At 73.1% G+C, this 56284-nt stretch carries 52 protein-coding genes and 1 pseudogene (2 of these 53 only partly in view); 22 read left to right on the top strand and 31 right to left on the bottom strand.

What is annotated here, in order from left to right; genetic code table 11:
- From ACH4ZX_RS14310 to ACH4ZX_RS14290, 5 genes are all read left to right on the top strand, one after another.
- Nucleotides 1-602 carry the 3' portion of an ABC transporter permease gene (locus ACH4ZX_RS14310; protein ID WP_324786923.1) on the top strand. 385 nt of this gene lie to the left of the window's left edge, so 602 of the gene's 987 nt are visible here — the last part of the coding sequence; its start codon lies beyond the left edge, outside the window; its stop codon occupies nucleotides 600-602.
- 2 nt (nucleotides 603-604) lie between these two features.
- On the top strand, nucleotides 605-1666 hold the full coding sequence (locus ACH4ZX_RS14305) for an ABC transporter ATP-binding protein (protein ID WP_398272001.1): 1062 nt from the start codon (nucleotides 605-607) through the stop codon (nucleotides 1664-1666).
- Nucleotides 1663-2676, top strand: coding sequence for an ABC transporter ATP-binding protein (locus tag ACH4ZX_RS14300; RefSeq protein WP_398272000.1), 1014 nt, complete (start codon nucleotides 1663-1665; stop codon nucleotides 2674-2676). The genes ACH4ZX_RS14305 and ACH4ZX_RS14300 overlap by 4 nt, the downstream gene beginning before the upstream one ends.
- A 254-nt stretch (nucleotides 2677-2930) precedes the next feature.
- Nucleotides 2931-5540 carry a collagenase gene (locus tag ACH4ZX_RS14295; RefSeq protein ID WP_398271998.1) on the top strand — a complete coding sequence of 870 codons (2610 nt, stop codon included), beginning with the start codon at nucleotides 2931-2933 and terminating at the stop codon, nucleotides 5538-5540.
- A 152-nt stretch (nucleotides 5541-5692) separates the two neighbouring features.
- Nucleotides 5693-6922 (top strand): S1 family peptidase, encoded by a 1230-nt coding sequence (locus ACH4ZX_RS14290; RefSeq protein WP_398271997.1) that lies wholly within the window; start codon nucleotides 5693-5695, stop codon nucleotides 6920-6922.
- A gap of 64 nt (nucleotides 6923-6986) precedes the next feature.
- On the opposite strand, the gene ACH4ZX_RS14285 is transcribed toward ACH4ZX_RS14290, so the two are convergent.
- From ACH4ZX_RS14285 to ACH4ZX_RS14230, 12 genes are all read right to left on the bottom strand, one after another.
- Entirely contained in the window at nucleotides 6987-7961 is a 975-nt protein-coding gene (locus tag ACH4ZX_RS14285) for an ornithine cyclodeaminase family protein (protein ID WP_398271995.1), read from the bottom strand.
- The gene (locus tag ACH4ZX_RS14280; protein WP_398271994.1) at nucleotides 7958-9001 is read right to left on the bottom strand and encodes a proline racemase family protein; all 1044 of its coding nucleotides are present in this window, start codon (nucleotides 8999-9001) and stop codon (nucleotides 7958-7960) included. The genes ACH4ZX_RS14285 and ACH4ZX_RS14280 overlap by 4 nt, the downstream gene beginning before the upstream one ends.
- A gap of 3 nt (nucleotides 9002-9004) precedes the next feature.
- Nucleotides 9005-9718: an ABC transporter ATP-binding protein gene (locus ACH4ZX_RS14275; protein ID WP_398271992.1), complete on the bottom strand. Its 714-nt coding sequence runs from the start codon at nucleotides 9716-9718 to the stop codon at nucleotides 9005-9007.
- Nucleotides 9715-10554, bottom strand: a complete 840-nt coding sequence (locus ACH4ZX_RS14270) for an ABC transporter ATP-binding protein (RefSeq protein WP_398271990.1) — start codon at nucleotides 10552-10554, stop codon at nucleotides 9715-9717. Before ACH4ZX_RS14270 ends, ACH4ZX_RS14275 begins: the two co-directional genes overlap by 4 nt.
- Nucleotides 10551-11651, bottom strand: a complete 1101-nt coding sequence (locus ACH4ZX_RS14265) for a branched-chain amino acid ABC transporter permease (protein ID WP_398271989.1) — start codon at nucleotides 11649-11651, stop codon at nucleotides 10551-10553. Before ACH4ZX_RS14265 ends, ACH4ZX_RS14270 begins: the two co-directional genes overlap by 4 nt.
- Entirely contained in the window at nucleotides 11651-12550 is a 900-nt protein-coding gene (locus tag ACH4ZX_RS14260; RefSeq protein WP_398271987.1) for a branched-chain amino acid ABC transporter permease, read from the bottom strand. Before ACH4ZX_RS14260 ends, ACH4ZX_RS14265 begins: the two co-directional genes overlap by 1 nt.
- A 76-nt stretch (nucleotides 12551-12626) precedes the next feature.
- Nucleotides 12627-13775 carry a branched-chain amino acid ABC transporter substrate-binding protein gene (locus tag ACH4ZX_RS14255; RefSeq protein WP_398271985.1) on the bottom strand — a complete coding sequence of 383 codons (1149 nt, stop codon included), beginning with the start codon at nucleotides 13773-13775 and terminating at the stop codon, nucleotides 12627-12629.
- Nucleotides 13776-14221: 446 nt separating this feature from the next.
- Entirely contained in the window at nucleotides 14222-15223 is a 1002-nt protein-coding gene (locus ACH4ZX_RS14250) for a proline racemase family protein (protein WP_398271983.1), read from the bottom strand.
- A gap of 2 nt (nucleotides 15224-15225) precedes the next feature.
- The gene (locus tag ACH4ZX_RS14245; RefSeq protein WP_398271982.1) at nucleotides 15226-16122 is read right to left on the bottom strand and encodes a dihydrodipicolinate synthase family protein; all 897 of its coding nucleotides are present in this window, start codon (nucleotides 16120-16122) and stop codon (nucleotides 15226-15228) included.
- Complete coding sequence (locus tag ACH4ZX_RS14240) at nucleotides 16119-17570, bottom strand: NAD(P)/FAD-dependent oxidoreductase (RefSeq protein ID WP_398271980.1); 1452 nt, start codon at nucleotides 17568-17570, stop codon at nucleotides 16119-16121. Before ACH4ZX_RS14240 ends, ACH4ZX_RS14245 begins: the two co-directional genes overlap by 4 nt.
- Nucleotides 17563-17817, bottom strand: a complete 255-nt coding sequence (locus ACH4ZX_RS14235; protein WP_360742835.1) for a (2Fe-2S)-binding protein — start codon at nucleotides 17815-17817, stop codon at nucleotides 17563-17565. The genes ACH4ZX_RS14240 and ACH4ZX_RS14235 overlap by 8 nt, the downstream gene beginning before the upstream one ends.
- Entirely contained in the window at nucleotides 17814-18974 is a 1161-nt protein-coding gene (locus tag ACH4ZX_RS14230; protein WP_398272138.1) for an NAD(P)/FAD-dependent oxidoreductase, read from the bottom strand. The genes ACH4ZX_RS14235 and ACH4ZX_RS14230 overlap by 4 nt, the downstream gene beginning before the upstream one ends.
- Before the next feature lie 150 nt (nucleotides 18975-19124).
- Between ACH4ZX_RS14230 and ACH4ZX_RS14225 the strand changes: the two genes are divergently transcribed.
- Entirely contained in the window at nucleotides 19125-20711 is a 1587-nt protein-coding gene (locus tag ACH4ZX_RS14225; protein ID WP_398271978.1) for an aldehyde dehydrogenase (NADP(+)), read from the top strand.
- A gap of 81 nt (nucleotides 20712-20792) precedes the next feature.
- Here the strand turns inward: ACH4ZX_RS14225 and ACH4ZX_RS14220 are convergent, their stop codons facing one another.
- The 5 genes from ACH4ZX_RS14220 to ACH4ZX_RS14200 form a co-directional block, all read right to left on the bottom strand.
- Entirely contained in the window at nucleotides 20793-21125 is a 333-nt protein-coding gene (locus ACH4ZX_RS14220; protein ID WP_398271976.1) for a cupin domain-containing protein, read from the bottom strand.
- A 37-nt stretch (nucleotides 21126-21162) separates the two neighbouring features.
- On the bottom strand, nucleotides 21163-21753 hold the full coding sequence (locus ACH4ZX_RS14215) for a NifU family protein (RefSeq protein ID WP_398271975.1): 591 nt from the start codon (nucleotides 21751-21753) through the stop codon (nucleotides 21163-21165).
- Between the two features lie 18 nt (nucleotides 21754-21771).
- Nucleotides 21772-23724, bottom strand: coding sequence for a ferrous iron transporter B (locus ACH4ZX_RS14210; protein WP_398271973.1), 1953 nt, complete (start codon nucleotides 23722-23724; stop codon nucleotides 21772-21774).
- A complete protein-coding gene (locus tag ACH4ZX_RS14205) occupies nucleotides 23721-24029 on the bottom strand; it encodes a ferrous iron transport protein A (RefSeq protein WP_398271971.1) in 309 nt (102 codons plus the stop codon). Before ACH4ZX_RS14205 ends, ACH4ZX_RS14210 begins: the two co-directional genes overlap by 4 nt.
- Nucleotides 24030-24184: 155 nt before the next feature.
- Nucleotides 24185-25705, bottom strand: coding sequence for an IucA/IucC family protein (locus ACH4ZX_RS14200; protein ID WP_398271969.1), 1521 nt, complete (start codon nucleotides 25703-25705; stop codon nucleotides 24185-24187).
- Nucleotides 25706-25882: 177 nt separating this feature from the next.
- Between ACH4ZX_RS14200 and ACH4ZX_RS14195 the strand changes: the two genes are divergently transcribed.
- From ACH4ZX_RS14195 to ACH4ZX_RS14185, 3 genes are read left to right on the top strand one after another with little or no spacing between them, the layout of a single operon-like run.
- Nucleotides 25883-27418: an IucA/IucC family protein gene (locus tag ACH4ZX_RS14195; protein WP_398271967.1), complete on the top strand. Its 1536-nt coding sequence runs from the start codon at nucleotides 25883-25885 to the stop codon at nucleotides 27416-27418.
- 9 nt (nucleotides 27419-27427) lie between these two features.
- Nucleotides 27428-28693: a VWA domain-containing protein gene (locus tag ACH4ZX_RS14190; protein ID WP_398271965.1), complete on the top strand. Its 1266-nt coding sequence runs from the start codon at nucleotides 27428-27430 to the stop codon at nucleotides 28691-28693.
- A 5-nt stretch (nucleotides 28694-28698) separates the two neighbouring features.
- Nucleotides 28699-29502 carry a hypothetical protein gene (locus ACH4ZX_RS14185; protein ID WP_398272136.1) on the top strand — a complete coding sequence of 268 codons (804 nt, stop codon included), beginning with the start codon at nucleotides 28699-28701 and terminating at the stop codon, nucleotides 29500-29502.
- Between the two features lie 550 nt (nucleotides 29503-30052).
- Here the strand turns inward: ACH4ZX_RS14185 and ACH4ZX_RS14180 are convergent.
- Nucleotides 30053-30679 carry a winged helix-turn-helix transcriptional regulator gene (locus ACH4ZX_RS14180; protein ID WP_398271963.1) on the bottom strand — a complete coding sequence of 209 codons (627 nt, stop codon included), beginning with the start codon at nucleotides 30677-30679 and terminating at the stop codon, nucleotides 30053-30055.
- Nucleotides 30680-30766: 87 nt separating this feature from the next.
- Here ACH4ZX_RS14180 and ACH4ZX_RS14175 point away from each other — a divergent pair, with 87 nt between their 5' ends.
- The 5 genes from ACH4ZX_RS14175 to ACH4ZX_RS14155 all read left to right on the top strand — a co-directional run bounded on the left by ACH4ZX_RS14175 (nucleotide 30767) and on the right by ACH4ZX_RS14155 (nucleotide 34355).
- On the top strand, nucleotides 30767-31975 hold the full coding sequence (locus tag ACH4ZX_RS14175) for a pyridoxal phosphate-dependent aminotransferase (protein WP_398271961.1): 1209 nt from the start codon (nucleotides 30767-30769) through the stop codon (nucleotides 31973-31975).
- Between the two features lie 105 nt (nucleotides 31976-32080).
- The gene (locus ACH4ZX_RS14170; protein WP_398271959.1) at nucleotides 32081-32947 is read left to right on the top strand and encodes a Scr1 family TA system antitoxin-like transcriptional regulator; all 867 of its coding nucleotides are present in this window, start codon (nucleotides 32081-32083) and stop codon (nucleotides 32945-32947) included.
- Nucleotides 32944-33144 carry a DUF397 domain-containing protein gene (locus ACH4ZX_RS14165; RefSeq protein ID WP_398271958.1) on the top strand — a complete coding sequence of 67 codons (201 nt, stop codon included), beginning with the start codon at nucleotides 32944-32946 and terminating at the stop codon, nucleotides 33142-33144. Before ACH4ZX_RS14170 ends, ACH4ZX_RS14165 begins: the two co-directional genes overlap by 4 nt.
- A 92-nt stretch (nucleotides 33145-33236) precedes the next feature.
- Complete coding sequence (locus ACH4ZX_RS14160; RefSeq protein ID WP_398271956.1) at nucleotides 33237-33869, top strand: hypothetical protein; 633 nt, start codon at nucleotides 33237-33239, stop codon at nucleotides 33867-33869.
- Between the two features lie 63 nt (nucleotides 33870-33932).
- A complete protein-coding gene (locus tag ACH4ZX_RS14155; RefSeq protein ID WP_324786895.1) occupies nucleotides 33933-34355 on the top strand; it encodes an acyl-CoA thioesterase in 423 nt (140 codons plus the stop codon).
- 243 nt (nucleotides 34356-34598) lie between these two features.
- Here ACH4ZX_RS14155 and ACH4ZX_RS14150 read toward each other — a convergent pair whose 3' ends face one another.
- Nucleotides 34599-35447: an NAD(P)H-binding protein gene (locus tag ACH4ZX_RS14150; RefSeq protein WP_398271954.1), complete on the bottom strand. Its 849-nt coding sequence runs from the start codon at nucleotides 35445-35447 to the stop codon at nucleotides 34599-34601.
- 96 nt (nucleotides 35448-35543) lie between these two features.
- Here ACH4ZX_RS14150 and ACH4ZX_RS14145 point away from each other — a divergent pair, with 96 nt between their 5' ends.
- Both ACH4ZX_RS14145 and ACH4ZX_RS14140 read left to right on the top strand, forming a co-directional pair.
- Nucleotides 35544-36341, top strand: a complete 798-nt coding sequence (locus tag ACH4ZX_RS14145) for a helix-turn-helix domain-containing protein (RefSeq protein WP_398271952.1) — start codon at nucleotides 35544-35546, stop codon at nucleotides 36339-36341.
- A 43-nt stretch (nucleotides 36342-36384) separates the two neighbouring features.
- A complete protein-coding gene (locus ACH4ZX_RS14140; RefSeq protein ID WP_398271950.1) occupies nucleotides 36385-36993 on the top strand; it encodes a 3'-5' exoribonuclease domain-containing protein in 609 nt (202 codons plus the stop codon).
- An 11-nt stretch (nucleotides 36994-37004) separates the two neighbouring features.
- Here ACH4ZX_RS14140 and ACH4ZX_RS14135 read toward each other — a convergent pair whose 3' ends face one another.
- From ACH4ZX_RS14135 to ACH4ZX_RS14110, 6 genes are all read right to left on the bottom strand, one after another.
- Nucleotides 37005-38375, bottom strand: a complete 1371-nt coding sequence (locus tag ACH4ZX_RS14135; protein WP_398271948.1) for an 8-oxoguanine deaminase — start codon at nucleotides 38373-38375, stop codon at nucleotides 37005-37007.
- A 31-nt stretch (nucleotides 38376-38406) separates the two neighbouring features.
- A complete protein-coding gene (gene pucL, locus ACH4ZX_RS14130) occupies nucleotides 38407-39300 on the bottom strand; it encodes a factor-independent urate hydroxylase (RefSeq protein WP_398271947.1) in 894 nt (297 codons plus the stop codon).
- Between the two features lie 4 nt (nucleotides 39301-39304).
- A complete protein-coding gene (uraH, locus tag ACH4ZX_RS14125; RefSeq protein WP_398271945.1) occupies nucleotides 39305-39721 on the bottom strand; it encodes a hydroxyisourate hydrolase in 417 nt (138 codons plus the stop codon).
- Nucleotides 39718-40236 (bottom strand): 2-oxo-4-hydroxy-4-carboxy-5-ureidoimidazoline decarboxylase, encoded by a 519-nt coding sequence (gene uraD, locus ACH4ZX_RS14120; RefSeq protein ID WP_398271943.1) that lies wholly within the window; start codon nucleotides 40234-40236, stop codon nucleotides 39718-39720. The genes uraH and uraD overlap by 4 nt, the downstream gene beginning before the upstream one ends.
- A 109-nt stretch (nucleotides 40237-40345) precedes the next feature.
- On the bottom strand, nucleotides 40346-40714 hold the full coding sequence (locus ACH4ZX_RS14115) for a helix-turn-helix domain-containing protein (protein ID WP_398271941.1): 369 nt from the start codon (nucleotides 40712-40714) through the stop codon (nucleotides 40346-40348).
- On the bottom strand, nucleotides 40711-40962 hold the full coding sequence (locus tag ACH4ZX_RS14110; protein ID WP_324786886.1) for a hypothetical protein: 252 nt from the start codon (nucleotides 40960-40962) through the stop codon (nucleotides 40711-40713). Before ACH4ZX_RS14110 ends, ACH4ZX_RS14115 begins: the two co-directional genes overlap by 4 nt.
- A 245-nt stretch (nucleotides 40963-41207) precedes the next feature.
- Here ACH4ZX_RS14110 and ACH4ZX_RS14105 point away from each other — a divergent pair, with 245 nt between their 5' ends.
- Both ACH4ZX_RS14105 and ACH4ZX_RS14100 read left to right on the top strand, forming a co-directional pair.
- The gene (locus ACH4ZX_RS14105) at nucleotides 41208-41447 is read left to right on the top strand and encodes a hypothetical protein (RefSeq protein WP_324786885.1); all 240 of its coding nucleotides are present in this window, start codon (nucleotides 41208-41210) and stop codon (nucleotides 41445-41447) included.
- Between the two features lie 366 nt (nucleotides 41448-41813).
- On the top strand, nucleotides 41814-42506 hold the full coding sequence (locus ACH4ZX_RS14100; protein ID WP_398271939.1) for a hypothetical protein: 693 nt from the start codon (nucleotides 41814-41816) through the stop codon (nucleotides 42504-42506).
- Between the two features lie 197 nt (nucleotides 42507-42703).
- Here ACH4ZX_RS14100 and ACH4ZX_RS14095 read toward each other — a convergent pair whose 3' ends face one another.
- Nucleotides 42704-44275: an AMP-binding protein gene (locus tag ACH4ZX_RS14095; protein ID WP_398272134.1), complete on the bottom strand. Its 1572-nt coding sequence runs from the start codon at nucleotides 44273-44275 to the stop codon at nucleotides 42704-42706.
- Between the two features lie 98 nt (nucleotides 44276-44373).
- The gene (locus tag ACH4ZX_RS14090) at nucleotides 44374-46044 is read right to left on the bottom strand and encodes an AMP-binding protein (RefSeq protein ID WP_398271937.1); all 1671 of its coding nucleotides are present in this window, start codon (nucleotides 46042-46044) and stop codon (nucleotides 44374-44376) included.
- A 116-nt stretch (nucleotides 46045-46160) separates the two neighbouring features.
- Between ACH4ZX_RS14090 and ACH4ZX_RS14085 the strand changes: the two genes are divergently transcribed.
- The 3 genes from ACH4ZX_RS14085 to ACH4ZX_RS14075 all read left to right on the top strand — a co-directional run bounded on the left by ACH4ZX_RS14085 (nucleotide 46161) and on the right by ACH4ZX_RS14075 (nucleotide 51545).
- Complete coding sequence (locus tag ACH4ZX_RS14085) at nucleotides 46161-46985, top strand: LuxR C-terminal-related transcriptional regulator (protein WP_360742753.1); 825 nt, start codon at nucleotides 46161-46163, stop codon at nucleotides 46983-46985.
- A 1269-nt stretch (nucleotides 46986-48254) separates the two neighbouring features.
- On the top strand, nucleotides 48255-51104 hold the full coding sequence (locus ACH4ZX_RS14080; protein ID WP_398271935.1) for an AAA family ATPase: 2850 nt from the start codon (nucleotides 48255-48257) through the stop codon (nucleotides 51102-51104).
- Nucleotides 51105-51311: 207 nt separating this feature from the next.
- Nucleotides 51312-51545, top strand: a complete 234-nt coding sequence (locus ACH4ZX_RS14075; protein WP_398271933.1) for a trypsin-like serine protease — start codon at nucleotides 51312-51314, stop codon at nucleotides 51543-51545.
- Nucleotides 51546-51735: 190 nt separating this feature from the next.
- Here the strand turns inward: ACH4ZX_RS14075 and ACH4ZX_RS14070 are convergent.
- Nucleotides 51736-52827, bottom strand: a pseudogene (locus tag ACH4ZX_RS14070) (winged helix DNA-binding domain-containing protein); the annotation flags it as partial.
- Between the two features lie 126 nt (nucleotides 52828-52953).
- Between ACH4ZX_RS14070 and ACH4ZX_RS14065 the strand changes: the two are divergent.
- Nucleotides 52954-54114, top strand: coding sequence for a magnesium and cobalt transport protein CorA (locus ACH4ZX_RS14065; protein ID WP_398271931.1), 1161 nt, complete (start codon nucleotides 52954-52956; stop codon nucleotides 54112-54114).
- Nucleotides 54115-54144: 30 nt separating this feature from the next.
- On the opposite strand, the gene narI is transcribed toward ACH4ZX_RS14065, so the two are convergent.
- The 3 genes in view from narI to narH are tightly spaced (each overlapping or abutting the next) and all read right to left on the bottom strand, a layout consistent with a single transcriptional unit that may run on beyond the window.
- On the bottom strand, nucleotides 54145-54912 hold the full coding sequence (gene narI / locus ACH4ZX_RS14060; protein ID WP_398271930.1) for a respiratory nitrate reductase subunit gamma: 768 nt from the start codon (nucleotides 54910-54912) through the stop codon (nucleotides 54145-54147).
- On the bottom strand, nucleotides 54909-55556 hold the full coding sequence (gene narJ / locus ACH4ZX_RS14055; protein WP_398271928.1) for a nitrate reductase molybdenum cofactor assembly chaperone: 648 nt from the start codon (nucleotides 55554-55556) through the stop codon (nucleotides 54909-54911). Before narJ ends, narI begins: the two co-directional genes overlap by 4 nt.
- On the bottom strand, nucleotides 55553-56284 hold the end of the coding sequence (gene narH, locus ACH4ZX_RS14050) for a nitrate reductase subunit beta (RefSeq protein ID WP_398271926.1). The gene runs 984 nt beyond the window's last position; 732 of the gene's 1716 nt are visible here — the last part of the coding sequence; its start codon lies off the right edge, out of view; its stop codon occupies nucleotides 55553-55555. The genes narJ and narH overlap by 4 nt, the downstream gene beginning before the upstream one ends.

Raw genomic sequence — 56284 nt, 5'->3', positions numbered from 1 at the left:
TGGGCGCCGGGGTGACCGCCGCCCTGAAGAAGGGCGGACTGCTCGACCGGACGCTCATGGTCGGCGCCGTCGCCACCGCCTCGCTCCCCGTCTACTTCACCGCCGTCATGCTCATCTACGGCCTGGTCCGGGTCGGCGGGCTCCTGCCCTACCCCACCTACACCCCGCTGACCGACGACCCGCTGGGATGGGCCGCCAACCTGCTGCTGCCCTGGACCGCGCTGGCCCTGCTGTACGCCGCGATGTACGCCCGCCAGAGCCGCAGCTCCATGATCGAGGCCATGGCGCAGCCCTACATCCGCACCGCCAGGGCGAAGGGCATGCCCCAGTACACCGTGGTGGCCAAACACGGCCTGCGGTCCGCCATGATGCCGGTGCTCACCATCTTCGGCATGGACCTCGGCGCCCTGCTCGCCGGAGCCGTCATCACCGAGTCCATCTTCGGCATCCCCGGGGTGGGCCGGCTGTTCTACGACGCCCTGCAACGCTCCGACCAGCCCGTGGTCCTTGGCGTGACGCTGCTGGCCGCCTTCTTCATCGTGGCGGCGAACGTCGTCATCGACCTGCTGTACGCCGTCGTGGACCCGAGGGTGAGGAACTAGCCGTGCCGTCCAGCACCGCAACCGACGCACCACTGCTGCGCGTACACGATCTGCGCGTCCGGTTCGACACCCCGGCCGGAACCGTCCGGGCGGTCGACGGGATCTCCTTCACCGTGGAGGCCGGCCGCACCCTGGGGCTGGTCGGTGAGTCCGGCTCCGGCAAGTCGGTCACGTCGATGGCCGTCATGGGCCTGCACCGGGGAGCCCGGGTCAGCGGCTCGATCGCCCTGGCCGGACAGGAACTGCTCTCCCTGACCGACCGGGAGCTCAGCCGGCTGCGCGGCCGGCGCATGGCCATGGTCTTCCAGGACCCGCTCTCCGCCCTGCACCCCGCCTACACGGTCGGCGAGCAGATCGCCGAGGCGCACCGCCGCCACTTCGGCACCGGCCGCCGGGCGGCCCACCGGCAGGCCGTGGACATGCTCGGCGAAGTCGGCATCCCCGAACCGGCCCGCAGGGCGAGGGAGTACCCCCACCAGTTCTCCGGCGGCATGCGCCAGAGAGCCGTGATCGCCATGGCGCTGTCCTGCGAACCCGACCTGCTCATCGCCGACGAGCCCACCACGGCCCTCGACGTCACCGTGCAGGCCCAGATCCTCGAACTCATCGCCCGGCTCCAGCAGCAACGGCGGCTGGGCGTCCTGATGATCACTCACGATCTGGGGGTGGTGGCCCGCGTCGCGCACGACGTGCTCGTCATGTACGGCGGGCGCGCCGCCGAACAGGCCCCGGTCGACGACCTGTTCCGGCAGCCCGCCCATCCGTACACCCGCGGCCTGCTCGACTCGCTGCCGCGGCTGGACGACCCCGACGACGTCCCGCTGCGCGCCATCGCGGGCAGCCCGCCGTCCCTGGCCGCGCCGATACCCGGATGCGCCTTCGCCCCGCGCTGCCCCCGCAGGGCCGAAGCCGACGAGGCCGCCCGCCTGCGCTGCGCCGACGAGCGGCCCTCGGTCGCGTACTACGCCCCTGGCCGGCTGGTCGCCTGCCACCTGCCCCTGGGCGTCTCCGCACCTTCCACGCCCCGCAACGGCACCCAGATACCGGCCGAGGAGACTCGATGACCCGACCGAACGCCCCGGCCTTCGCGATACCGACCGATTCCGCGCTGCTCTCGGTACGTGATCTGACCAAGACGTTCCCCGGCCGGCGCAGACTCGGCCGTCCCTCCGCCCCGGTGCGGGCGGTCGACGGGGTGAGTCTCGACCTGGGGGCGGGCGAGACGCTGGGACTGGTCGGCGAGTCCGGATGCGGCAAGTCCACCACCGGGCGGATGCTCGTACGGCTGCTGGAGCCGACCTCGGGCGCCATCGCCTTCGACGGCCAGGACATCACGCACGTCCCGCAACGCCGGCTGAGACCGACCCGGCGGCACCTGCAAATGATCTTCCAGGATCCGTACTCGTCGCTCAACCCCCGGCAGACCGTCGCACGCATCATCTCCGAGCCGTTGCTGGTCCAGGGCACCTCCGCCCAGGCCGCACGCGACAAGGCCGCGGAACTGCTGGACCTGGTGGGCCTGAGCCCGGAGCACCTGGACCGTCACCCGCACCAGTTCTCCGGCGGCCAGGCCCAGCGCATCGGCATCGCCCGCGCCCTCGCCACCGGCCCCCGGCTCATCGTCGCCGACGAACCCGTCTCCGCGCTCGACGTCTCCGTGCAGGCGCAGATCGTCAACCTGCTGGAGCGCCTGCAGCACGAGCTCGGCCTCGCCCTGCTGTTCATCGCCCACGACCTGTCGGTCGTGAAGCGGATATGCGACCGGGTGGCGGTGATGTACCTCGGCCGCATCGTCGAGGTGGGCGACAAGCGGGACGTGTACGACACGCCGGCCCATCCGTACACCCGGGCGCTGCTGTCCGCCGTTCCGCTCCCCGACCCCGTCGCGGAGCGCCGCCGCGAACGCATCGTGCTCCTGGGTGATCCGCCGAGCCCGGCGGCGCCGCCCAGCGGCTGCGCCTTCCATCCACGGTGTCCCAAGGCACAGGAGATCTGCCGTACCCGGCGGCCCGCCCTGACGGCCGTCGGTCCCGCGTCCCGGCAGGCGGCCTGCCACTTCCCCGAGAACGGTTAGGGCCCCGTAGCAGGTCCTCACCAGGCCCTTTCGCCGACGGAGCCAACTCCGCGCCGTGGCAGGCCAATTGGCGGCCCTCGATTCCGGCGGACACCTTCCCAGGACCATGTCACGTGTGCAATGGTACATGTCACAGGTCGTGGTCATGTCAATCAGGACATCGGTCGGTGCTCCCGTCGGGTCGACGGCGCGGCCCACCCCGATCCACGAACCCGTCATCCCCCACAGGCCACCCACGCGTGGCCCGAATCCTCATGGGAGGCGTAGTGAGAAAGTCACTTGTCCGGAGAAGTCTGGGGGCGGCGCTGCCGCTGGCCCTGACCTTCGCCATGGGCGTCGGCCTGCTGGCGCAGCCGGCCAGCGCTCGGACGGAAACCCCCGTGTCCGCCGCGCACGCCGCGGCCGGAGGCGCGAAGCACTCAGGTCCGGCGCCCGTGGCACAGTCCGCCACGGCCGAGACCGAGCATGTCGGCAAGGGGCGTCTGAAGGCGTCCGAGCTGCCGCCGCTGGGAGCGAGCAAGGACGCGCTCAGGACGCCCTACGGCCGGCCCGAGAAAATGCCGGTCCGGCCCTCCATGTCGGCGAAGACGAAGGGCAAGAAGAAGGCCGGGAAGAACGGTCTCGCCGCCGCGGCCACGTGCAACGTCTCCGACTTCACCAGCCGCACCGGCAGCGCCCTGGTGACGCAGATCAAGGCGTCCACCACCGACTGCGTCAACTCGCTGTTCAGCCTGACCGGCACGAACGCCTACTACGCGTTCAACGAGTCGCAGATGGCCAGCGTCGCCTACGCCGTGCGCGACGGCTCGGCGTCCTACCCCGGCAACGGCACCACCGGCATGCCGCAGCTCGTGCTGTACCTGCGCGCCGGCTACTACGTCCACTGGTACAACGCCACCGACGTGGGCACCTACGGCACCACCCTGCAGACGGCCATCCGTGCCGGTCTGGACGCCTTCTTCGCCGGCGCGCACTCCGGCGACGTCTCCGACGCCAACGGCGAGACCCTGGCCGAGGCCGTCACCCTGATCGACAGCGCCGAGGAGAACGCCCGCTACATATACGTCCTCAAGCGGCTGCTGGCGAACTACAACTCCTCCTGGAACAGCTCCTGGTGGATGCTCAACGCGGCCAACAACGTCTACACCGTGACGTTCCGCGGCCACCAGGTGCCGGCGTTCGTCAGCGCCGTCCAGTCGGACCCCAGCCTGATCGACTCGCTGTACAACTTCGCGACCGGACACCTCTCGCTCCTGGGCACCGACCAGTCGTACCTCACGTCCAACGCCGGACGTGAACTCGGCAGGTTCCTCCAGGAGAGCGCGCTGCAGTCCAAGGTCCGTCCGCTGGCCGCCGGTCTGCTCAACTCGAGTTCGATCAAGGGCACCACCGCCCCGCTCTGGGTCGGCGTGGCCGAGATGACCGACTACTACGACAAGGCCAACTGCTCCTACTACGGCACCTGCAACCTGCAGCAGCAGCTGGCCGGCTCGGTCCTGACGGTGACGTACAACTGCAGCTCCAGCATCGTCATCAAGGCCCAGCAGATGACGTCGAGCGAGCTGTCCTGGGCCTGCAACAGCCTGCGCAACCAGGACGCCTATTTCCACAGCGTCGTCAAGGACAGCGGCCCGGTCGCGAACGACAACAACAACACCATCGAGGTCGTCGTCTTCGACTCCAGCACCGACTACCAGACGTACGCCGGCGCCATGTACGGGATCGACACCAACAACGGCGGCATGTACCTCGAGGGTGACCCGGCGGCGGCGGGCAACCAGCCCCGCTTCATCGCCTACGAGGCCGAATGGCTGCGTCCGGACTTCCAGATCTGGAACCTCAACCACGAGTACACGCACTACCTCGACGGCCGGTTCGACATGTACGGCGACTTCAACGCCAACGTCACCACGCCGACCGTCTGGTGGATCGAGGGCTTCGCGGAGTACATCTCCTACTCCTACCGCGGTGTCACCTACAACGAGGCGATGACCGAGGCGGGTCTCGGCACGTACAGCCTGCGCACCCTGTTCGACACCACGTACAGCAACGACACCACGCGGATCTACCGCTGGGGCTACCTCGCCTCCCGGTACATGCTGGAGAACCACCCCTCCGACATGGCCACCGTGCTCGGCTACTACCGCACCGGCAACTGGAGCGCCGCCCGCACCTACCTGACCAGCACCATCGGCACCCGCTACGACAGCGACTTCCGCACCTGGCTGGCCAGTTGCGCGGCGGGCAGCTGCAGTAGCGGCGGCGGTGGCGGCGGCACCAACCAGGCTCCGACCGCGGGGTTCGGCTTCTCCGTGAGCAACCTGACCGCCACCTTCACCGACCAGTCCACCGACTCCGACGGCACCATCGCGTCGCGGTCCTGGAACTTCGGTGACGGCGCGACCTCCACGGCGACCAACCCGAGCCACGCCTACAGCACGGCGGGCACCTACAGCGTCAAGCTCACCGTCACCGACGACAAGGGCGCGACCGGCACCGTCACCAAGACCGTCACCGTCGGCGGCGGCACCGTGACCGAGTGCCCCGACACCGACACGCGGGTGCTGGGCCAGAACTGCAAGCGCAGCAACCGGACCGCCACCACCGGCAACAACGACTACCTCTACCTCTACCTGCCGGCCGGTGTCTCCCAGCTGAAGATCACCACGTCCGGCGGCACCGGTGACGCCGACCTCTACTACAGCGGCAGCGGCTGGGCCACCACCACCAGCTACACCAACCGTGCGACGGGCGCGGGCAACAGCCACACCCTGACCATCACCAACCCTCCGGCCGGCTACAACTACATCACCCTCTACGCGAACCAGAGCTTCTCCGGAGTCACCGTCACCACCCAGTACTGAGGGGTCTCCCCGGTACTTCCCCCACCTCACGGCCGGGCGGCTCCCCCCGCCCGGCCGTGATCCCCCGGGCGGCGGCGGCACGGGGTAGCGCCGCCGCCCGGACTCCGGCCGCCGGAAACGGCCGGCTCCGCCTCAGCGAAGGAGGTAATCAAGTGAAAGCCTCGACCCCACGACGACGCCTTCTCTGGCCGATCCTCGCTTCTCTCACGGTCACCTGTGCCCTCGCGTCCCCCGCCGCGGGCAGCAGCGACCGCACCACGCCGCGACTGAGCACCGCGCAGCGGGCCGCTGCCACGCAACTCGCGGCGGACCAGCACCTGTCCGCACAGGAAGCACAACGACGGGTGCTCCGCCAGGACCGTCTCACCGACGTCGCCACCGCCCTGCGCACGTCCCTGGCCTCCCGCTTCGGCGGAGCCTGGATCGACCAGGAGCACGGCGGCAGACTCACCGTCGCCGTCACCCGGCCCGCGGCCGCGGCGTCCGTGCGGCAGCAGGCGGCACGGGCCCAGGCGCCCGACACCACCACCGTGGTGGTCCGCCGCAGTTGGCAGCAGCTCAACCGCATGTCGGACACGCTGGCCAGGCGCATCGCCGCGGCGAACAAGTCGGCGCCCCACGGCCTGCAGTCCGCGGTGGTGGTGCAGGACAACAAGCTGCGCCTGGACCTGCCCCGGGGCAAGGCCCTGACCGGTGCTCAGCGCTCGGTCGTGCGGTGGGCGCAGCACACCTTCGGCGACGCCCTCACCGTCAGCAGCTACGCGCACGCCTCCAAGCCGTTCTACTGCGGCGGTCAGTACTCCTGTGACCCGCCGCTGCGCTCGGGCCTGGCCATCTACGGCAGCAACGTCCGCTGCACCAGCGCCTTCATGGCCTACGACTCGTACGGCTACTACATGATGACCGCCGGCCACTGCGCGGAGGACAGCTCGTACTGGCAGGTCCCGACCTACAGCTACGGCTACCAGGGAGTCGGCAGCGTCGCCGACTACACCTTCGGCTACTACGGCGACTCCGCCGTCGTACGCATCGACGACTCCGACTGGTGGCAGCCGCGGGGCTGGGTCTACCCCTCGACCCGCATCACCGGCTGGGGCTACGACTACGTCGGGCAGTACGTCTGCAAGCAGGGCTCCACGACCGGCTACACCTGCGGGCAGATCACCGAGACCGACGCGACCGTGTCCTATCCCGACCGCACCCTGGCCGGGATGACCTGGAGCACCGCCTGCGACGCTGCCGGTGACAGCGGAAGCGGCGTCTACGACGGGTCCACCGCTCACGGCATCCTCAGCGGCGGTCCCGACAGCGGCTGCGGCATGATCCACGAGCCGGTCAGCCGGGCACTGTCGGACCGGGGGGTGACGCTGCTGGCCGGCTGAGCGCGTCGCGCGCCCGGAGACCAGCGGCTGCGGCCCGGGGCCTGTGCAAGCACAGGCCCCGGGCTCACCCGCGCCGGGACGTCCGGCACACCGGCCACGACGGAGGTAACGTCCTCCTGCCTCCCTGCCGGTACACCGCCACCGCCACCGCCAGGTCCTCCCATGCCATTCCGCTCGTCTTCACCACCAGGGGACGGTCGGCGCGGACGGTCGCCCGCGGGCCGATCCGGTCGGCGATGGTCCGCAGTGATTCCGGGTCGAGCCTGCCCTCCCGCACCGCGAGGACGACGTCTCCCGCCTCGCGGAGCGCGACTTCGCGGCTCTCGACGACGACCGTGGCGCGCCCCATGAGCGCACCGTCGAGCTCCCGTGCCGACGGCTCGTGGGAACCGACGGCGAGGACGACCGCCGAGTCGCGCACCAGAGTCCCGTCGAGGACCGGTTCACGGGCCGAGGTCGCCGCCACGATCACGTCCGCCCCGCGGACGCGACCGGCGACCGCCGCGTCGTCCGCCGTCAGATGGCGGTCCGCCCACGCCGGGACGGCACCGCCGCGACGGGTGACGGCCGTGACGTCGGCGACCGGTACGTGCGCCCGGATCGTACGCACGTGCCCCTCGCCCTGCGGGCCCGCGCCGAAGACCACCAGCCGCAGCCCGTCCGGCGAGCGGGCCGCGACGGCTCGCAGCCGGTCCAGACAGGCCGCGACCGCGACCGCGGGCGTGCGCAAGGTTGTCAGCGCGACCCCGTCGAGGATCGCGGCGCAGGTCAGCGTCTCACTGTCGTACAGGAGGTAGGTGGCATTGATCCGCCGCAGGCCCCGCGCGGGGTTGCCGGGCGCGACGGTCGCGACCTTCACCCCGAACCAGCCGCCGCTCTCCGACGGCATGAGCAGCCCCTGGCCGCCCGCGAGTTCGAGGACGACGCGAGGCACGTCGGCATCCGGGTCGAGTCCCCGGGCCAGTACGTCACGGATCGCGGCGACCGCGGCGACGGGACCGAGCGAGAAGACGTCCTGGGCGTCGAGGATCACGCTCATCGCAGCACGAACCCGGGAAGGAGAGCGTCGTGCGGATCGACGGTGAACCGGCAGGTCCCCGTCGCGTGGGCGGTGCCCGTCACCGCCGTGATCACGGCCGGCCTTCCGTGTGCCGTGGTGAGCTCCGTGATCCGTGCGCGGAAGACGGAGCCCACCACGGACTCGTGCCGCAACTCGTCACCGGGACGCAGTTCCCCGGTGCCGGCCAGCAGCGCGACCCTGGCCGACGTGCCCGAACCGCACGGGGACCGGTCCACCTGGCCGTCGGCGAACACCGTGATGTTGCGCTGGTGCAGTTGCCGGCTGCCGTCGGGCCGCGGCAGCGGAGGGCGGACCTCCTCGGTGAAAACCGTTCCGTAGATGCCGGAGAGCCGGGCGTCACCGGGGTGTTCGGCGGCCCCGGCGGCATTGAGGGCGTCGCGGATCTCGCGGCCGACCGCGACGATCTCGGCGAGGTGCTCCGGCCCGACCCGCAGGCCGGCCGCCGCGGCCGGCAGCACGGCGTACATCGCACCGCCGAAGGCGATGTCGACGGTGACCGTTCCGCGGGACGTCCCCACTGGGACGCCGCGGGCGTGGACGTGGCTCGCGACGTTCGTGAAGGTGACGTCCTCGACCAGGCCCCCGCGGGTGCGGACACTCGCCGTGACGCGTCCCGAGGGGACGTCGATCAGGACGTCGGTCGAGCCGTCGGCGGGGGCCGCCACCCTGCCCGAGGCGACGGCCCAGGCGCCGAGGGCGATCGTGCCGTGTCCGCACGCCGTCGAGAACCCGTCCTTGTGCCAGAACAGGACCCCCAGATGGGCGCCGGCGTCGTCGGGCGGTACCAGGAAGCCGCCGTACATGTCCGCGTGGCCACGGGGCTCGCCGCACAGCAGTGCGCGCACCCACTGCGCCTCGTCGCTCCGGGTCGCGAGGATCCGGCGCTCGGCGACGGTGAGCCCGTCGCCGGTCAGCGCGGCCGGGCTGTCGGGCACGATCCGGAAGGGCTCACCGCCGGTGTGCCAGTCGATCGTGTCGATCGGTGCGTTTCTCGTCATCCGTCATGCTCCCAGGTATGCCTCGACGACCTGCGGGTCGGCGCGCAACCGGTCGGCCGGCCCGGTCAGGGTGACCCGGCCCGAGTCGATGACGTACCCGCGGTGGGCGATCTTCAGCGCGGCTCTCGCGTTCTGCTCGATGAGCAGCACCGACGTGCCCGCCCGGTTGACGGTCACGATGGCGTCCATGACCTGGGCGACGATCAGCGGCGCCAGGCCCATCGACGGCTCGTCCAGCATGATCAGCCGGGGCCCGGCGACCAGTGCCCGGCCGATGGCGAGCATCTGCTGCTCGCCGCCGGAGAGGGTGCCGCCCTGCTGATGGCGGCGCTCGGCCATGCGCGGGAACAGCTCGTAGACCTGTGCGATCCGCTGGTCGATCGACGCGCCGTCGCGCACGGTGTAGCCGCCGAGCTGGAGGTTCTCGTGCACGGTCAGCCGCGAGAAGATCCGCCGGCCCTCGGGCACGTGGACGATTCCGCGTTCGACGATCGACCAGGGCGTCGCCGCGGTGATGTCCTCGCCGTAGGCCGTGACGGTTCCCGCCCGGGACCGGACCACGCCGGAGATCGTCGATACGGTCGTGGACTTGCCGGCGCCGTTGTTGCCCAGCAGGGCGACGATCTCCCCCTCGCCGACGGTGAGGTCGAGCCCCTTGAGTGCCTCCACCTTTCCGTAGCTGACCTGAAGGCCGCTGATGTCGAGGATCGTTCTCACCACTGCACCTCCGCCGTGCCGGACGGGCCCGCCTGGGCCGCGATACGTTCGGCCTCCGCGTGCGCCTCGTCGTCCTCCGCGCCGAGGTAGGCCTCGATGACCGCCGGGTTGGACCGGATCGATGCCGGTGTGCCGTCGGCGATCTCCTTGCCGTAGCTCAGTACGACGATGCGTTCGGAGACCTCCATGACCAGGCCCATGTCGTGCTCGATGAGGACCACCGCGATTCCGAGGGCGGCGATCCGCCGCAACAGGCCGAGCAGTTGCTCCTTCTCCCCGTGGTTGAGTCCGGCCGCCGGCTCGTCGAGCAGCAGCATGCGGGGCTCACGGGCCAGCGCACGGGCGATCTCGACGCGCCGCTGCTCGCCGTAGGGGAGGTTGCGGATCTGCGCGGTCCGGTCGGCTGCCATGCCGACGAAGTCGAGCCACTTGTGCGCTTCCTCGGTCGCCGCTTCCTCACTGCGCCGGTAGCGCGGCGTGTGCAGCATCGCGTCGAGGAAGTTCTGCCGGATGCGGACGTGCATGCCCGCCCGGACGTTGTCCAGCACGGTCAGGTCGCCGAAGAGCCGGAGGTTCTGGAACGTGCGCGCGATGCCGCTCGCGGCGATCACGGCCGGCCGTTTCCCGGTGATGTCGGTGCCGTCGAACGTCACCGAGCCCGCGGAAGGCCGGTAGAAGCCCGTGATGCAGTTGAACGCGCTCGTCTTGCCGGCGCCGTTCGGGCCGATGACCGAGAGCACCTCGCCGGCGTGGACGGAGAACGTCAGTCCGTCGACGGCACGTACTCCGCCGAAGGAGACCGCCATGTTCCTCACATCGAGGAGCACCTTTTTCACGACGTGCCTTCCTGTGCTCGGCGGCCGCGCCGCCCGGTTTCGCCGGTACGGGCCGGCAGCAGTCCCTGCGGCCGGAAGATCATGACGACGATCAGCAGCAGACCGAAGATGAGATAGCGCCAGTTCTCCGCCCCGCGCAGCAGCTCGGGCAGCAGCGAGATGACCACGGCGCCGACGACGACACCCGGCGTCGACCCCATGCCGCCGAGCACGACGGCCATCAGGATGAGCGCGGACCACAGGAAGTTGAAGCTCGGCGGGGAGATCGCGGTCTGGTGCGCGGCGAACAGCACGCCCGCGATACCGCCGAAGACCGCGCCGGCGATGTACGCCGCGAACTTCGCCTTGTAGGTGTGGATGCCCATGGCCTCGGCGGCGTCCTCGTCCTCGCGGACGAACCGCCAGGCCCGGCCGATCCGGCCGCGCCCGAGCCGGCTGGAGAAGAGCACGGCGACGATGACGACGGCCGCGGTGACCCAGTACAGCGTGATGTCGGAGCGCAGGCCGAAGTCGCCGAAGCCGGGGATGCCGTACAGGCCGTTCGGTCCGCCGGTGAAGTCGAGGTTGTTCGCGGTGATGCGGATGATCTCCCCGAAACCGAGGGTGACGATGGCCAGGTAGTCGCTGCGCAGCCGCAGCGTCGGCCCGCCGATGACGAGCCCGCCGACGACCGCGGCGGCCACCACGACGGGGATCGTCGCGATCAGGGGCCACCCGTAGCGTGTCGACAGCAGTCCCGCGGTGTAGGCCCCGATCGCGAAGAAGGCGGCGTATCCGAGGTCGAGCAGTCCGCAGAAGCCGACCACGATGTTCAGCCCGACCGCGAGCATCACGAAGATGAGGGCGTCCACGGCGATCTGGATGACGTAGGTACTGGAGTCGATGAACGGCAGGGCCAGCGCGATCACGGCCACGCCCAGGCCGAGCCACTTGCCGGCCAGCAGGCTCGACACGGCTTCCGCGATCGGCGCACGGTGGGACCGGGGCGTTCCGACGCCCTTGCCGGCGAGCGCGACGTTCGCGGACGCGCGCTCGTCGACGGCGTTGACGTAGGCCGAGGCCCCTTCGGCCGGGCGGAGGGTGGTCTCGTCTTTCATCACACACGCTCCGTGACGCGTTCGCCGAGCAGCCCGGTGGGGCGCACGGTCAGGAAGAGGATGAGGAAGCCGAACGCGAAGACGTCGCGCCATTCACTGCCGAGGTAGGCGACGCCGAACGATTCCAGCAGTCCGAGCACGACGGCGCCGAGCACGGCTCCGCGCAGGTTGCCGATGCCGCCGATGACCGCCGCGGTGAACGCTTTGAGCCCGATGACGAAACCCATCAGGAAGTCGATCTTCCCGTAGTAGACGCCGGCCATGACGCCTGCCGCGCCGGCCAGGGCCGAGCCGAGGAAGAAGGTGCGGGAGATGACCCGGTCGACGTTGACGCCCATGAGCAGGCATGCCTTCGGGTCCTGCGAGATGGCCCGCATGGCGCGGCCCGACCGGGTCTTCCGCACCAGGGTGTCGAGGGCGACCATGAGCACGACCGCGATCACCATCATCGCGAGCTGGGCGTAGGTGATGCGCGCGCCGCCCAGGTTCAGGGCGCCCGCGCCGACGCCGATCTGGTACACCTCCGGGTTGGCCCCGAAGGCGACCGCGATGCCGTACTCGAGCGCGAAGCTGGCTCCTACAGCGGTGATCAGCACGGACAGCCGGGGCGCGCTGCGCAGCGGGCGGTAGGCCACCCGCTCCAGGACCATGCCGAAGGTGCCGGTGGCGATCATCGCGATGATCATGACGGCGATGAGCGCGACGAGCCCGCCGCCGAGCGCGCCGGCGCCGGCGCTGAGGACGGTGAAGCCGACGAACGCGCCGAGCATGTAGACGTCGCCGTGCGCGAAGTTGAGCAGTTTGATGATCCCGTAGACCATGGAGTAGCCGAGTGCGACCAGGGCGTAGAAGGAGCCGATGAACAGGCCGCTGAGCACGAGTTGGATGAAGTGGTCCATGCGGTGTTTCCCGGTGCGTGAGGGGAAGCGGTGCCACGGGGGTGGCCGGCCGGGGTGAACCGGCCACCCCGGGGCGTCACTTGTTGAGGACGAAGCCGTCGTCCTTGACGACGAGGATGTCGAAGCCGCCCACGCTCAGCGTGTGCTGGATGGTGAACTTCAGCGGCCCGGAGAAGATCTTGAAGCCGTCCATCTGCTCGAGGGCCCGGATCACGTCGTCGCCGTCGGTGGAGCCGGCCTTCCTGACCGCCTCCGCGGCGACGCGCACCGCGTCGTACGACTGGGTCGAGTACGGTCCGGGCTCGGAGCCGAACTTCTTCTTGTACTTGTCGATCCACGACTGGCCGTCGGGGATGGTCTGAGGTGTCTGGGTCATGGTCGCGAACACGCCCTGCGCGTTCTTCCCGCCCGCGATCTTGATGAGCTTGGCGTCGACCGAGCCGTCCGCGATCATGATCCGGCCCTTGTACCCGGCGGCCTTGAGCTGCTTGATGAGCAGTCCGCCCTCCTGGTAGTACCCGGTCCAGTAGACGAAGTCCGCCTTCGATTCCATCACGGCGTTGACGGCCCCGGAGTAGTCCGACTCTCCCGCGGTGACCGACTGGTGGTCGGCGATCCTGACGCCGAGCAGCCCCAGTTCGTCCCCGGTGCGGTTGGCGATGTCGGTCGAGTACGAGGTGTTGTCGTCGAGCAGCGCGACGCGCTTGCTGCCCTGCTTCTTGATGAACTTCGACGCCGCCTCCGCCTGCTGGATGCCCGTGCCGTTGATCAGGAAGACGTTCCGCTGCTCCGGCGCCAGCAGGTCCGTGGAGTTGGCCGCCGGGATGAGCATCGGGATGTTCGCCTTGTCGAAGATGCTCAGCGTCGGCAGGGTCGCCGAGGAGCAGTAGCCGCCGACGGAGACGTCGATGCCGGCGCTGACCAGCTTGGCGGCGCCGGCGGCGGCCGTCTTCGGGTCGCACGCCTCGTCCTCGACGGTGAGGGAGAGTTTGCGGCCGTCGATCCCGCCCTTGGCGTTGATCTCGTCGACGGCGAGCTGGGCGCCGTCCTTCATGTAGGGGCCGATGGCCGCGGAACTGCCGGTCAGCGGTGTGAGCATGCCGAGCTTGATGGGGCCGGAGCTGTCCTTTCCGGAACTTTCGCCGGTGAGATCACCGCATGCAGTCAGGGTGAGCCCGAGTGCCATGGCGGCGGCCGTCAGGGTGCCGCGACGGATGAATGTCATGCCTTACTCCATCTCGCACGGTCCGTGTGCAGAGGGACCGTTCGGTGACCGAAAGTTGCTCCCGGCTGCGGCAACGCCACGCCCGACCAGGATGTGTGACATTGCACAAGGAGCTGTTGTTGGCGTCGGGAGACGGAGGCTCCCCACCCGCGCTTGCGGTGGACGCTCACCTCCGCCGTGTACTGCTGCGCCCCTCGCTGTAATGTGTGACATTGCACCGAGGGGCGCTGACGTGGGCCGAGAGTTTCGCCGGCACTCGTGGTGGGACACGCAACCCCGCCCACGGCTCTTCTTCAGGTGCCGACACCTGATGTGGTGTGTGACATTGCACAATCTAGCCGTTCGTGCCGCATCACGGGAGCCCTGTGGGTCCTCGTGATGGACACGTGACTTTCCGGCCAACTTCGCCGGTCATGCGGATGACGTGCGGACGGCGGCCGAGCCGGTCAGATCGTGAAGCCGGCCGGGTAGGGGTCGGACGGATCCAGCATGTACTGCGCGGTTCCGGTGATCCAGGCGCGTCCGGTGACGGCCGGCAGGATGCCCGGCCGGTCCCCGACCGTCGTCTCGCCGAGGACGCGCCCGACGAACCGGGAGCCGATGAACGACTCGTTGACGAAGTCCCGGCCGACCGGCAGCAGACCCCGTGCGTGCAACTGCGCCATCCGCGCACTGGTGCCCGTGCCGCACGGCGACCGGTCGAACCAGCCCGGATGGATCGCCATGGCGTGCCGGGAGTGCTCGGCGGTCGATCCGGGCGCCTCGAGATAGACGTGATGGCACACGTCGATCTCGGGGTTCTCCGGGTGCGACACCGGGTTCTGTGTGTTGATCGCGTCCATGACGGCCAGCCCGGCGTCGAGCAGCCGCTGCTTCTCCGCCCGGTCGAAGGGGATGCCGAGTTCGTCGAGGCGGACGAAGGCGTAGAAGTTGCCGCCGTAGGCGATGTCGTAGCGCACCGGTCCGTATCCCGGCACGTCGACGACCTGGTCGAGGGCGTGACTGTACGACGGGACGTTCTCCAGGGTCACCGACTCGGCGTGGCCGTCGCGGACCTGCACCCGGGCGGTGACCAGGCCGGCCGGGGTGTCGAGGCGGACCAGGGTGTACGGCTCGGTGACCTCGACCATGCCGGTCTCGACGAGGACGGTCGCCACGCCGATGGTGCCGTGCCCGCACATCGGCAGGCAGCCGGAGACCTCGATGTAGAGCACCCCGAAGTCGGCGTCCGGCCGGGTCGGGGGCTGGAGGATGGCCCCGGACATCGACGCGTGCCCGCGCGGCTCGCACATGAGCAGGGTGCGCAGGTGGTCGCGTTCGGCGAGGAACCGCTGCCGTCGTTCGAACATGGTCGCCCCGGGGAGGACGCCGACGCCGCCCGTGATCACACGGGTCGGCATTCCCTCGGTGTGCGAGTCGACGGCGTGGTAGCAGACGGTCGAACGCATCGTCAGTTGACTCCGGCGTCGATGAGGGTCTGGGTGGCGGCGCGCACGATCGCCTCCGTCTCCGGGGTGAGCGGCTGGCGGGGCGGACGGCAGCCGCCACCGCGCCGGCCGATCATCTCCTGGCCGAGCTTGATGGCCTGGATGAACTCCGTCTTGCTGTCCCACCGCAGCACCGGGTGCAGCCGGCGGTACAGGGGCAGGGCGGTGGCGAGGTCACCCGCGACCGAGGCGTTGTACAGCGCGAGGCAGGCCTGGGGGAAGACCTGCGGATAGCCGGCGACCCAGCCCTTGGCGCCGGCGATGCCGACTTCCAGCACGGTGTCGTCGGTGCCGATCATGAGGTCGAGTCCGGGGGCGAGCTCGGCGATCTCGTAGCAGCGCCGGACATCGCCGGAGAACTCCTTGACGCCCACGATGAACCCCTCGGCGTGCAACTTGGCCAGCAGTTCCGGGCGCAGGTCGACCTTGGTGTCGATGGGGTTGTTGTACGCGGTGACGGGCAGGCCGACCGACGCCACCATTTCGTAGTGCTCCAGGATCGCGCGGTCGTCGGCGCGGTAGGCGTTGGGCGGCAGGCACATGACGGCCTGGCAGCCGGCGTCCTTGGCGAACTGGGCGTGCCGCCTGGCCTCACTGCCGCCGTAGGCGCCGACGCCCGGCATCACGGTGAACCCCTCGGGCGCGTTGGCCACGGCCGTCTCCACGACGCGGTCGCGCTCCTCCCAGGTGAGGGTCTGGTACTCGCCCAGCGACCCGCTCGGCGCGACACCGTGCAGCCCCTGCTCGGCGAGCCAGGCGACGCTTTCCCCATAGGCGCCGAAGTCGACGGTGAGGTCGTCGTGGAACGGGAGGCTGGTCGCCACGATGACGCCGTGCCAGGGCTTGCGGTTGTCGGTCATCTGTACTCCTTGTCGGTTTCTTGCTGGTGTTCATCGAGGTCGGCGAGAGCACCGAGGGTGACGGGCGTCGCGACGAGTCGTTCCGCGGGCGTGTAGGCCCGCTGGTCCGGTGAGGCCAGGCAGTGCACCGCCGGTCCGCACATCCGCCCCTGGCACCAGCCCATGCCGGCCCGGGTCAGCTGCTTGACCTGCCGGTGGTCACGTGCCCCGCCGTCGGCGCAGGCGGCGCGGACCGTTCCCGCGGTCACCTCTTCGCAGCGGCACACGACGGTCTCGTCGGTCAGCCACGAGGGCCATCCCGGCGGGACCGGATGGGCGAGGGCCAGCGCCCGGGCGAAGGCGCGTTGCCGGGCCACCTTGGCGCGCAGGGCGTCCAGGGTCCGTCTGCCCGGCACGGGGCCCGCCGCGGAGTCGATGAGGACGGATCCGGCGGCCAGGCGCCCCTCGGCCACCGCGAGCGGTGCTCCGCCCACACCGCACGCCTCGCCCGCCGCGTAGAGTCCGGCGACGGTGGTGCGCTGCCCGTCGTCGACGGCGACTGCCGTGTTGCCGTCCTCGAGGTCCGCGAGCTCGCAGCCCAGGGGGATCAGCAGGTCGAGTTGCGGCGTGAAGCCCCAGCCGACGCCGACGGCATCGGCCTCGATCCGCCGTTCCGTGCCCGGCCGCGGGCTGCCGTCGGGGTCGAGGGAGGCGATGCGGACCGAGGACACCCGGTCGCCGCCGTCCGCACCGATGATCGCCGTACGCGGCCGGACGCGGACACGGTGACGCGCGAGCGTGACGGCGTACCCGGCTCCTTCCGCCCACTTGCCCGGGTTGCGCAGCAGGGCGCCCGGGTGCCGGAGCCAGGCCTGCGGACTGGCCGCCTCGCACACGGTGACCACCTCGACTCCGCGTGCCGCGAGCCCCGCGGCCACCGGCAGCAGGAACGGGCCGGTACCGCCCAGCACGACGCGGCTGCCGGCCGCGACTCCGCCGCCCTTGAGCAGTGCCTGGAGCCCGCCGACGGTGAGCACGCCCGGCAGATCCCAGCCGGGGAACGGCAGTTGCCGGTCGTAGGCACCCGTCGCCACCAGGAGCCGGGGCGCGCGCAGGGTCACGGCGGTCTCGTGCGGGGCCTGGCGCCGGTCGACGGCGTGGACCGCGAACCCGGCTTCCTCGCGGACGGCGGACCACACATGGTGCGCCAGGCGCAGGTCGAGCCGTCCCGCCGCCCGGCCCGCCGACAGCTCCCGCTCGAGAGCGCGGTACTCGCGCAGCCCGTGGTGGAGGTCCTCGGTCGCGATCGCCGGTCGCGCTTCCCGGGGCGGATGCCGCCAGAACTGCCCGCCGACGGCGGTGCCGGAGTCGACGAGCACGACGCGCAGTCCGCCGGCCGCAGCCGTGGCCGCCGCCGCCATACCGGCCGGGCCCGCGCCCACGATGATCAGGTCGCCTGTCTCACTCATCGTCGCTCTCCCCCGTCGTGACGGTCATGCCCGCCCGTGCCAGGACCAGGCAGGCGCGTTGGCCGCCCGCTCCGTCGATCGTCACGAGGCAGTCGAAGCAGACACCGATCCCGCAGAAGACGCCGCGCGGGCGCCGTCGGACGCGGGTGGTGCGCCAGGCGACCCGGCCCGCGGCCACCAGGGCCGCGGCGACGGTCTGGCCGTCGACGAACGGCAGTGGTTTTCCGTCCATGATGATCTCGTTCATCGGGGCGCTCCCGGGGAGGCGAAGAAGCGGTCGGGCAGAAAGTCGGCGTGTGCGGCCGGGTCGGCGCCGCGCCAGGGGCGGCCGAGCAGGTGGGCCGTGACGAGCGCGCCGGTCGCGGGAGCGAGACCGATCCCCGCGCCCTCGTGGCCGCACGCGTGGGTGATCCCCGGGACCCGGGGGTCGGGGCCGATGACCGGCAGGTGGTCCGGACAGTACGGCCGGAATCCGCGGTAGGCGCGGATCAGGTGGACCTTCCTCAGGAAGGGGAACAGCCGGCATGCCTGCGCGGCGAGTCCGGTGACCACGGCGGCGTTCATCGTCATGTCGAAGCCGACGCGTTCACGGCTGGCGCCGATGAGGATCGTGCCGCCCGGCGTGCCCTCGACGACAGCGGAGGTCTCCAGTCCCGCGTCGGACGAGGCGACGTTGGCGACGTAGTCGGCCGAGTAGACCTTGTGCCGGACCATGGGCGGCAGCGGTTCGGTCACCAGGACGAAGCCCCGCCGGGGCAGCACCTCGAGGGGCGCGCCGAGCCGGCGGCCGAGCTCACCGCCCCAGGTCCCGGCGGCGTTGACGACGGCATCGGCGGGCACGGTGTCACCGGCCGCCGTCCGGACACCGTCGACCCGGCCGTCGCGGTCGGTCGTCGCCGCGACGACTTCACCCGTCCGGAAGCGGGCGCCGCGTGCCATGGCGGCGCGCAGCAGTGCGGCAGCCGCGAGAACGGGCTGCACCTGGGCGTCCTCGGGGTAGTGGACGCCGCCGGGAATCCCCGGCGCGAGGTGGGGTTCCAGGTCGTGCACGTGCTCGACCGGTTCGACGCGGACGCCGGCTTCCGCCTGCCGCGCGGCGAACGCGCGCAGCGCCGCGAGGCCCTCGGCCGAGCTCGCGACGACCAGGCCGCCCTTGGGTTCGAGCTCGAAGGAGTCCCGTCCGAGCTCCTCGCCGATCTCGTCCCACAGCGTACGGCTCAGGCGGGCCAGGTCGAGTTCGGGGCCCGGTCCCTTGTCGGAGAGGAGGACGTTGCCCTCTCCCCGGCTTGTCGTCCCGCCGCCGACGGGCCCGCGGTCGACGACCGTGACGTCCATGCCCGCCGAGGCGGCGTGGAAGGCGCACGCGGCACCGATGACACCCGCGCCCACCACAACGACCTTCAGGCTCACCGGCACGCCCTCCTCCACACGACCCTCTGTGCAATGTCACATGCTATTGCTTAGGCTATACATCCGATCGCCCCGAAGACAACGACAACGTCAGCGTGACTTTGTCGAGACGTTCGTCCTGGCCGGACGAAGGGATGGAGCACTGTGAACCACCCGACCGGAAACTCGATCGTCGCCGGACATGACGTTCCTGGCACGGGGGAAGCGTGGCGTGCCGTGGTGGCCGCCACCGGCGAACCGTCGGGCCCCGAGCTGCGGGACGCCTCACCGGACCAGGTCGCGCGGGCGGCGCAGCAGGCCGCCTCGGCCGCGCGTGCGTACCGCGCTGCGCCCGGGCACCGGCGGGCCGCCTTCCTCGACGCCTGTGCGGAGGAGATCGAGGCCCTCGGCGACGGCCTCCTGACGCTCGCGGCGCTCGAGTCCGGACTGCCGCCGGCCCGCCTGACCGGCGAACGAGCCCGTACCTGCGCGCAGTTGCGCATGTTCGCCGACCTGGTCCGCAGCGGCGACGCGCTCGGTGTCCGTGTCGACCCCGCGCTTCCCGAGCGCCGGCCGCTTCCGCGACCGGACCTGCGGCTGCGCAAGATACCCGTGGGGCCCGTCGCCGTGTTCGGGGCGAGCAACTTCCCGCTGGCCTTCTCCGTCGCCGGCGGAGACACCGCCTCCGCGCTCGCCGCGGGCTGCCCGGTCATCGCCAAGGCACACCCGGCTCACCCCGGCACCTGTGAACTCGTCGCACGCGCCGTCACCGCCGCCGCCCGGCGCACCGGGATGCCCGCCGGCGTCTTCTCCCTGCTGGTCGGCCGCGGCGTCGAGGTCGGCCAGGCACTGGTGCGCGACCCGCGGATCGCGGCCGTCGGATTCACCGGTTCCCGCAGCGGCGGCCTCGCGCTCCTCGCCGCCGCCAACGCCCGCCCGGTGCCCGTCCCGGTCTACGCCGAGATGTCGGCGGTCAACCCCGTGATCGTCCTGGACGGCGCGCTGGCCGATCCCGGACCGCTCGCCGACGCGTACGTGACGTCGCTGACCAACGGCTCGGGACAGTTCTGCACCAACCCCGGCCTCCTCCTGCTCCCGGCGGGCGACGCCGGCGACGCCTTCCGCGAGGCCGTGGCGGACTCCGTGGCCGGCACGACGGGCCAGGTCATGCTCACCCCCGGCATCGCGGACGGCTTCGCCCGGGGAGTCCGGCAGTGGGCCGCCGTCGACGGTGTCCGCGTGGTGGCGCAAGGGACGCCCGGTGAAAGCCCGTACGCCCCCGGCCCGCTCGTCCTCGAGTGCGACGCGGCGACCTACGCGGCCCATGAGGACCTCACCGGTGAGGTCTTCGGCGCCGCGGGGCTCATCGTGCGCTGGTCGGGAGCCGACGAACTCGTCACGCTCATGGAGCGCGTGGAAGGGCAGTTGACAGCCACCCTGCACGGGACCGACGCCGACCTGGCGACGGCCGAACGCCTCCTGCCGGTCCTGGAGGAGCGCGCCGGGCGCGTCGTGTGGGGCGGCTGGCCCACCGGCGTCGAGGTGTCCCCCGCGATGGTGCACGGTGGCCCGTGGCCCGCGACGACCGCACCCGGTACGACGAGTGTCGGCACGCTGGCCGTCGAACGCTGGCTCCGGCCGGTCTGCTACCAGTCGTTCCCCGACGCGCTCCTCCCCCGGGAACTGCGCGCCGGCAATCCGCTGGGGGTCGCCCGGCTCGTCGACGGGGCGCGTGAACCGCAGGCCGGGTGACACCGTCACCGGCCCGGGGCCGCGCGCTGAAGACCGCGTCGGCGCCCGGCGCGGGCCGGGCCCGGGCCGGGCGGTTCGCCGTCAGGCGGTCTTGGCGACGGTCAGCAGGACCGCCGCGTCCTCCAGTGCCTCGACGCTGTGGCGGGCCTGTGGGATGACGAGGAGGTCGCCGGTGCGCCCGTCCCAGGAGGTGTCGCCGCTGACGAGTCGTACCCGTCCGCGCAGCACCAGCAGGGTCGCCTCGCCGGGGTTGTCGTGTTCGGCCAGCACGGTGCCGGCGGTCAGGGCGAGCAGGGTCTGGCGCAGCGTGTGCTCGTGACCGCCGTACACGGTCGCGGCGCTGCGCCCGGCGGGGGCCGCCGCGGCACGTTCGAGGTGTTCGCGGGCCTCGGCGTCGAGCGAGAGCTTCTGCATGGATGCGGTCTCCGGAGAGTCGGGGGCTGCCGGGTTCTCACCCTACGTGCCGGTCAGCGCCGCGCGCCGGTCCCGGCACCGTCCGGCCGGTGCCGGGGAACCCCGGCGCCGACACGCTGCGGATCTCCAGCGGGCCGGGCAGGCGGCGGAGCAGTTCGCGTTCCAGGCGGTTGTGCAGGGTGAACCAGGCGGCGGGGCAGCCGTGGCAGGCGCCGCCGAGGCGGACGGTCACCACGCCGTCGCGGACGTCGACGAGGTCGATGGTGCCGCCGTGGGAGCGGGCGAAGTCGCCCACCGGGCCGGCCAGGACGTCGCGCGCCGCCGCGCAGGCCGCCGTGTCGGCGTACGAGCCGTCGTCGGCGGCGGCCGGGGTCCATCCGGCGGGGTCGTCGAGGGCGGCGTGCAGCGCGGTGCGCACCCGGGCGCCCTCCCGGGACCAGGAACGGCCCTCCGTCAGGTCGGTGACGACGGCGGACGGCTCCACGGCGATCCGGCTCAGGGTGCCGTCGGCCAGCAGCGCTTCCAGCGGAGCGGGTACGGCGGCCATCGGGCCGGCGCACGGCAGGGCGCCGGCGGGGACGATCCAGCGCAGTCGGCCGGGCTCACCGGGGACCGGCTGGGGGTGCATGGGGATCATGGCCGGGCCTCAGCCGCTCAGCAGGAGGGTGACGGTGCGGGCCAGGTAGGCCATGAGCCAGGCCAGCGTGGTCAGGTAGGTGAAGGCGATCGCGGGCCATCGCCAGGTGCCGGTCTCCCGGCGCAGGACCGCCACGGTGGCCATGCACTGCAGCGCGTAGACGAACCAGACCAGCAGCGCGGCGATGGTGGCGGGCACGAACACCCGCTCCCCGGCGTGCGGGCCGTCGGAGTAGGTCATGTCCCGCAGCGCCTGCGTCGGGTGTTCGGGGTTCTCGGCGGCGGCGACCTGGCCGATGGTGGCGACGAACGTCTCCCGCGCGGCCTGCGCCGACAGCACGCCGACGTTGACGCGCCAGTCGAAGCCGAGCGGGTCGAAGACGGGGGCGGCCAGGCGGCCCAGGCCGGCGGCGTAGCTGTGGTCGACGGTGTAGGCGGACACCGCCGTCCGGTCGGCGGTGTTCACGCCGTCGGCCCGCATCTGGGCCGTCGAGTGCACCGGCAGGTTGAGCAGCAGCCACAGCACGATGCTGGTGGCGGCGATGACGGTCGAGCACTTGCGCAGGAACGACTGCGCCGAGGACCACATCGCCACCAGGACGGCGCGCGGGGCGGGCAGCCGGTAGGGCGGCAGCTCCATGAAGAACGGGACGGCCTCGCCGTGCCGGTCGCCGATCTTCTTGAACGCCCAGGCGGCCAGCAGCGCGGAGACGGCGCCGAGCAGGTACAGGCCGAACATGACCAGGCCCTGCGCCCCGAACGGGCCGACCCGGTCGGACGGGTCGACCAGCAGGCCGATGAGCAGCACGTAGACCGGCAGCCGCGCGGAGCAGGTCATCAGCGGGGCGGCCATCATGGTGGCCAGGCGGTCCTTGGCGGAGGGCAGCGTGCGGGTGGCCATGATGCCGGGGATCGCGCAGGCGAACGACGACAGCAGCGCCACGAAGGCCCGGCCCTCCAGGCCGAAGCGGGCCATCACCCGGTCCATCAGGAACGCGGCCCGCGCCAGGTAGCCCACCCCCTCCAGCAGGGCCAGCAGCAGGAACAGCAGGGCGATCTGCGGGACGAAGACGAGCACGCTGCCGACGCCGCCGATCAGCGCGTCGCCCAGCAGCCCGGCCAGCCACGGGTTGCCGACGTGGTCGGACACCAGGCCCGCCAGCCAGGAGAACAGCGTCTCGACCGCGCCCTGCAGCGGTGCGGCCACCGTGAAGACGGTCTGGAAGAACGCCGCCATCACCGCGAAGAACACCGCCGTGCCCCACACCGGGTGCAGCAGGACCGCGTCGACGCGTTGGGTGACCCGGTGCCGTTCCGGCGGCCGGTAGCCGGCGAAGGCCAGCACCGACCGCCCCCAGGCGTCCCGCTCGGCGGGGTCGGTGGGCGGCGCCACCGCGGGCACCGTCCAGGAGCGCCACTCGGCGATCTGCTCGCGCAGCCGGGCGATGCCGTGTCCGCGGTGGCCGACCACCGGCAGCACCGGCACGCCCAGCGCCTGCCCGAGCGCCTCGACGTCCAGCCGGCCCTGGCGGCGGGCCAGCTCGTCGGTGAAGGTCACCACCACGCAGGTGGGCAGCCCGCGGGCCAGCAGCTGGGCGAGGAACCCCAGCGAGCGCCGCAGGGTGGTGGCGTCCACCACGGCCAGCAGCGCGTCCGGCCGGTCCACGCCGTCGATCCGGCCGTCCAGCACGTCTACGGCGATCTTCTCGTCCGGGCTGACGGGCTCCAGGCCGTAGGTGCCGGGCAGGTCCTCGACGACGTGGCGCCGGCCGCCCGCCCGGCAGGTGCCGACGAAGCGGGAGACGGTCACGCCGGGGTAGTTGCCGGTCTTGGCGCGCAGCCCGGTCAGGCCGTTGAAGACGCTGGTCTTGCCGGAGTTGGGGGCGCCGACCAGGGCGATGTGCGGCGCCGCCTCGGTGAGGGTGGTCTCCCCGCCTTCGGCGCCGTGGCAGCCGGTGCTCACCGCGCCTCCTCGGCGACGCGTACCCGCACGCACCCCGCCTGCGCCCGGCGCAGGCACACCTCGTAGTCGCGGACGCGGTAGACGACCGGATCGCGCAACGGCGCCCGCCGCACCACCTCCACCTCGGTGCCCGGGACGAACCCCAGGTCGTGCAGCCGGCGGATCACATGCGGCGGCTCGGTGCCGCCGACGTCCGCCACCACCGCGCGGGCGCCGGGCGGCAGGTCCGCCAGCGGGCGCGACGTCACGTCGTCGGCGGCCTCCAGGCCGTCTGTCTCCTCGCGGACCCCGCCGATACCACTCATGCGCCTCTCCACCAGCCCGTGCCCCATGCGGCCCGCCTCACCATGGGCCTCAGTAAGGGAAGGCTAACTTATCGACATGGAGACAGCCGAGGCCCCTCGGCCCTGGACTTCGGGCCCTCCGGCCCTGTCGGCCGCGCGCTCGCGGCGTACGCAGGTCAGGGGGAGATCCGTTCCGGAGACCGCCGGTCGCCGGCCAGCGGGTTGGGCAGGGGCCGGTAGCGGGCCTCGGCGCCGTCCGCGCCGGTCCAGCGCAGCAGCAGGTTCGTCTTCCCGGGGAGGGTGGGCGAGGTGAGCAGGGCGGCCGCCTCGGGGAGCCCGGGGCGGGTGAGCGCGCGGCGGGCGGCGGGCCAGGGGTCGAGGCCGGGGTGGTGTTCCACGAGGGCGGCGGCGACCTCGGTGAGGTGGTTGACGACCAGGCAGTACACCAGCCGTTCCCAGCCGGCCGCCCGGTCCGTCCCGGGCAGCAGCTTCACGCCCTCGGCGTCCCGGAACAGGGCCTGCACCGGCGTTCCGGAGGCGTCGACGGCGACCAGCGTGTTCTGCAGGTGCGCCTCCAGGACGACGCCGTGGTCGGCGAAGGCGGCGAGGGCCGGGGGGACGACGGCGGCCAGGTACGCCTCCCACCAGGCCGCCGGGTCGGCCGCGTGCGGCAGCGGGCTGCCCGCGAAGCCCTCCACGAGACCGGCGGCGAGCAGCGGGGTCGCGCCGGGCAGGAGGTGGCCGCGCAGCCCGTCGCGGACCAGGACGGCGAGTTCCTCGTAGGCGAAGCGGGCGGTGCGGTAGCCGCGGTCGCCGATCCAGGCCGCCGGTCCCGGGATCGCCGCGAAGGCGGCCGTCACCGCGCTGTCCGTGCCGCGCAGCCTGACGAGGTCGTGGCGCCACAGCCGCCGGATGTCGTTGGTGATCCGCACGTCGAGGCTGAACTTCAGGAAGAGGTCGGCTGCGGGGGCGTACAGGGTACGGATCGCGGCGGTGGGCCAGGCGTCGAAGGCGGTCGTGCCGAGCCGGACCAGCCGGCCGTCGGCGAAGGCGTCCGCCAGGTCCACCAGGTCCAGCTGCCAGGGGTGGGCGGGCAGCAGCCGGTAGCCGGGCGGGGCGTCGCCGAGGGCGTCGAGCGCGGAGGTGTCGCCCTCCTCGACGACCGTGTCCGCGCGCACCCCGAGCAGCACCAGCGGGAAGCGGGCGTGCGCCTCGGGGGCGTAGGGGAGCCAGGAGGCGGTCGGGCCGCCGCCGCGCGCCTTGGGGGCGGGGTGGTGGGGGTGACCGGTGACGAGGGACTGCTCGGAACGCAGGTACGGGTCCGCGGGCGGCGTCGCCCGGGCGCGCGCGGCGAGCAGCGCGGCGACCGCGTCCCGGCTGTCGATCATCTCGGCGGGCAGTTCGTGGTTGGACCGGCCGGTGTGCCGGCGCAGTTCCTCCGCGACCAGCTTGACCAGTTCGGCGTGGCCGATGCGGTGCCAGCGGCCTCCCGCACGCACCTCGGGCTCGGCGGGCCGCCGGGTGCCGCGCACGCGCAGCAGCCGGTCCACCCCGGGCAGCCGGTACACGCCGGGTTCCGGGAGGGGGTGCGCCACCTCGCGCAGCAGGCAGTTCAGGAGCGGTGCCGCCGCGTACGCGTCGGCGCGTTCCATGACGTCGTCACCGCCGGACGGGGGCATGAGGTCCACGCGTTCCATTCGTTCCTTGGAGTCCCTGGGGCCTCTGGGATTCTCTGGGTCCACTGGGGTCCCTGGGGTCCCTGGGGTCCCTGGGGTCCCTGGGGTCCCTGGAGGTCCGTTCCGGGCCGGGACGATCAGTATGTATGCCGTCAGCCCTGGACCGTGACGCCCTACTGGTACCCGAGGAGCCCGCCCGTGCACCGTTCCCACCCCGTCGAGGCCCGGGTCGCCGGTGAGCTCGCGGCCGTGCGCCCCGGTCTGCTGCCGCGTTACGAGGCCGAGCTGCCGGGTGCCCGGGCGGCCGTGCTGACCCGGTTGTGGCGGGCGCTGTGCCACGAGCCGCTGCCGTGGATCACGGGCCGCGCGCCGGACGGTGGGGGCGTGACCCTGCGCCTCCGGGACGGCCGCCTGCTGCGCGGGCCGGCCGCCGACCCGTACGCCACCGCCGGGTACGTCACCGAGGTCCGCCTCGACGGCGCGCCGTACGCGCATCCGGCCCTGCTGATGGCCGCGCTCGCGGTGGAGCACGGCGACGGCTTCGCGGCCGAGCTGGCGCACAGCGTGGCCTCGTCGGCGCTCTCACGTGCTGACCGTGAACCCCACCCGGAGGGGTGGCCGGTCACGGGGTGGGAGTGGGAGCAGCGGGTGGTGGACGGGCATCCCTACCACCCCAGCTGCCGCGCCAGGCCCGGCTTCTCGGTGGCCGAGCAACTGGCCTACGGGCCCGAGCACCGGCCGCTGGTGACGCTCGGGCTGCTGCCGGCGCCGGTGGACGAGTGCCTGGTGACGGGGGCGTGGCCGGCCGAACTGCGCGACGGCTCAAGGCTGTTGCTGCCGGTTCACCCGTGGCAGGCGGAGCATGTGCTGCGGCGGACGGGCGAGGCGTGGATCGCCGGGCATCCGCTGATGTCCCTGCGCACCCTCGCCGTGCCCGGCGGACGGCATGTCAAGACCGCGCTCAGCGCCCGGCTGACGTCCTCGGTGCGGGACATCTCCGTCCGCTCGGTCGCCCTGTCGGCGACCCTGTCGGCGTTCGCGGAGGCGCTGGCGGCGCGCACCGACGGCCTGCTGCACGTCACCCGCACGCTGGGCGCGGCGGCGGCCGGTTCGCCCGATCTCGCGGCGGTGCTGCGGGAGTCGCCGGACCTGTACGCGGCGGCGGGCAGCGGTGAGCGGGTGGTGCCGGTGGCCGCGCTGCCGGACACCGGGCTGACGGCCTCCCCCGCCTGGCTCGCCGCCTTCGCCCGCCTCGCCCTCACCGTGGGGCTGCGCCTGCTGGATCTCGGCGTGGCGCTGGAGGCGCACGGCCAGAACCTGCTGGTCGTGCTGTCCGCCACGGGCGCCCCACTGCGGCTGGTCTACCGCGACCTCGCCGACATCCGCGTCAGCCCCGCCCGGCTCGCCCGGCACCGCGTCCCGTTCCCGGAGCTGACCGGACGCAACGTCACCGACGACGAGACGGCCCTGCGGCGCAAGCTGTTCGGCTCTCTGGTGGCGGGCGCGCTGGCGGGCACGGCGGGCTCGGCGGCGGCCCTGCGCGGGGCGCTGGAGGCGGCCGTGGGGGACCTGCCGCGCACCCCCGACCTGGCCGCGCTGCTCGGCGAGCCGCTGCCGGCGAAGGCGCTGACGCTGATGCGGCTGTCGCCGTCGGCCCCCGGCGACCGGTGGACCGTACTGCCCAACCCCCTTCGGTGGGGGGCCGTTTTGGAGCCGGACACCCGGGATCAATAGGATCCGCCGATGATCAGAACACAACGGCTGGCGGCAGGGGTCTGCGCCCTGCTGGCCGCCCTGACGGCCGGGTTCGTCTTCCCGGCCGCGGCGGCCGCCGGCGAACCCACGGGCGAGAACGCCCCGAAGGTCGACCTCGTCCTCGACGTCAGCGGTTCCATGCGGACCCGGGACATCGACGGCGGCACCCGGATGGCTGCGGCGAAGCAGGCGTTCAACGAGGTGCTGGACGCGACGCCCGAGGAGGTGCAGCTCGGCATCCGCACCCTCGGCGCCAACTACGCGGGCAACGACAAGAGGACGGGCTGCAAGGACACCGCGCAGCTCTACCCGGTCGGCCCGCTGGACCGCACCGAGGCGAAGACGGCGGTGGCGACGCTCTCGCCCACCGGCTGGACGCCGATCGGTCCCGCCCTGCTCAAGGCGGCCGACGACCTGGGCACCGACGCCGGTTCCAAGCGGATCGTGCTGATCAGCGACGGCGAGGACACCTGCGCCCCGCTGGACCCGTGCGAGGTGGCCCGCGAGATAGCCGCCAAGGGCATCGGGCTGACCATCGACACCCTCGGCCTGGTCCCGAACACCAAGCTGCGCAAGCAGCTCAGCTGCATCGCGGAGGCGACCGGCGGCACGTACACCTCGGTCGAGCACACCGACGAACTCACCGACAAGGTCAACCAGTTGGTGGACCGGGCGGCCGACCCGGTGGTCACGCCGGTGGCCACCGAGGGCGGCGGCGCGTGTGCGCAGGCGCCCGCGCTGAAGTCGGGTCTGTACACCGACCGCGAGGAGTTCGGGCAGCAGCGCTGGTACAAGGTGGACGTCGAGCCCGGCAAGGAGCTGCGCGCCTCGGTGAGCGTGGCCGCCGACCGGGCCGTCAACCCCGACTACGGGGTGCTGCTGCGGGCGGTCACCGTGCACGGGCGCGAGATCGTGCGCGGGGAGGCCGCGGGCGACGGCCGTACGGACGTGATCTCGACGGGGCTGCGCTACCCGAAGGCGGAGAGCGACGACGATGAGGCCGCGGCGGAGACCGTGTGCCTCCAGGTCACCAACAGCTTCTCGGCGGCCTCCGGGGTGAAGGCCACGCCCGGTATGCCGCTGGAGCTGACCGTGGACGTGGTGGACGGGCCGGGCACGTCCCGGGACGTGGCCGCCTTCGGCCTCGGGCGGGGCTGGTGGCTGCTCGGCGTGCTGATCCTGACCGGCTTCCTGGCCGGGGTGCTGTGGGGCTGGCTGTCGCGCTGGCGGGTCGCGGTCTGGAGGACCAACTGATGCGGATTCCGATCACACGTGTGCTGAGCGCGGCCCTGCTGACGCTGGGCCTGGCCGCCGCGCCCGCGGCCGCCGACTCCTCGCCGTCGCCGTCGTCCTCGGCGGACGGTGACGCGCCCACCTCGGCCGGCACCTCCTTCCGTACGGCGGCCGAGATCGACCAGGGCCAGGAGGCCACGGCCAGCGGCTCCACCGGCGACTACCTGTACTGGTCGTTCCCGGCCGACGAGGGCCAGCGCCCCACCGTCAGGGCGACGGTGAAGCTGCCCGACTCGCACGCGGACCAGACCTGGCAGATCGACGTCTACGACGGACTGCGCCGCCGCCAGGCCTGCCAGTACGGCGCCCAGACGCGCACCGCCGCCCAGGGCGCGTCCTCCGTCGAACTGGCCTGCACGCTGCGGACCGTGCGCGCCTGGTCCGAGCCGTGGGCGAACGACCCGCTGCCGGGGACGTACTACATCCGGCTGACGGTGGTGAAGCTCGCGACGGCCGACCTGGGCCTGCCGGTGACCGCCTCGGTCCGGGCCGACTCCAAGGACATCGGCGGTGCGGCGGCCGTGGACGGCTCGCTGGGCAAGCCGCTGGTGCCGGGCATCGCCGTCACGTCCGCCCAGGACGACGAGGACAAGAAGTCGTCCGCGGTGCTGTCCGCCATCGAGCCGGAGGACGGCTGGGCGTCCGGCTGGTGGTCCGACCGCTGGGTGTGGACCGGGATCGGCGGCATCCTGGCCGCGCTCGCCGGAATCGGCGGCTACGCCCTCACCCGCGGCTCGGGCCGCCCGTCACGGGTGCCGCCGGGCGCCTGACCGTCTCCGCGAAGTCCCTACCCCGAAGGCCCGCCTGTCCGGCGGGCCTTCGTGCTTCCCGCTTCGCGCGGGCCGATGCCGGGCCGTCCTCGCCGCCCTCGACGACGCCGGCGTCGAGCCCGGCGAGGTCGACGCGCCGGGGCGCCGTCACGGCGAAGCCGACGGCTCCGCCGATCCCGCCGATTCCGCCGCACCGGCCGGGCCTGTCGGGCCGGCCGCATGGCGGCTTCGCGCGCCGCTCGGGCGGCCGTGCAGCGTGACGCCGTGACGTCGAGGCCGCCTCCTCACCACCCCCGCGCCCAGCCTCGCCCCGCGCGCTGCCGGGCCAGGGACCTTGACGCCTCACGCCGTAACGGCGTGACGCCGAGGCCGCCGCCCTCCCCCGCCCCACCCGGGCCTCGCCGTGGCGGAAACCTCCCGTGCGCGGCGGGCGCCGGATGCCGGCGCCGGAGACGTACCCGCCCGGCGTCCTCCTCGCGACGGGCGGCTGCCGGATGCGGCGCAGGCGTCGGAGCCTCCGCGCCCGCGGCGCGGCGGGGCCTGCCGACGCTCACGCCTCGCGCAGCGCCTTCGCCAGGGTGCCGTCGCCGGTCACCCGCACGCGGCCGGCGCGCACCGCCTCCGTCAGGCTCAGCTCGGCCCGGCCGACCGCCGTGCAGGTGTCCACGTCCATGGCCAGCCGGGCGTCGGGTTCGACCGGGGCGGGCCCCTCGCGGTAGGCGGGGCCTTCGTCGCCGCCGACGTACAGGTGGAACTCGCCCTCCTCCAGGCGCACTTCGACGATCCCCTCGCCGTCCAGCGCGCGCAGCAGCGGCAGGGCGAACCAGTGCGCGCGGACCGCGTCGGTGGGCCGCCGCTCGCCCAGTTCCGCCTGCCCCCACTCCCCCAGTGCCTGCAGCACCGGCAGCAACTCGCGACCGCGGTCGGTGAGTTCGTACACGTAGGCGGAGGCGGGCGGGGGCAGCCGGCGCCTCGTGGTCAGGCCGTCGCGCTCCATGTCCTTCAGCCGCGAGGCGAGTACGTCCGTGCTCACGCCCGGCAGGTCCGCGTGCAGGTCCGTGTACCGGCGTGGCCCGGCCAGGAGTTCGCGGACGATCAGCAGGGTCCAGCGGTCGCCGACGAGGTCGAGGGCGCGGGCGGCGGAGCAGTACTGGTCGTAGCTTCGGCGAGGTGACATGCGACGCAGTCTAGACATGTTGTTGGACTTTCCAAGCGCCTACTTGGTAAAACCAAGCGACACCAGTCAGCAGAGGGGAAGCGGCGCATGGAGTTCCGGCAGTCGAACAAGCTCAGCGAGGTCTGCTACGAGATCCGCGGCCCGGTGATAGAGCACGCCAACGCGCTGGAGGAGGCGGGCCACAGCGTGCTGCGCCTGAACACCGGCAACCCCGCGCTGTTCGGCTTCGAGGCGCCGGAGGAGATCCTCCAGGACATGATCCGGATGCTGCCGCAGGCCCACGGCTACACGGACTCCCGCGGCATCCTCTCCGCCCGCCGGGCCGTCGCCCAGCGCTACCAGACCCTCGGCCTGGAGGTCGACGTCGACGACGTCCTCCTCGGCAACGGCGTGTCCGAGCTGGTGTCGATGGCCGTGCAGGCGCTGCTCGAGGACGGCGACGAGATCCTCATCCCCGCCCCGGACTTCCCCCTCTGGACGGCCGTGACGACCCTCGCGGGCGGCAAGGCGGTGCACTACCTCTGCGACGAGCAGGCCGACTGGTACCCGGACCTGGACGACATGGCGGCGAAGATCACCAGCCGCACCAAGGCCGTCGTCATCATCAACCCCAACAACCCCACCGGCTCCGTCTACCCGAAGGAGATCGTCGAGGGCATCCTCGACCTCGCGCGCCGCCACGGCCTGATGGTGTTCGCCGACGAGATCTACGACCAGATCCTCTACGACGACGCCGTGCACCACTCGGCCGCCGCGCTCGCCCCCGACCTGGTGGTCCTCACCTTCTGCGGCCTGTCGAAGACGTACCGGGTGGCCGGCTTCCGCTCCGGGTGGGTGGTCGTCACCGGTCCCAAGCAGCACGCCAGGGACTACCTGGAGGGCCTGACCATGCTGGCCTCCATGCGGCTGTGCGCCAACGCGCCCGCGCAGTACGCCATCCAGGCCGCGCTGGGCGGCCGCCAGTCCATCCGGGAGCTGACCGCACCGGGCGGGCGGCTGCACGAACAGCGCGACGTGGCCTGGGAGAAGCTCAACGAGATCCCGGGCGTGTCCTGTGTGAAGCCGAAGGGCGCGCTGTACGCGTTCCCGCGCCTGGACCCCAAGGTCCACAGGATCCACGACGACGAGAAGTTCGTCCTGGACCTGCTGCTGCGCGAGAAGATCCAGGTCGTGCAGGGCACCGGCTTCAACTGGCCGGCCCCGGACCACTTCCGCATCCTCACCCTGCCGCACGCCGAGTCCCTGGAAGCCGCCATCGGCCGCATCGGACGGTTCCTCTCCGGATACCGCCAGTAGTACCCGCCCCGCCTCCCGACGCTGTCCGGGCCGGTCCGGGTCGCGAGGCGTAACGCCCCGGCCCGGCCCGGAGTTGGTACGGGCGGCACGGGGAGCTGTGCGCGAGTGGGCGTGACGGGACAGGGATCGCAGCGCGGTGACGGGACGGAGCCGTACGGCGCCGACGACGAGGAGTCCGCGGGAGTACTGCGGACGGTCGGCAGGGTCGTCAAGACCTGCCGCGAGCGGAAGGGGCTCACCCAGGCCGAGTTGGGCACGGCCATCGGGTACAGCGAGGAGCAGGTGTCCTCGGTGGAGCGGGGACGCCGGGCGCCGAGTCCGACGTTCCTGGAGGCGGCCGATCAGGTACTGGACACCGGCGGGCTGCTCACCGGCCTGAAGAAGGACGTGGAACACGCCCGCTACCCGAAAAAGGTCCGCGACCTGGCGAAGCTGGAGGCGGAGGCGGTCGAGATCTGCACCTACGACAACTCCGTCGTCAACGGGCTCTTGCAGACGGAGGGGTACCTGAGGGCCGTGTTCGCCTCGCGGCGCCCGGCATTCTCGGAGGAGGAGGTGGAGCGTCTGGTCGCCGCCCGGTTGGCACGGCAGGGGATCATCAACGGGACAGGAACGGTCCCGGCTTTCAGTTTCGTCCATGATGAGGCTGCCCTTCGCCGGGCGGTCGGAGGCAGAATGGTCTTGCGCCGACAGCTCGAACGGCTTCTGGACATCGGCCAGATGCGAAACGTGGAGATCCAAGTGCTCCCCCTGGGGCGCGAGGACAACGCCGGCCTCGATGGTCACTTCCACCTGCTGCGGCTGAAGGAGGGCACCACGTTGGGACACGTCGACATGCAGCTCACCAGCCGCCTGATTTCGGACTGCAAGGGCGTTCACGTTCTCGAACTGCGGTACGGGACCATCCGGGCTCAGGCCCTCCCGCCCCGGGAGTCAATGGCCTTCATCGAGAAACTGCTTGGAGAGACATGAGTGTGACGCCTGCGGCAGCCGACAGCCTGGAATGGGTCAAGAGCAGCTACAGCACCCCTGACGGTGCCGCCTGCGTCGAAGTCGCCGCCGCTCCGGGCACCGTCCACGTCCGTGACTCGAAGCGCGCGCACGGCCCCCGGCTCGCCTTCGGCCCGCGGGAGTGGGCCGCGTTCCTCCCCTACGCCGCCGATCACTGACGAAGCGGCGTTGTCAGTCCCCCGTCGTAGCCTTCGAAGCAGGCCGAACGAGTCCGAAGACATCGAGGCCGCCGCCCGGGAAGGAGGACGCCGTGACACGACCGCCGACCGCCGCCCAGCAGCGGGTCATCGACGCCGCCGATCCTGTCACCGGCCGGCTGCGGGGGACAGAGGCGCAGCTCGCGGCGCTGGTCAAGCGGGGGCTCGCGTTCCGGCACCCTCGGCCGCCGCACGACCACTTCCTGACGCCGGCCGGACACCGGCTGCGGGAGGCGCCGGCGCAGGCGCCCGAAAAGACCGCCGGCGGCGCGCGGCCGGAGGCCGGCGTGTTCGCGGCGCGGGCCGGCGGGGAGGCGGAGCCGCCGCCCGCCGGGCCGGCCCGCCTCCGCGAGGTGCGAAGCGCCTGGCAGGGGCTGCTGGAGCTGCGCCGGATGACCAATCCGGACGGCGCCGCCGACCGTCCGTGCGGCTGGGAGCGCACGCATCTGGTGCGGGCCGCCGCGCTCGCCCTGGAGGCGGCCGGCCACCGCCCGGCCGGACCGGACCCGGCCGGCTACCGGGTGCGCGGGACGCCGCAGCCGGAGGCGGTCGCCGTGCACGAGCCGGACCCGGAGGCACTGCGGGCCTGCGCGGCCACCCTGGAGCGGGCGGGCTGGCAGGTCGGCGAGCACACCGAACCCCGCACGCGTGAGCGCTATCTGCTGGCATCGCCCCGCCGCATGTGACGGACATGCCAAGATCGGCGGGCAGGGCAACGCATACGAGAGCGAACGCGAGAGGGGAACGCAGTGAGCGAGCCGTTTGCCGTCCCGGTGACCGTCCGCGGGTACGAGACCGACGTGCAGGGCCACCTCAACCAGGCGGTGTACATCAACTACGCCGAGCACGCCCGCTGGTCGATGCTGCAGTCGGCCGGGATCAGCCAGGCGGGCCTGATCTCCCGGGGCGTGGGCCCGGTGGCGCTGGAGACCACCATCCGCTACCAGCGGGAGCTGCTGGCCGGTGAGGAGGTCGAGGTGACGTGCGCCTTCGACTGGGGCGGTGGCAAGACGTTCCGCATCGAGCAGACCATCCGCAAGAAGGACGGCACGGTGGCCGCCGAGATCACCGCGGTGGGCGGCCTGCTGGACCTCCAGGAGCGCCGGCTGATCACCGAACCGCAGAAGATCTTCGAGGAACTGGCGTCGGACCCCAGCCTGTTCGGCATCTGACCGCCGCACCGGCCGTCCACCGGACGCCTGCGCGCCGAGCAGACCGGCCGGTGCTCGGCGTCGCAGGCGGCGCGGGACTCGTGCAACTACTGCACCGCAGGCGTGAGTCGGTACTCGCGGCGGCCGGCGGCCGCCTGGCGCCGACGGTGGTGGCGGCCGTACCGCGACCGGCCGGCCCGGCGCGGCGGAAGCGGCCGGCGCGGCGGCGGCACTCCCGTGGCCGCCGCCGTTCGTCCGCGCGCCTCAGGCGAACGCCGTCCGGTGGTCTTCGGCCCACTCCCGGAAGGTCCGCGCCGGACGGCCCAGCGTCTCGCGGACGTCGTCGGTGACGACGGCGTTGCCGCCCTCCTCGATGAAGCGGGCGGCGACCACGAGACTGTCCGCGTAGGCCTCGCCGAGACCGGCGGCGAGCAGCCCCGCGCGCCGTTCCTCCGGTGTCGGCTCGTACAGGCGCACCGGGCGGCCGAGGACCTCGCCCAGGACGGCCGCCTGGCGGCTCGCACTGATCGCCTCGGGACCGGTCAGGGTGTACGTGCGTCCCGCGTGCCGCCCGTCGAGCAGCGCCGCCACCGCCGTCCCGGACACGTCCCGCGGGTCGACGACGCCCTGCTCGCCGTCGCTCATCATGCTGGGCACGGGGGTTCCCTCCCGCACGGCCTGCGCCCAGCTCAGCGTGTTGGAGGCGAAGGAGGAGGCGCGCAGGACCGTCCATTCCAGGCCGCTCGCCCGGACGGCCTCCTCACCGGGCAGGTGCCAGGTGCCGAACACGCCCAGCCGGGGGTCGCCGGTGCCGATCGAGGAGAGCTTCACGATCCGCCGTACGCCCGCCGCCCGCGCCGCCTCGACCAGGCCCCGGTCGTACCCGCCGTCGTCCGGCCCGAACACGCCGACCAGGAAGGCGGCGTCCGCGCCCGCCATCGCCGCCTCCACCGAGGCCCGGTCGCGGTGGTGGCCGGGCACGGTCTCCACCCCCGCGGGCGTCCGGGCCGCCGCCGGGTCGCGGGTCAGGGCGCGCACCTTCTCGCCGCGCGCCGCGAGCTGCCGTACCACTTCACTGCCGATGGTGCCGGTGGCACCCGTCACGAGGATCATGCCCACCACGGTGCACCGGCCGGTGCGCCCGGCTCTTGGAAATTCCGGCACGCTCGCGGGCCCCGCACGGCCGTGCCGCGCGCCTACGGTGGAGGGGTGACGAATGCCGTGTCCCTCCAGGTCCTGCCCACTCCGGAGCCGCTGCGTGCGTGGATCGCGGGCATCGGGTCGGTGTCGGTGGACGCCGAGCAGACCGCGCCGTACATCCACCTCCCCGACGCCGCCACGAAGGTGGTCGTGCGGACCGGGGAGGACGGCCGCCGCAGCGCCCTGGTCGTGGGCCCGCGCGTCCGCGCCTCCTACCACCTGGGCGGGCGCTTCGTCTCGTGCGTCGAGATACGGCTGGCGCCCGGCACCGTCCGTCCCCTGCTCGGCGTACCGGCGGCCGATCTGGTGGGCCGTGCGCCGCGGTTGGACGACCTGCCCGGTCCCGTCGCCCGCCGGCTGGCCGGTGAGCTGCGGTGGCTGGAGCCCGGCGAGGCGGTGGCCCGGCTGGCGGAGGTGCTGCCCGAGCGGCTGCGCGCCGCCGCCGACCGCTCGCGCACCGAACTGGTGCGGGCCGGGGTCGCCGCGCTGTCCTCCCGCGGCGGCCGGGTCCCCGGCCCCGTCACCGAGGTGGCGCGGCAACTCGCGGTGAGCGAGCGGCAGTTGCGCAAGCTCTTCACCGACGGCGTCGGCCTGTCGCCGAAGCACTACGCCCGGATCGACCGGGTGCGCACGGTGCTGGACCAGGCGGCCACGCGTCCCTGGGCCGACCTCGCCGCCGCCACCGGCTACTACGACCAGGCGCACATGACGTCCGACTTCCGTACCCTCATGGGGGTGCCGCCCAGGTCGTACTTCACCGGCCGGCTGCCGGACGCCATGCCCTGCGGGCGGGTGGGGCGGCCCTGAATTCGGGTGCGGGCCGGCGGCGATGATGCGATGCTCCGGGCTCATGTCCGCACGACGCATCAAGCCGAGCCTGTACATCTCCGTCGAGGCCGACGGGCCGATCCCCGGGCCGTACTCCATGCTGAGCCTGGGGGCCGCGGTCGCCGGGACGCAGGACGCCGACGGGTTCACCGCCGCCGATCCGGAACGGCAGACGTTCTACCGCGAACTGCGCCCGATCAGCGACGAGTTCGTGCCGGAGGCGCTGGCCGTCAGCGGGCTGGACCGGGAGCGGCTGGCCGCCGAGGGCGCCGAACCCGCCGTCGCTCTGGCCGAGTTCAGCGAGTGGGTGCGCGAGGTCGCGGCGGGCGCGCAACCGGTGATGGCGGGCTACCCGGCCTCGTACGACTGGACGTTCCTGTACTGGTACCTGATCCGCTTCACCGGGCAGAGCCCGTTCGGGCACTCCGGCTGCCTGGACATGAAGACGCTGTACGCGGCCAAGGCGGGCCTGCCGCTGCGGGCGGTGGCGAAGGGGACGATGCCGCGCGAGCTGCTGTCCCGGCGCCGCCACACCCACCACGCCCTGGACGACGCCATCGAGCAGGCGGAGCTGCTCGCCAATCTCCTGCGCTGGCCCGGCCCCCATGGAGCGGGGCCGGGGGCCGCCTGACCGCGGTGCCGTCACCCTGCGGCGATGCCGGCCAGCCGCCGGGCCTCCTTCCGGGTGGCGCGGGCCACCGCGTCCTCGTCGACGTGCAGCAGGCGGCCGTCCTCGACGATCTGACGGCCGTTCACGAAGGACGCGGTGACCGGCGCCGGCGCGCCGAGGACCAGCGCGGCGACCGGGTCGGCGATGGAGGCGTGGGCGACGGTGTCCAGCCTCCACAGCACCAGGTCGGCCAGCTTGCCGGGCTCCAGGGAGCCGATCTCGTGCGCCCGGCCGAGGACCCGGGCGCCGCCGTAGGTGCCCAGGCGCAGCGCCTGGCGGGTGGTGAGCGCGGCCTCGCGGTGCGGGCCGAGGCGGTTGAGGAGCAGGGCGTTGCGCAGTTCGGTGTGCAGTTCGCCGGACTCGTTCGACGCCGTGCCGTCGACGCCGAGGCCGACCGGGACACCGGACGCCAGCATGTCGGGGACGCGGGCGATGCCGGCGGCCAGCCGGGCGTTGGACGACGGGCAGTGGGCGACGCCGGTCCGGGTGCGGGCGAAGGCGGCGACGTCGGAGTCGTTCATGTGGACGCAGTGCGCCATCCACACGTCCTCGCCCAGCCAGCCGGTGGACTCGAAGTAGTCGGTCGGCCCCATGCCGAACAGTTCGTGGCAGAACTTCTCCTCCTCCACCGTCTCCGAGCCGTGGGTGTGCAGCCGCACCCCGAGCCGGCGCGCCAACTCCGCTCCCTGGGTAAGCAGTTCGGTGGAGACGGAGAAAGGCGAGCAGGGCGCGACGGCGACCTGGGTCAGCGCGCCGAAGGAGGCGTCGTGGTGTTCGCGGACGGTCTCCTCGGTCGCGGCGAGCGCGCCCTCCAGCGTCTCGACGGCGAAGTCCGGGGGCAGGCCGCCGTCCTTCTCGCCGCGGTCCATGGAGCCGCGGGCGAGGGTGAAGCGGACGCCGGTCTCGCGGGCGGCGCGGACGATCGCGCCGGACAGGTCGCCGGAGCCCTTCGGGAAGACGTAGTGGTGGTCCATGGCGGTGGTGACGCCGCCGCGGGCCATCACCGCCAGCGATCCCTGCGCCGCCGCGTACACCATCGGCTCGTCGATGCGCGCCCACGTCGGATACAGCGCGACCAGCCAGTCGAAGAGGTTGTGGTCCGTGGCCAGGCCGCGGGTGAGCCACTGGTAGAAGTGGTGATGGGTGTTGACCAGGCCCGGTGTCACGAGGTGGCCGGAGGCGTCGATGCGGCGTACGACGTCCCGCAGGCCCTCGGGGGCGCGGCCCGCGCCCAGCGACTCGATACGGTCGCCGGCGATGACGAGATGGCCGGAGGCGTACTCGGTGTCGTCGGCGTCCACGGTCGCGATCGAACAGTTCTCGATGACGATGCGCTGTGCCATCGTGCGGCCTCTCCTTTCGTCCTTGTCCGCCTCAGAGGTTGCTGAGGTCCACCGGGATGCGCGCCTCGCAGCCGTCCCGCAGGACGGTGGCCTCGATCAGGCCGTAGGGGCGGTCGGCGGCGAAGTACACCTCGTTGTCGTTCTTCAGCCCGAACGGTTTCAGGTCGACGAGGAAGTGGTGCTTGTTCGGCAGCGAGAAGCGGATCTCGTCGATCTCGCCGCGGTGGTCGATGACGCGCGCGCCCATCTGGTAGAGAGTCTGCTGCAGCGAGAGCGAGTAGGTCTCCGCGAAGGCCCGCAGGATGTGCTGCCTGGTCTGCGCGTAGGACTCCTCCCAGTCGGGCGCCTGCTGCTCGTCGCCGGTCCAGTGGAACCGCCAGCGCGCGGAGACCTCGGTGGCCAGGATGCGGTCGTACGCCTCCGGCAGCGTCGTGTACTTGTCCTTGACGTAGCCCCAGAACTCGGAGTCGGTCGAGTTCATCACGACGAGGTCCTTCAGGCCGGAGACGACCTCCCACGACTCGCCGTCGTAGGTGACCTGCGCCAGCCGGACCTCCTGGCCCCGGCGCGCGAAGGAGTGCGCGCCCTCGCCCGCGTGCTCGATGCGGTCCCAGGCGTACTCCTCGATACGGACGCGGGCCCGGTGGATGGGCTCCTGCGAGGTCACGAAGTGCCGGGCGAGGTGGATGCCGAACCGCTCGGCGGACTCGATGCCGTGCTCCTTGGCGAACGCGTACACCGTGTTCTTGGTGGTGTCGGTCGGCAGGACGTTGGCGTTGGAGCCGGAGTAGTGGACCTCGTCCATGTCGCCGCTGAGCGACACCGACACGTTGAGGTCCTTGACGTGGTGGGTGGCGCCGTCCCGCGTGATCTTCACGACCCGGGTCTCGGCCTTGCCGTACTGGTTCTGTCCCAGGATGGGCATGTCGCTAGCTCCCTCGATAGACGGAGTAACCGAACGGGCTGAGCAGCAGCGGCACGTGGTAGTGCTCTCCCGGCGCGACGGCGAAGGTGACGGACACCTCCGGGAAGAACACGGCGGCGCCGTCCCGGTTCGCGGGGGCGTCCTGCTGCGCATCGGCCTGATTCTTCGCGGACTGGCTTTCGGACCGCTCGAGGTACGCCTCCACGGCGAAGTCGAGCCGTACGTGGGTCGTCCCCTCCGGCGGGTCCGGGAGGTCCCGGCACCGGCCGTCGGCGTCGGTGGCGGACCCGCCGAGCGGCTGCCAGTCCGCGTCCCGGCCGACCCGGGCGAGGATCCGGACGGTGACGCCCGCGGCGGGGCGTCCGGCGGAGGTGTCCAGGATGTGCGTGGACACGGAGGCGGTGGTGGTGCGTGCGCTCATGCTCGGGTGTCCTCTTCGGCGAGTCGGGCCAGTCGGATGCGGTTGATCCTGCCCAGCTCGCCGCGGACGATCTCCCGTTCCCGCTCCGGCGGGTTGCCGATCCGCTCCCTGGCCGCGTCGCGCATCTGCTCGGCGCTGCGGCCGGTGGCGCAGATCAGGAAGACGTGGCCGAACCGTTCCTGGTAGGCCAGGTTCAGTCCCAGCATCTCCGCCCTCAGTTCCTCGGAGGCACCGGCCATGCCGCGCTGTTCGCGGGCGGAGGTCGCGTCGCCCGGCTTCGGACGGCCGATCGGCGGGTGGCCGGCCATGGCCTCGGCGAGATCCGCGCCGGTCAGGGCGGCCATGGCGGCGTCGTTGGCCGCGTACAGGTCGTCGGCGGTGGCGTAGGGGCGGGCGGCGAGCAACCGCCGCGCCCAGGCCGTGGAGGCGCACACCTCGCGGAGCGCGGCGAGCGCCGCCCGCTCGTCCAGGGCGTTGAACCGGGCCAGGCCCGGGGGCGGGGGTGTCGACGTCACGTGGGGGGCCTCCGTGGCGGTGAACGGCCGTCGTACTGAAGGGGCTGGCCGTCAGCTAACGCCGCCCGACGACGTCACGTCAACACTTTGTTGAAAATTCCGGGTTACGTCAGCTCTCCTTCTGGCGGTTGAGGTAGTTGTAGACGGTGAAGCGGCTGACCCCGAGCGCGCTCGCGACGGTCTCCACGCCGTGCCGCACGGAGAACGCGCCGCGCGCCTCCAGTCCCCGGACGACCTCCTGCTTGGCCTTGCGGTCGAGGTCGGCCAGCGGCTTGCCCTGCTTGCGCTCCATGGCGGCCAGGATGTGGTCGAGGGAGTCGGCGAGCTGGGGCAGGCGTACGGCGACCGCGTCGGCGCCCTCCCAGGAGAGCACGACGTCGTCGGGGCCGGCCTCGTCGGGCGGGAGCATCTCCCCGCCCATGGCGTCGACCAGCGGCTTCACGGCGGTGATGAAGCGCTCGTCGCCGGTGCCGGTCACTCCCCGGCCTCCCCGATCACGTTGACCTGGAGCGAGATCCGGGTGGCGCCGGCCTCCAGGGTCTTGCGCAGCACGGCGTCCAGGGCCGTCAGGACCGCGTCGGCGCCCCCTTCGGCGGTGTTGCCGAACGGTCCCACGTCCACGGAGTCCAGGTCGGCGGCCTCGATGACCTCGCGGGCGACCAGCGCGTGGCCGGGCGGCTCGTCGAGGTCGAAGGGCTCGGTGGTGAACTCAACTCTCAGTCGCATCGCGCCCCACACCTCTCTGACCTGCGCGTCTGACGGCCCTCGGCGGGGAGGGCGGTCCGGGCGGCACGGCGGGCGGCGGGAGGGGGCGACGGTGGCCGGGCCTCCGGCTTTCCGTGCGTCCGGACCCCGACCTTAACGGGTCGCCGGGTCCCCCCGGGTCCCGCCGGGGGACCCGGGCGGATCACCGGCCTGTGCGCCGACGGTGTCCGCGTGCGTTCTCGCGCGGGACGCAGGAGTCTGAAGGCATGACAGCACATCCGACCGAGCATCCGCACATCGTGGTCCACGCTCCGGCCCTGGACGGGTCCCGGCGGGTCACCGCGGGCCGGGAGACACTGGGCATCGCCACGCACGTCGACGACGTCAGCGAGATCCTGCGGCAGGCCGATCTGTACGTCACCGACGTGGAGGAGACCGACTTCATCGAGTGGCAGGGCGGCGGACCGGAGGACTGGCCCGGCCTGTCGGAGCACCACGAGGCGTGAGGCATCAGGCGTGAGGCATCAGGCGTGAGGCATTAGTCATTAGGCATCAGGCGTGAGGCGCGCAGCCGCGTACGCCACGGGCCGTAGCCTGCCTACGCAACCCTCAAATCCACCGCTGAACAACGGTATCGAGGCTTCGACCGCCCCCGCCCGCGGGCACATTCTCCGACACGCGGGGCCCGCCGGTACGGGGGCGGCGGGCCCTTGCCGAAGCCGACACCACGGGGGACGAAGGGGCGGCCCGTTCCACGGACGGGCCGCCCCCGTCGCTGTCGGCACGGAATCCGATTTCCGTCCTCCGAAAGCACTGCGGGCAGATGGTCGAAACCCGCCAAGGGACGGACAGGCGGGGTGAGTTGGGGCACGATGGGGGTCATGTCCGAGAGCGTGCCGGTGCGCTGCCCTGCCTGTCGGCGCGAGCACCGCTACACCGCGCCGTCGTATCCCTGCGTGTGCGGCGCCCCGGTCGCGCCGCCGCTGGACCCGCGCGGTGAGCCGACGGCCGTCACGCACCGCAGCTGGGACGAGCAGTGGGTCGGGGTGCGCTGCGCCGCCTGCGGCCACCGGGGCCAGTGGCCGCAGCCGGAGCTGGGCTGCCCGTGCGGGACGACGCTCCGGATCCCCGTGACGAGGCCGGCCGGACGGGCGGGCCCGGTCCGCACGGCCCGCGGCGCGGTCACCGCCGCCGTGGTGTATCTGCGCCGGCTCGGCCACGAGAACGTCCGGCGCGCCGACCAGCGGCCCCCGTCCGGTATCGGACTCGCCGCCCGCGGTCTGCTGGCCCACGTCGACCCGTCCGTGCACCCGGCCTCGCTGCGGGACGTGGAGTGCCTGTGGCTGGCGGCGATGACGGAATCGGCGGACTGCGTCCACTTCTCCCTCGCCGGGTATTCCGCCGAGGCCCTCGCGGGCGCCGTCGCCCTGCGCGTCCCCCTGTTCGTCCTCACCGCCAGCGGCGCCCCGCGGCCGGCCAACGCCCTCGCCGAAGCCCTGGACGCCGCGGCGGCCGGCGCCGCACCCCCGCCCGCCGAGCCGCCGGAACGGGACGACCCGGCGTAGCCCCGGGGCTGCCCGTTCCCGCTCGTCCGCGCGGCGGCCCGGGGACACGTCCGGCACGTACGCGTCCCCGCCTACAGCACGTACGCGTCCCCGCCTACAGCACATTCGCGGGGCCGTCGGGCAGCACGCCCGCAGGACGGCCGGGCGGCCGTAGCCCCCGGTAGCCCCGTCGTCGCGCCGCCCGGCGGTCCTCGCCGTCATGCCTCCCAGGTCGCCTGCTCGCGCAGTTCCACCTTGCGGACCTTGCCGGACACCGTCATCGGGAAGGCGTCCAGGATCCGCAGTCTGCTCGGGATCTTGTAGTGCGCGAGCTGTCCGTCGCAGAACGCCCGGACGTCCTCCAGAGTGGGCGGGTCGCCCGGGTCGCGCGGGATGACGCAGGCCAGGACCTCCTCGCCGTACCGCTCGTGCGGTACGCCGACGACCTGGACGTCCGCGACCTTCGGGTGGCCGTAGAGGAACTCCTCGATCTCGCGCGGGTAGACGTTCTCGCCGCCCCGGATGATCATGTCCTTGATGCGGCCGACGATCTCGACGTAGCCGTCCTCGCGCATCACGGCGAGGTCGCCGGTGTGCATGAAGCGGGCGGGGTCGATGGCCTCGGCCGTCTTCTCGGGCTCGTTCCAGTAGCCGAGCATCACGCTGTAGCCGCGGGTGCACAGCTCGCCCGCGGTGCCGCGCGGCTGGGTCACGCCGGTCACCGGGTCGACGATCTTCACCTCGAGGTACGGCAGGACGCGGCCGACGGTGCCGGTGCGGTGCTCCAGGTCGTCGTCCATCCGCGTCTGCAGGGAGACCGGGGAGGTCTCGGTCATCCCGTAGCAGATGGAGACCTCCTCCATGTGCATCTCGGCGACCACCCGCTTCATGACCTCCACCGGGCAGGGCGAGCCCGCCATGATGCCGGTGCGCAGCGAGGAGAGGTCGTAGGAGGCGAAGTCGGGCAGGTTCAGCTCGGCGATGAACATGGTGGGGACGCCGTACAGCGAGGTGCAGCGCTCCCGCTGGACGGCCTCCAGGGTGGCCTTCGGGTCGAAGGACGGGGCCGGGATGACCATGCAGGCGCCGTGCGAGGTGGCCGCCAGGTTTCCCATGACCATGCCGAAGCAGTGGTAGAACGGCACGGGCAGGCAGACCCGGTCCTGCTCGCTGTAGCCGATCGTGCGGCCCACCCAGAAGCCGTTGTTGAGGATGTTGTGGTGGGAGAGCGTGGCGCCCTTCGGGAAGCCGGTCGTGCCCGAGGTGTACTGGATGTTGACCGGGTCGTCGCAGCTCAGCTCGGCGCCCAGTTCGGCCACTCGCTCCCTCGGCACCGAGGCGCCCGCCGCGATCAGCGCGTCCCAGGACGGGTCGCCGATGTACACCGTCTCGCGCAGCTCGGCGCATCTGCCGCGCACCTGGTCCACCAGGGCCCGGTAGTCGCTGCTCTTGTGCGCGAGCGAGGAGATCAGCACCGAGATCCCCGCCTGGTTCAGCACGTACTCCAACTCGTGCGCGCGGTACGCCGGGTTGATGTTGACCATGATCGCGCCGATGCGGGCGGTGGCGTACTGGACCAGCACCCACTCCGGGCAGTTGATCGCCCAGATGCCGACCCGGTCGCCCTTGGCGACGCCGTGCGCGAGCAGGCCGCGGGCCACGTCGTCGACCGCTTCGCCGAACTCGGCGTAGGTCCAACGCCGTCCGGAGGGGACGTCGACCAGGGCCTCGCGGTCGGGGAACGCGGCGAGCGCCCGGTCGAGGTTGGCGCCGATGGTGTCGCCGAGCAGCGGGACCTCGCCGGTCCCGTGCGCGTACGAGAGCCGCGTGTCGGAGAGTCGCGTGGACGGGGGTTGCGTGTCCGAGAGCTGCGGGTTCGGGAGTGCGGTCACCGGAAGTCCTCCTCGCGGTACTCGTCGGCCGAGCCCGCGGCCGTCGCCTCGCGCAGCTCGATCCGGCGGATCTTGCCGGACACGGTCTTGGGCAGGGGGGCGAACTCCAGGCGGCGGATGCGCTTGTAGGGGGCCAGCACCCCGCGGGAGTGCTCGAAGATCACCTTGGCCGTGTCGGGGCCGGGCTCCCAGCCGTCGGCGAGGACGACGTACGCCTTGGGCACCGCCAGGCGCAGCTCGTCCGGCGCGGGCACGACGGCCGCCTCGGCGACCGCCTCGTGCTCCAGCAGCGCGCTCTCCAGCTCGAAGGGGCTGATCTTGTAGTCGGAGGCCTTGAAGACGTCGTCGGAGCGCCCGATGTAGGTGAGGTAGCCGTCCGCGTCCCGGGAGGCGACGTCGCCGGTGCGGTAGTAGCCGCCGGCCATCGCCTCCGCCGTGCGGTCCGGGTCGCCGTGGTAGCCGGTCATCAGGCCGACCGGGCGGGTGGACAGGTCGAGGGAGATCTCGCCCTCGGTGGCGCCGGGCGCGCCGGTGACCGGGTCGAGGAGTTCGACGCGGTAGCCGGGGCTGGGCCGGCCCATGGAGCCGGTCTTCAGCGGCTGGCCGGGGCTGTTGGCGACCTGCACGGCGGTCTCGGTCTGCCCGAAGCCGTCCCGGATGTTGACGCCCCAGGCCCGGCGGACCTGCTCGATGACCTCGGGGTTGAGCGGCTCGCCGGCGGCCACGGCCTCGCGCGGCTTGGTGCGCAGCTGGGTGAGGTCGGCCTGGATGAGCATGCGCCACACGGTCGGCGGGGCGCAGAAGGTGGTGACGCCGGCCCGGTCCATCTCGGCCATCAGGCGGGCGGCGTCGAAGCGCGTGTAGTTGTGGATGAAGACGGTCGCCTCGGCGTTCCACGGGGCGAACAGGTTCGACCAGGCGTGCTTGGCCCAGCCGGGTGAGGAGATGTTCAGGTGCACGTCGCCGGGCCGGAGGCCGATCCAGTACATGGTGGCCAGGTGCCCGATGGGGTACGAGGTGTGGGTGTGCTCGACCAGCTTGGGGCGGGCGGTGGTGCCCGAGGTGAAGTACAGCATCAGCGGGTCGTCGGGCAGGGTCGGCCCGTCCGGCGTGAAGTCGGCGGAGGCGGCGTACGCGTCCTCGTACGCCTGCCAGCCCTCGGGCGCGCCGCCGACCGCGATGCGGGTGTAGCCGCCGGGCACCTCGTCGAACTTGCCGGTGTCCCCGGACCGGACGAGCACGTGCCCGACCCGTCCGCGCTCGACGCGGTCGCGCAGGTCGGCGGGGCCGAGCAGCGGGGTGGCCGGGATGACGACCGCCCGCAGCTTCATCGCGGCCAGGGCCGTCTCCCACAGCTCGGCCTGGTTGCCGAGCATGACCAGGACCCGGTCCTCGGCGCGCACGCCCCGCTCCCGCAGCCAGTTGGCCACCCGGTCGGAGCGGTCGGACATCTCGGCGAAGGACAGCCGGACCTCGGTGCCGTCCTCCTCGACGATGTGCAGGGCGGTCCGGTCGTTGCCGTCGGCGATGACGTCGAACCAGTCGAGCGCCCAGTTGAAGCGCTCGGGGCGAGGCCAGGTGAAACCCTCGTACGCTCGCTCGTAGTCCTCACGGTGTTCCAGCAGGAAGTCCCGCGCCCTGCGGAACACCTCCGTCGGCGTCGTCATCTGTGCTCCTTCGTTACCGGACCATTGCCGGGCGGCTCTCTGTCATCGTGTAATCCGTGATGCAGGTCTCACTACCCCCGTACGGGGGTGTGCGCCGCGGAGGAGAGGGCGAGCAGGTGGCAGCAGAAACGGCCGGGGTCGTGGAAATACGCAACGCGCTGGTACGGCTGCGGCGCACGACCGGCATCCCGGTCGCCTTCGGCGGCCTCGTCGACGGCGGGCGGCAGCAGGTGCGCATCAGCGAGCTGAGCGGCAACGTGACACCCGCGCTGAGCGCGCTCGCGGTGACCTCGGGCAACGGCCTGGGCGGCAAGGCGGTCGCGCTGGGCCGTCCGTGCGCGGTGACGGACTACTCCTCCTCCCGGCAGATCAGCCACGAGTACGACGTCCCGGTCGCCGCGGAGGGCCTGCGCTCGGTGCTGGCGGTGCCGGTGGTGGTACGGCGCCGGGTGCGCGGGGTGCTCTACGGCGCCCTGCGCACCGCCCAGCCGCTCGGCGACCGGGCGCTGGGCGCGGCCATGGAGGCGGCGCGGGACGTCGAGCAGGCGCTGGTGCTCCGGGACGAGGCGCGGGACCTGGTGACGGTGGCGGCGGCCCGCGACCCCGCGCGGGGCTCCGCCTGGGAGCAGGTGCGGGAGGCGCACGCCGCGCTGCGCTCGCTGGCGCCGCGGATCGCCGACCAGGCGCTGCGGGCTGAGCTGCTCGCCGCGTGCGCCCTGCTGACGCCGGGGCCGCAGCCGCGGGGAGCGAGCCTGGCACCCCGCGAACTCGACGTCCTCGCCTGCCTGGCGGACGGCGCGACCAACGCGGCCGCGGCGGACCGGCTCGGGCTGCGCCCGGAGACGGTCAAGAGCTACCTGCGCTCGGCGATGCGCAAGCTCGGCGCCCACACCCGCGGCGAAGCCGTCTCCGCGGCCCGCCGCGCAGGCCTGCTCCCCTGACCCACCCCCACGCAACGCCTCCCCGCCCTCGGGCACCGCCCGCTGCCACACCCCGGCACCACGCGGCACCGCCCGAGAGCCCCCGCCGCACCGCACCCCGGCCTACGCCCACGCCCATGCCCCCCCCACGGGACACCCCCGCCCGCACCCCGGCACCGGAGTACACCGCGACCGCCAACCCGGCACCGGCAGCGCACCGCACCCCGGAACTCCCACCGCACCACACCCCAGCCCACGCCCCCACACGACACGGCACGGCCCCCCGCACGGACCGCCGCACTGCCCCCACGGGACACCCCCGGCCGACACCCCGGCGCCCCGGGGCGCCGCCGTCCGGGAACACCCGCCGCACCGCACCCAGACCCGCGCCCGGACACGGCACGGCGCGGCCTGCCACACGGCCCCGCATGGGAGCACGCCCGCTCCGAGCCCTGGCTCCACAGGGGACCGCCGCCACGGAGCCCCGCCGCGCTGCGCCCCGAACCCCGGCGCCGGCCGCACGCGGCATGGCACGGGCCCGCCGCGCGGCCCCGTCTGCGGGGCGCCACCTCTGCCTCCCGGTCGACCTGCGCGGGGCGTCACTGCCCCGACGCCCCGAGCGAACCGGCCCGCCGCGGGCCACGCCTGGAGACGCTGCTCGGCACATACCTGTGCCCCGCCCCCGGCGAAACGCCGGCCCCCCGCCCACGGGCCCCCACAGCAGCCCGACGACCACAGGACGCCGCCAAGGAACCGCCCCGCCGCACAGCGAACCGCCCCCGCACACGGCCCCCGCAACCCGCCACGCGGACCCGGCGGCCGTGGCCCGGCGCCGCGGGGCGCCGGGGTAACCGCCCCCGCCGCACGGCGAACCCCACCCCCACGCGCCCCGTAACCCGCCGCAAGGACCCGCCGCCGCGACGGCACGCCGCCCAGGAACCGCCCCCGGCGCGGGCGGGCCGTGGCCGTGCGTGGCGCTGCCGCTCGGGGCGCTGCGGTTGTCCTCCGGCGGTTCGGCGGAGCCGGGTGGGGTAGGCGGATCGGTACGGGCCCATGGCGGAGGGGGGTTCGCGGTCCGCGCCGCAGGGCGGCCGGCGTGGCCCCGCAGGGGTTCCGCAGGGGTTCCGTCGAGGGCCCAGTGGGGGCCCCGCCAGGGGGCGGTGTGCATTCGGCGGCACTTTGCTTTTTCCTTACGCCCGACGATTGTCATATCTCTCACCTCCTCGGGCGTCCGGATTTCAATGAGACGTTGCCTAGAATTTGGCCCGGACACGACACACGGAGGGAGCGGTGACCGTGCGACGGGACTTCAAGGAGCCTGCCAGATGCCGCCCCGACCTGGTCATCGGCCGGGAGGGGCTGTTCGCCGCGGCGCGTGAGCAGCTCGCCTCCGGCGGCAGCGTGCTGCTGCACGGCCCCGCCGGAATTGGAAAGTCGACCGTTCTGCGGGCATTGGCCGCGCAATACGCCTCGTCGGCCCGCACCGTGTTGCGCTGCTCGGCCACCGAGTCCGAATCCCATCTGCCCTTCCTCGCCCTCGCCGACCTCCTCGGCCTGGTCGTGGACGAGGTGTCCGACCGGCTGCCCGCCGCCCAGCGCACCGCCCTGGAGTCGGCGCTCACCGGCCGGGGCGAGGAGTCCGCCCTCCAGCGCGACGGGCTCGCGCTGCGTCTCGCCGTGCTGTCCGCGCTGCGCGCGCTCGCCGCCGAGGGCCCCGTCCTCGTCGTCGCCGACGACCTGCAGTGGCTGGACTCCGCCAGCGCGGAGCTGCTCGGCTTCGCCGCCCGCCGCCTGGGCGACACCCCGGTGCAACTGCTCTGCGCGGTGCGCACCGAGGGCCAGGAGTACGACCGCCATCTACGCTCGTCTCCGCCGGACACCCTCGCCGTCCGCCTGGGCCCGCTGTCCCGGGCCCAGGTGTCCGCGCTCCTGGACCACCGCGGCTACCCGGGCCTGCCCCGCTCCACGGTCCGCGACATCCACCGCACCAGCGGCGGCAACCCCCTGTTCGCCCTCGAACTGGGCCGCGCCCTGGCCGAGAGCTCCCACCCGGTCAGGCCGGGCGAGCCGCTCCCGGTGCCCACCTCGCTGCGCACGCTGGTGCTGAACCGGCTGGAGATGCTCTCCGACGAGGCCCGCCGCACCCTGCTGGTGGCCAGCGCCGGCGCCCGCCCCACGCTCGCCCTGCTGCACGCCGCCGGCCGGGAGAACGCCGAGGCCGAGACCGCGCAGGCCGCCGCGCTCGGACTGCTGGCGACCGAGCCGGAGGGGCCCGCCGTACGGTTCGCGCATCCGCTGATCTCGGCCGCGCTGTACGCGGAGGCGCCCGCGCACGAGCGGCGCGCCGCGCACGCCGCCCTGTCCACCGCGGCCTCCGACCCGATCGAGCGGGCCCGCCACCTCGCCCTCGCCACCACCGGCACCGACCCGGAGGCGGCCGCCCGCCTCGCCGAGGCCGCCGCGCTGGCCCGGGACCGCGGGGCGCCGTCGGTCGCCGCGTCGCTCGGGCTGCTCGCCGCCCGGCACACCCCGCCCGACGGCGACCCGGGCCCGGACCAGCGCCGGCTGCAGGCCGCGGAGGACGCGATCACCGCCGGCGAGGTGGACCTCGCCCGGGACATCGCCCGTGAGGTGCTGACCCGGGCCACCGCGCCCGCGGACCGGGTGCGGGCCTGGATGGTGGTGATCGAGTCGGCCGGGCAGGCCCTCGGCGAGGTCGACACCGTCTACCCGCAGGTGCTGGCCGACGCGGGCGACGACCCGCGGCTGCTGGCCCAGGTCCACTACCAGCTGGCCTGGCGGGGCCTGGTCGTGGAGGGCGACTTCGCCACCGGCCGGGAGGAGGCCGCGCACGCGGCGGAGCTCGCGGCCCGGGCCGGCGACCGGCGCACCGAACTGCTCGCCCTGGCGTTCCAGGCGACGACCGAGACGCTGATGGGCCACCCGGACGCGCCGGCGACCATCAAGCGGGCGCTGCAGGAGCCGCAGGACCCGCAGGTGGCGTGCCACCACAACGGCGCGGGCGCCACCCGCTACCGCTGGCTGATCATGAGTGACCAGCTGCCCGAGGCCCGGGCGACCGTCACGGCGCTGCTGCGCGAGGTGCGGCGGCGCGGCATGGTCGAGAGCGAGGTGCACTTCGTGCGCCTGCTGGCCGACACCGAACTGCGCTCCGGGCACTGCGGCCGCGCCCTGGACCTGGCCCGGGAGAGCCTGCGGCTGGCGCGGGACTCCGGCATCGGCGAGATCCCCTCCGCCGTGCTCACCTCCCTCGCGGAGGCCTCGGGCGGGGACGTGGAGCGGGCGCTGGCCCTGGGCCGGGAAGCGGCGGACCAGGCCGAGGAGGTCGGCGACCAGATGTACGTGTCGCGGGGCCTGGCCGCCCTCGGCCACGCCCAGCTGGTCGCCGGGGACGCCGCGGGAGCGGCCCGGTCGCTGCGCCGGGTGCGGGAGCTGGAGCACAGCCTCGGCATCACCGACCCGGCGCGCGGCCGCTGGCACGGCGATCTCGCCGAGGCCCTGGTGCGCATCGGCGCGCTCGACGAGGCGCAGGGGCTCCTCGACGAGGCGCGCGCGCACGCGCTGCGGCTCGGCCGGGAGAGCGTGCTGGGCGTCCTGGACCGGGCCGAGGCGCTGGTGCGGGCGGCGCGCGGGGAGTACGAGGCCGCGCTCACCCAGCTGACGTCGGCTCAGGACCGGCTCGCCAAGCTGGGCTACGGCCTGGAGGAGGCGCGGGCCGCGTTCGCGCTGGCCTCGCTGCGCACCTCGCCCCGGGCTCCCGGCGCGGTGCGCGCGGCGGTGGCCGCCGCGCCCGGCCCGACGTCGTACGACGAGGCGGCCCGGCTGTTCCGGCGCTGCCGTGCGCTGCCGTGGGTGCGTCAGGTGGAGGCGGCGGCCGTGGCGAACCCGGTGGAACCGGCCGCCCCCGTCGCCGCGTCGGAGGGGCTGGAGGGCCTCGCCTCGATGGAGCGTCAGGTGGCCGCGCTCGTCATGGAGGGGGCGACCAACCGGGAGATCGCCGCGCGCCTGTTCATCAGCGTCAAGACGGTCGAGGCGACCCTCACCCGGGTGTACCGCAAGCTGGGGATCCGCTCCCGGGTGGACATCGTCCGGCTGGCGGCGGGGCGTCGCACCAAGTGAGGCCCGTCCGGTTCCGCTGAGGATCACGCCAGGGGTCCACCGGGGGCCGACCGAGGGTTTTCCCTGCCCGACCCCACTAGGGGGTTCCCTCATTGGGTGCCCGGCGTGCCGGGTCCTAGCGTGAGGGCGTGCCGCTCACCCGGGCACACGAGGTCGGTCCGCCCCACACCCGCGCGCCCCACCGGCACCCCCCCACCTAGGAGACGGATGTTCGGGCTCACCCGAGTCAGGAAGATCCGGACCGACTCCGGCCGTGCGAACTCCTGCGGTCCGGACCTCGTCCGGCCCCACACCATCTGCGCCGGACACACCTCCGGCGGCTTCGACACCTGCCAGGACGACAGCGGCGGTCCCCTGCTCGTCAGGGGCGTCCTGGCAGGGATCACTTCTCCGGGCGAGACCGCGCGGAGGCCGGTCACCCGGGTGTCCACCCCCGGCTGACCGCCTGCTCCGGCCTGGTGACCGCGCGGGCCGGCGCGTGACCCGGAAGGCTTCCTGAGCAACCCTCAGGTAAAGAACCAGGGGGCGTTGCGAGCTTCCACGAGCAGCCCGCAACGCCCCCTGTCCAATGTTCAGGGCCGATGGGCCGATGTCCAGGGGCGGGCGGCCCGCCGGGTCTACGGCAGTACGGTCCGAAGCGGATGCCGTACGAGCTGCCGGGGTGCAGGGCCGCGAGCATCCGTTCCCCCTCTTCGGCCACCTCCCGCCGCCGGGCGCCGGTGAGCCTGCCGAAGGGCTGTACGACGAGGGCGTCCGCCTCCAGTGCCCACACGCCGGCCAGGAAACCGTCGACGAGGAGGGTGCGGTGGGCGGTGTTCCCCCGCCAGTTGCGGCCGCGGTGGGCGGGCGGGACGACGCGGGTGCGGTCGGCGTGGGAGAGCAGCAGGTTGTCGAACTCGGGCAGGAAGCGGGGCGGCGCCGGGGTGTCCGGATCGGGCCGGGGCGCGTCCGGGAGGTCGAACAGTTCCACGCCGTTCTCGTCGCGGAAGGTGACCAGCCGCGGGCGGAGGCGTTCGAAGGCCGGGCGCAGCCGGGTCAGGCCGGCCCAGGTCTGCATGTCCTTGACGGAGGCGGGGCCGAAGGCGGCGAGGTAACGCCGTACGACCGCGTCGGGCGCCGGGGCCGGCTCGGCGGGACGGCCGAGCCAGTGCTCGGCGGTGGTGAGCGCGACCCGGCCGCTCCTGCCCCACAGGCCGCGGGGGGTGACCTGGACCAGCGGCAGGCGGCAGCGGGCGGCGACCGCGAGGGCCTGCGGGTCGGCGTCCGGCCACTCGGCGGCGAGGGCCTCGCGCAGTTGCCCCATGGTGCGCGGCCCGGTCTCGACGAGGCCGCGGGCGAGGGCGGCGAGCCGGTCGAGGTCGACCCCGGCGAGCCCCTTGCGGAAGGCACCGAGTTCGCGGTCCCGGGCGGGCTGCACGAGCGGGCGCAGGGTGAGGCAGTCGTCGGCGGTGTGGGTGTGGATGGTCGAGCGCACGGTGACGATGCGGACGACCTCGCGGCCGGCCATCGGCGCGGAGAGCCGCTCGGGGGCGAATCCGTCGAGGCGGGCGGCGAGGGCGTAGTACGGCGGCCTGACGTTCTGGGCCTGCAGGCCGACCAGGTGCTCGACGGCGGCCGCGACGGACATCGGCGAGCGGCGCAGCAGCAGCTGGCGGGCGAGGGTCGCGCGGTTGAGGGCGCGGGTGCCGAGCACGGGCGCCGTCGGGGCCGTCATCTTCGTCATACCCCGCACGCTAGGCGCCCTTGCGGACAGTTTCTGTCCGCGATGACCGCGCAGGAGGGTGCGGCCGTATGCCCCGTATATCCTGCTCGACGATCACAGCAGTCGGCCGACCGGGAGGCAGCCGCCATGTCCGAGCGACGCGCCCGCCCGCCCGCGAAGCACCCCAGGAAGCCCGCCTGGCGCCGGACCGCCGCCCCCGCGCAGCCGCCCTCGGCGCAGCCGCCCGCCGTACCGCCCGCCACGATCTCCCCCGAGCCCGCCGGGCCGGCCGGTGTGGTGCGGGCGGCGGTGTACCGCGACGGGGTGCGGGTGTCCTCCCCCGCCACCCTGGCCGACACCTACCGGGAGCTGCGCGCCCGGCCGTCCGGCATGGCGTGGATCGGCCTGGCCCGCCCGACGGAGGACGAACTGCTTTCCCTGGCAGCCGAGTTCGGCCTGCACCCGCTGGCGGTCGAGGACGCGATGGAGGCCCACCAGCGTCCGAAGCTGGAGCGCTACGGCGACACCCTGTTCGTCGTGCTGCGCGCCGCCCGCTACCTGGACGCGCCGGAGGAGGTCGACTTCGGCGAGCTGCACGTGTTCGTCGGGCCGGACTTCCTGATCACCGTCCGCCACGGCGCGGCCCCGGGCCTGTCCGCGGTCCGCCGCCGCATGGAGGAGACGCCGGAGCTGCTCAGGCTGGGCCCCGAGGCGGTCCTGTACGCGATCCTCGACGCGGTGGTCGACGGCTACGCGCCGGTCGTGGAGGGCGTCCAGAACGACATCGACGAGATCGAGACGGAAGTCTTCGGCGGCGCCCCCGAGGTCTCCCGCCGCATCTACGAACTCTCCCGCGAGATGGTCGAGTTCCAGCGCGCCACCCGCCCCCTGGTGGGCATGCTGCACGGCCTGATCGCCGGCTTCTCCAAGTACGGCACCGACGAGGAGCTGCAGCGCTACCTGCGGGACGTCGCCGACCACGTCACCCACATCAGCGAACGCGTCGACTCCTTCCGCCAGGCCCTCGCCGACATCCTCACGGTCAACGCGACGCTGGTCACCCAGCAGCAGAACGCGGAGATGCGGGCACTGGCGGAGGCGGGCTTCGAGCAGAACGAGGAGATCAAGAGGATCTCCGCCTGGGCGGCCATCCTGTTCGCCCCGACGCTGGTCGGCACGGTGTACGGCATGAACTTCCGGCACATGCCGGAGCTGCACTGGTCGTTCGGATACCCCCTCTCGGTCGCCCTGATGGCCGCGGTCTGCGTCAGCCTGTACGTCGTCTTCAAGCGGCGCGGCTGGCTCTAGACGTATTGAGCCGCAGCTCTCCGCCGGCCGTCAGCCCACGCGTTCCCAGCCGCGGCGGGGTGGGCGGTTGCCGAGGCGGGTGTCGCGGCTGCGGTAGACGATGTAGGGGCGGGTCAGGTAGCCGAGCGGGGCCGTGAGCATGTGGACCAGGCGGGTGAAGGGCCAGGCGGCGAAGAGCAGCAGGGCACTGACGGCGTGCAGCTGGAACAGGATCGGGGCACCGGACATCAGGTCCGGGTCGGGCTGGAAGTAGAAGATCGAGCGGAACCAGGGGGAGATGGTCACGCGGTAGTCGTAGCCGCCGCCGACGATGTTCGCGGCGACGGTCGCGGACAGGCCGAGCACGATCGTCGCGGTGAGCGAGACGTACATGGCCTTGTCGTTGCGGGTGGTGGCGGAGAAGACGGGGCCGACGGTGCGGCGGCGGTAGACGAGGATGGCCAGGCCGCCCAGGGTGCACACGCCGGCGATGGTGCCGAGCGCGACGGCGGTGGCGTGGTAGGCGTCCTCGCCGATGCCGACGGCCTCGGTCCAGCTCTTGGGGATGACCAGGCCGCCGATGTGGCCGAGGAGCACGACGAGGATGCCGAAGTGGAACAGCGGGCTGCCGATGCGCAGCAGCCGGTTCTCGTAGAGCTGGGAGGAGCGGGTGGTCCAGCCGAACTTGTCGTAGCGGTAGCGCCAGACGTGGCCGAGGACGAAGACGGCCAGGGAGACGTACGGCAGGACGACCCAGAGCAGGATGCCTCCGGTGCCGGCTTCCGCCGCGAGGCTGACGGGCTGCGCGGGCGCGGTCATCGGGGGCCTCCCACCACGGGGTCGGGCAGGAACTGCGGGGGTGCGTAGGGGTCCAGGCCGACCTGTTCCTCGGGCGGCCCCTGGGCGGCGAGCCGGGCCACCGCCTCGCGGACGTCGCCGCCGAGGGCGGGGAGCGTGGCGGAGACGGAGTCCAGGACGGCCGCCCACGGGGAGCCGGTGTCGTGCAGCGCCAGGCGCAGCAGTTCCAGGCCGGCGCGGTGGTCGGTGAGCAGGCGTGCCCCGGCGGCGGGCTCGGCGGCGGCGAACTCCAGGACGACGGCGAGGTGGTCGGGCAGTTCGTCGTCGCTCAGCCGCCAGCCGGCGCGGGCGTAGGTCTGCTTGAGGCGCAGCAGCGCGAGGCCGCGCTTCCGGGTGTCGCCGTGCGCGTAGTACGTCAGGTACGGGCAGCAGCGTTTGCGGTGGTCGAAGGTGGCGACGTAGTCGGCGGCCAGGTCTGGCGGCGGGGTGCGCTCGGCGTGGTCGGCGAAGGCCGTCAGGGGGCGGCCGACCGGCCGGGGCTGGAGGGCGGCGACCCGCCGGGCCAGGGCGAGGCGGTCGCGGAAGTCCTCGTCGGGGTAGGCCAGCAGCAGCGACTGGACCTGCCAGGCCGGGGAGCTGCGGGCGTCGCCGGTGTCCGGCCTCATGACGCGGGTCCTTTCTCGTCGTGCTCCTCGGGCCCGCCGTCCCCGCCGGGCGGGAACAGGCCGGGCGGGCGTCCCTTGCCGTCCCAGTTGAGGAGGTTGACGCGGGTGGCCTTGTCGGTGGGGGCGGCCGGGGTGTCGGCGGTCTGCCGGTCGTGCAGGGCGCGGTAGGTCTCCACCGCTATCGGGGCGGCGCCGCCGGAGGTCTCGCCGAAGGGGCCCCAGCCGCCCATCCCGGGGCCGCCCTCGTAGTCGAGGCTGCACTCGGTGGCCAGTTCCTCCAGCTTGTGCGCCTGTTCGGCGTGGGCGGGCGGGATGACGTACCGCTCGTCGTACTTGGCGAGGGCCAGCAGCCGGTACATGTCGTACATCTGCTCCTCGCCCATGCCGACCCGTTCCGGGATGGTGGCGTCCGGCTCGCGGCCGAGGTTGATGTCGCGCATGTAGGAGCGCATGGCCGCCAGGCGGCGCAGCACGGCGTCCACGGGGGCCGGGTCGCCGGCGGTGAACAGCTGGGCGAGGTAGTCGACGGGGATGCGCAGGGCGTCCACGGCGGCGAAGAGGTTGCGGTGGTCCTCGGCGTCCTGGCCGGTCTCGCGGACGGCGTCGACGACCGGGGAGAGCGGCGGGATGTACCAGACCATCGGCAGGGTGCGGTACTCCGGGTGCAGCGGCAGGGCCACTTTGTAGGTGTTGATCAGGGCGTGCACCGGGGAGCGCCGGGCGGCCTC

This window comes from Streptomyces sp. NPDC020490 (genome assembly GCF_044335305.1).
In the GTDB taxonomy this organism is placed as follows: Bacteria; Actinomycetota; Actinomycetes; order Streptomycetales; family Streptomycetaceae; genus Streptomyces.
Note: the sequence above shows the minus strand (reverse complement) of the source record. Positions and strands in the feature narration are given on the sequence as shown.

Bases quoted from the DNA above. Each gene is read 5' to 3' on its own strand.
- narI (WP_398271930.1), bottom strand. From the start codon at position 54,912: ATGACCGCGCCCGCGCAGCCCGTCAGCCTCGCGGCGGAAGCCGGCACC.
- ACH4ZX_RS14255 (WP_398271985.1), bottom strand. From the start codon at position 13,775: ATGACATTCATCCGTCGCGGCACCCTGACGGCCGCCGCCATGGCACTC.
- ACH4ZX_RS14240 (WP_398271980.1), bottom strand. From the start codon at position 17,570: ATGAGTGAGACAGGCGACCTGATCATCGTGGGCGCGGGCCCGGCCGGT.
- ACH4ZX_RS14200 (WP_398271969.1), bottom strand. From the start codon at position 25,705: ATGGAACGCGTGGACCTCATGCCCCCGTCCGGCGGTGACGACGTCATG.
- ACH4ZX_RS14295 (WP_398271998.1), top strand. From the start codon at position 2,931: ATGGGAGGCGTAGTGAGAAAGTCACTTGTCCGGAGAAGTCTGGGGGCG.
- ACH4ZX_RS14300 (WP_398272000.1), top strand. From the start codon at position 1,663: ATGACCCGACCGAACGCCCCGGCCTTCGCGATACCGACCGATTCCGCG.
- ACH4ZX_RS14220 (WP_398271976.1), bottom strand. From the start codon at position 21,125: ATGCAGAAGCTCTCGCTCGACGCCGAGGCCCGCGAACACCTCGAACGT.
- ACH4ZX_RS14100 (WP_398271939.1), top strand. From the start codon at position 41,814: ATGGGGGTCATGTCCGAGAGCGTGCCGGTGCGCTGCCCTGCCTGTCGG.
- ACH4ZX_RS14285 (WP_398271995.1), bottom strand. From the start codon at position 7,961: ATGAGCGTGATCCTCGACGCCCAGGACGTCTTCTCGCTCGGTCCCGTC.
- ACH4ZX_RS14215 (WP_398271975.1), bottom strand. From the start codon at position 21,753: ATGCACCCCCAGCCGGTCCCCGGTGAGCCCGGCCGACTGCGCTGGATC.
- ACH4ZX_RS14205 (WP_398271971.1), bottom strand. From the start codon at position 24,029: ATGAGTGGTATCGGCGGGGTCCGCGAGGAGACAGACGGCCTGGAGGCC.
- ACH4ZX_RS14175 (WP_398271961.1), top strand. From the start codon at position 30,767: ATGGAGTTCCGGCAGTCGAACAAGCTCAGCGAGGTCTGCTACGAGATC.
- ACH4ZX_RS14090 (WP_398271937.1), bottom strand. From the start codon at position 46,044: ATGACGACGCCGACGGAGGTGTTCCGCAGGGCGCGGGACTTCCTGCTG.
- ACH4ZX_RS14165 (WP_398271958.1), top strand. From the start codon at position 32,944: ATGAGTGTGACGCCTGCGGCAGCCGACAGCCTGGAATGGGTCAAGAGC.
- ACH4ZX_RS14110 (WP_324786886.1), bottom strand. From the start codon at position 40,962: ATGCGACTGAGAGTTGAGTTCACCACCGAGCCCTTCGACCTCGACGAG.
- ACH4ZX_RS14245 (WP_398271982.1), bottom strand. From the start codon at position 16,122: ATGACCGACAACCGCAAGCCCTGGCACGGCGTCATCGTGGCGACCAGC.
- ACH4ZX_RS14140 (WP_398271950.1), top strand. From the start codon at position 36,385: ATGTCCGCACGACGCATCAAGCCGAGCCTGTACATCTCCGTCGAGGCC.
- ACH4ZX_RS14265 (WP_398271989.1), bottom strand. From the start codon at position 11,651: ATGAAAGACGAGACCACCCTCCGCCCGGCCGAAGGGGCCTCGGCCTAC.
- ACH4ZX_RS14235 (WP_360742835.1), bottom strand. From the start codon at position 17,817: ATGAACGAGATCATCATGGACGGAAAACCACTGCCGTTCGTCGACGGC.
- ACH4ZX_RS14135 (WP_398271948.1), bottom strand. From the start codon at position 38,375: ATGGCACAGCGCATCGTCATCGAGAACTGTTCGATCGCGACCGTGGAC.
- uraH (WP_398271945.1), bottom strand. From the start codon at position 39,721: ATGAGCGCACGCACCACCACCGCCTCCGTGTCCACGCACATCCTGGAC.
- ACH4ZX_RS14280 (WP_398271994.1), bottom strand. From the start codon at position 9,001: ATGACGAGAAACGCACCGATCGACACGATCGACTGGCACACCGGCGGT.
- ACH4ZX_RS14150 (WP_398271954.1), bottom strand. From the start codon at position 35,447: ATGATCCTCGTGACGGGTGCCACCGGCACCATCGGCAGTGAAGTGGTA.
- ACH4ZX_RS14075 (WP_398271933.1), top strand. From the start codon at position 51,312: ATGTTCGGGCTCACCCGAGTCAGGAAGATCCGGACCGACTCCGGCCGT.
- ACH4ZX_RS14105 (WP_324786885.1), top strand. From the start codon at position 41,208: ATGACAGCACATCCGACCGAGCATCCGCACATCGTGGTCCACGCTCCG.
- ACH4ZX_RS14260 (WP_398271987.1), bottom strand. From the start codon at position 12,550: ATGGACCACTTCATCCAACTCGTGCTCAGCGGCCTGTTCATCGGCTCC.
- narJ (WP_398271928.1), bottom strand. From the start codon at position 55,556: ATGAGGCCGGACACCGGCGACGCCCGCAGCTCCCCGGCCTGGCAGGTC.
- ACH4ZX_RS14190 (WP_398271965.1), top strand. From the start codon at position 27,428: ATGATCAGAACACAACGGCTGGCGGCAGGGGTCTGCGCCCTGCTGGCC.
- ACH4ZX_RS14065 (WP_398271931.1), top strand. From the start codon at position 52,954: ATGTCCGAGCGACGCGCCCGCCCGCCCGCGAAGCACCCCAGGAAGCCC.
- ACH4ZX_RS14250 (WP_398271983.1), bottom strand. From the start codon at position 15,223: ATGCGTTCGACCGTCTGCTACCACGCCGTCGACTCGCACACCGAGGGA.
- pucL (WP_398271947.1), bottom strand. From the start codon at position 39,300: ATGCCCATCCTGGGACAGAACCAGTACGGCAAGGCCGAGACCCGGGTC.
- ACH4ZX_RS14180 (WP_398271963.1), bottom strand. From the start codon at position 30,679: ATGTCACCTCGCCGAAGCTACGACCAGTACTGCTCCGCCGCCCGCGCC.